The following is a 44,085-nucleotide window of genomic DNA, read 5'->3' on the forward strand; positions in this document are numbered from 1 at the left end:
AGGAGGATACCACATGATAGGCAAGCTAAAGAAGGGCAGCTCATTTGGTGGTTGCATCCGCTATGTTACAGGCAAGGACGAGGCGAAAATCATCGCCTCGGATGGTGTGTTACTCGGCACGAATGCCGAGATAACGCAAAGTTTCGAGCTACAGAGGCAGCTAAATCCAAGGATTAAGAAGCCTGTGGGACACATTGCATTGAGCTTCAAACCCGAGGACAAGCCACGTTTGACGGATGAGTTCATGGCTAAGATAGCCCTTGAATACATGCAGATGATGGGCATCACCGATACCCAATTCATTATCGTAAGGCATCACAACACGGACAATCCACATTGTCATATCGTGTATAACCGCATCAACAATGAGGGCAAACTCATATCAGACGCCCACGATTACAGGCGTAATGAGCAAGTGACCAAGGCTCTAAAATCCAAGTATGGATTGACTTACGGAACTGACAAGAGCAAGACTAACACTCGCAAATTGCGCAATGCGGAGCATGCAAAATACGAGATTCACAATGCAGTCAATGATGCCTTAAAAGTTGCAGATAGCTGGCAGAAGTTCAAGAATGAACTTGCAAAACGAGGTGTTTGCTTGGAGCTTGTTTATAAGGACAAGGAGAGAACCAAGGTACAAGGCATCCGTTTCAGCAATGATGGATATAGCTTCAAGGGTACGCAGATTAGCCGAGACTATAGCTTTGGCAAACTGAATGCGAGATTTAAGGTAATGGAGAACCATTTATCAGCAAGAGCCAGTTCTACTCAACAATATGAGCAAGGTTGTTTCAAGGACGAGCTGTTGCCATTCATGTCGGAGAGCAGCCTGAACCCATGGAATGGTATTTCTTCCATAGGACTCTTTGCTCCTGCCAATGCACAGACCTTTGAGTCTTTCCCTGAGGATGAATCAGCCAAGAAGAAAAAGAAAAAACGCAGAAGAGGCTTTAGCCTTTGATGCAAGTTACAAACCATTCAAACAACAAAAGAAAGATGAAAGAAGAACTATTGGAAGCCATCTACGGCACAGTTGAGAGATTGGAGCAGAAGGTTGATGAACTTTCTGCTTCACCAAAGAACGCAGGAGCGGAAACAGTTCTCAGCCCTGCAAGTATTGACACAAGGAAACTTGAAAAAGCCATCCTTTCTGTATCTGCAAAAGAAGAGGAAACTATTGGAAAAATGGCAAAATTAAGAGAGGCTATCTGCATCTTTACCGACCTTACCAAGAAAGAAATAAGTAAAGATGAACAGCGAAGCAAACTCTTGTTTGATACCATTAGTCAGTTGAAGCAAGAGCAAAACGCCACATCAAAAGTTGTGCAGGACAAACTTCACGCAATGGGTAATACACCTCAAAAGAAGATTGTCACCCATTGCTTCGAGCCAACTTCAAAGTATGTTCTTCTTTTCATTGTTGGCATGGCTCTGTCACTTGTCATATCCATTTGGGGCAATCTTACCCAATGGCGAGAGCACCAAGATTGGGAGGAGGCAGACTTGAAGTATCGGGCATTGAAGATGGTTCTTCCATCTGACGACCCCAATGTTCGATACATCGAAAAGAACTTCTCTGTATGTCCTAATAAAGAAGTTATAGAGAAAGTGAGAGCTCATGTAAATACTTACGAGGACTCAATTCGCTACCATACCGAAATGATACAGATGGCAGCAATTAAAGATAGCATTGCTAATAGCCTATTTAAAGAGGCAAATGAAATTAAAAAGAAAATTAATAAGAAATAATAGACAACGGTCATCGGCTACAAGCACATCCTTCGCTTCGATAAAGTAAAGACGAACGGTCTCCGTATCGTGTTTGATAGTGCAAGAACTTGTCCATGCATCAGCAACATAGCAGAATACTGACTTTTCATTAACTCTCAACTGTTCATTCGCGTCCGTGATGCCACTTGCTTGACATTGCGGACACTTTTTCTTTTATGGTAGCTATGAAGAGGAAATTGATAATTATAGCAGTTTTGGTTATCTCATTTGTTGCATCTTATATCTTATACTACACGAAACAAAATGATGCCGATATTGATCCTGTTAAAGTCGAAGAATATACGGCAGTCTTAGAAAACAGTGTTGACTTGGATTCCATTGCAGGAACATATTGCGGTGTATTGCCTCCTAATGTTGAAACAATACTCACGCTAAATGCAGATGGCACCTATAGTTTGAAGCGGAAATCTGCGAACGAATCGGATAGTTGTGAAGTGTTGAATGGCATCTTCAAAGTAATTGACGGCAGTATTTTGATGCTTGAACATCCGTCAAGTGGTGACAACATATTTTATAAGGTGAAGAATGACAGCGGTATTATTCTGATAGATTCGTTTGGGAATGAGCCAAAAGCAAGAGACTCTAAATTATATATCTTGAAAAAATAAAATGGACTTCATTTTTGAATTAATATCAGAATATAGTTACATATACATAACTTATATCGTATTATTGTGTTAAAAATTAGCTTTTCCTTAGAAAAATCTTGCATAAAATATATTTTTATCAAGGATTTGCTATATTTTTGCGAGCAGATTTAGTAATTAACATAATATGGTGTATATGAAACTTAAAAGATTATTAAAAATCACAGTTTTTGCATGCTTACTATTTTCTGTTGTGAGTTGTCAAAATGATTCGCCAGAAGAAGTGATGTATAGCAAAACTTCAATGGAGCAACAGACAGAACAAAAGTTGCAATGTCTTTATGAAATGTATAAAGACAAGCCTATTCAGTCTCTTTTCAATACAACACGAGCAACTCGAGAAGTATTAAATGGAGAATGTGTTATCGGTGCGATACAATATTGTGGAAATCATTTTAACGAGAACATCTCAAAGAATGAAATTGTGAGATATTTCGGAGACAAGGTTCAAAGAGACAGAAATGGCAACATCACAGGAATAGCCTTAAATACGTCTGATTGGGATGCCGCATTAAACAATTGGTTTACGGCTACATATCCTTATAGCCAAGCTTACCTGATAAACGAAATAGCCAATGGTAAAATAGCTTGCTGTAGATTGGGGAGCGATAGAAGTCATGCCGTTGTTTTATTGGGAGTTGATGCAGATGCGGGGAAATTCATATATTATGATCCTGTTCTTGGTGGCGAAAATAACAAGGCGGCTTTTACTGAAATATATGACCCTAGAATTATTACAAAAAAGTAAAATGTATAGCTTAGAAAGATGCAGTTGAAACTCTATATATTTTAAACCAAAGAGTCATGGATGTTATAAAAATATCCAGGACTCTTTGATTATTTATAAAAATACTTAAACTATTTCATCAATATAGGTATGTCATAACTTCCATAACCAATAATTTCAACATCTGTAAGAGGATGGATCGGGGTCAGTGAACCTTGTATTTTATACTGAAAATAAATGGTGTCTGTTTGTTGAAGTTTATTAATTCGGATATTCTTTACTTTATCAAAAGCCTCCAATGTTGCACTCTTGAATTTTTTATTGTTGCAATCCACAACTTTTCTTTTGACAACATTTCCCTTGTTATCTGTTTTATATTCAATAGCAACAATTGCCTCTTGGTTACTGGCTTGAAGCTTTATAGGATATTTACAGATATGGCTTAATTTTGATACAAGCAACTGCTTATCTTCACAACTACGATACCCTTGAGCACTGGCTTGTAAAAATAATAATACCGCTATAATAATCAATATTTTTTTCATACCACAATTTTACAATAAGATACTAATTCAATTTTACAAAAATACATAAAATATTTATGAAATAAGAAAAGTTCTCTGTAAAATAGCTTTTTGTGTAGAAAAAAGATATAATATTTAGTATATTTATAAGATTTTATAAATATTTTACATATATTTCGTGTCAATTTTGTATCTTTGTGTCGTTTTTTGGGTGGTATTGTCTATTGACTTTCCACATTAGTTATGGGACTTCATGAAAAAACGACTATTGTCTTTCTTTTCTTGACAGACCTTTTCCTCTCGTCATTCTCTCCCTTGTGGCAGAGTCTATTCGCATTGTGTTTAGCTTAAAATCTACAAATTGACTACAAAATGAGAAAACTCACCTTGTTATTGTTGTTGGGTGTCTCTCTTGGCAACTCAGCCCAAACACCAGGCGGAGTTGATGGAAGCGAACTTTGGTTCAAGGTGGCTCCCTTGACCACTGACCTGCAAGGCTACTATCGTTGGCAGGATTTCTCGGGTGACTCCATACGGCTGATGCTGATGGACAAACCAGGGCACCAAGTCGGAGCTAACGATTCCGCAAAGCTCAGTTCATTACTTTAATTTCAATCCAAATCTTTGGCTCTCTGACGGCTTCCGCAGTCTAAGTGCCAGCTTTAAACGCTGTAACCTGTCGCAGGCTACCGTTGTCGGTGTCTTTGCTCCCGATTTGGCAGCCATTGGAAACGATATGGTGCTCTTGGGCATTGACGGACGCAGGAATGACGGAGCCATTCTCAGCAAGGACAAGGTGGCAAGAAGTGCGGGAACGGAGCCTTTGGATTATGGCTCTACTACAGGCGAGGATCTTCTTTACCAGTCAAGCGATTCCCTTTCTGAGAATGGTTTCAAGGAAAGTGCTCTTCGGGTGGTTTCCTATTTCAAGGTCAACAGTCCATCGACATCGTTGTGGGGTGACAACTCTAACTCGACCGTCTTGCTTGGCACTCCTTACTCTGCAAGCAACTACGGCACTGTTTTCACAGCCTCGCAGTTCGGCAACAATACCTTCAAGGGATATGCGCCTGAGCTCATCGTGTTCGGCAGGATGCTGACACCGCAGGAGCGCAAACAGGTGGAAAGTTATCTGGCAGTCAAGTATGGAATCACCTTGAAAGGCTCATACCTTGATAGTGAGGGTAACCTGCTATGGGACATTGCGGAGAATGAAGCCTACCACCACCGTGTTACCGCTTTCGGCACAGATGCAGCTGGCAGTCTCATTCAACCTCTCTCAACAACCTCGTATGAGGAAAGTCACATGTATTCGGCATTGAAGGACAATGGACCTATTATGACTCCAATCCTTACAACCTGTCTTCGGCATCACGCCTGCTTGTGATGGGACGTGAGGCAGGAAACGCAATGCCGGACGAGGGATATACATTCTGGGGGGACGATAACGCATCGCTTGCGACATAAACATCTCCTACCGATTCTCTGTGGCATGTTTTGAAGCGCACGTGGATGATTAAGACTAATGTGCCTTCCTCACCAGACAGCACAATGACACGATGGATAGGACAAGGACTTGAAGTGTTCAAGAACGGCTTTATCGACAACCTAACACAAGAAGCGGCTGCATCTGGTGCATACGCCGTAACTCCAGCCTTTGCAGAAGGTGGCGGAGCGTTTGAGTTTACTTGTCCGACAAGCCATCCGACCTTTGACATGGGCTTTGCTGGCAATGGCGGAAACACCTGTAAATACGGATTTAGGTTTGGCAACGATGGCAATGTGTATGCCATCACTGACGGAGTTGTTTCAAAAGCAACCACAGCAACAGATGTTGACGGAACAGACATCTCCATACGCAAAGAAGGTAAAGTAATATATCTGCGCATTGACGGCATCGGAAGTGCCACAAGAAGCATCACCATTCCCGAATCAAATTCAACGGATGCAAGCATGGGCATCGTCAGAACCGAAACATCGGATGTGCCGTTGGATTTATATGGATTGCGTACAGGAGGCATCGGCGATATTGGTAGCTTTGCAGAACTCAGTTACGACCTCATGCCAAGCAAGGAGTTTGCCGATTACAGCCGCAAGCGTACCGTCATGCTTATTGACCCAAGCGGAGAAGGTGAGTTTGACACAGGCAGTAATAGCAACGTCAGATGCTCCAAACCGGACATTGCCAGAGGAAAGACCGTTTTCAGAAACATATTCTGGGATGCAGACGGCAGCGGAAGCGATGTCTTCACGTTCGCCTATTATGACGGCATTGCCGTAGAAGCCCTTGCCGTCCACATAGTCGTTGTTGTCCTCGCCATTGTACGGCACTGCAAAGGTTGCATAATTATCCTTGATAACCTGCAACTGCTCAGCATATTTAACCTTATAGTCAACAGAAAGTCCATCAGTCTCGCTACCTGCATACTGGATGCGGCGTGGGTCTGAACCGTAAGAGTCAAAGTTTCCAATCTTGCTGACTACACGCTGGCTACCAATATAGATGTGCTTGGTATAGCGTCCGCCTTCGTTGGCAACCAAATATGGACTAACGTAAAGAGAGAACTTGGCTGTATTTGTGCGACCGCCAGCAAACTCTGAGTTCACATAAACTTGGTCACTCTCGCCTGATGTCTTCACCGTACGCTCTCCGTCAGCATCATACCAGTAGTTAGTCACGAAGCCATTGTCATCAGAAGCAAGGAGACGGTTCTCCTCATCCCATTTGAGTTTGCGTTCCGTGGTCTTCTCGTCAGCCATGCCATCCTTCTTTGTACGGCTTGTATTGACATAAATGAGGTTTCCGTTGGCATCATACTCGTAGGCATGACCAATAGAAGTGCTAAAATTGTTGACGCAAATAGATAGTTATCAGAATACAGATTAAAGAGTATCACGACATTGTTTCAATATAATGCCGTGATACTCTTTTTTTACACGCTTGCAATTGCTTTCTTTTATTATTCGGCTACAAGCTATTAGTTACAGAATGGAAAACAAATTACCATATTTAGAGTTATTTGATATTGTTTTAATATTATGGTACTCTATACTATGTTTGAGATGTAAATATGAATACGATAAATTAGAGCTATTATAAATTTCAATATCAAAATATTTATAATCAACGGTTCTAATGGTATTGCATTTTATCCTCTGTAACATATTTCGTATTGAATCAACTTTTGAATAGTTCCATCCTAAGTTTTTCAATAATAGATTAAAATTCTTGTTATCTAACCTTTGTGAGTTAGCTTTTTGAGTGACTCTTTCTCCATTAATTACTTTTTTGCTTATTATAATAATATCAACACTATTATTTTTATCATTAATATTAAAAGTAACATAATTTTCTTTTTTTAAATTTATTGGAATAGAGTTATTAAACAAATTAGTAACATCAAAAAAAAGCTCTGCATTATTTTCAAAATTTTTTTTCATCCACAACACATCGCGACTCTTACTGTAATCACATGATTGCAGCAGTTGTAAAAGTATTAAACCAAGTAATATTTGCATTAAATATTTCATACCTGTTATTTTAAATTTCTCTGAAGGAATGATATTCCTTCAGAGAAATTATTTAAAAATTATTTCATATGAGACTTATAATAATTAAAGCCTCTAATAATCCATCTGCTATCTTTCGGATTATCTCCATAAGGCCAACCAATTTCATAAATAGGGCCTCCTCCCATAACACTTGGATAATAACCGGTAACTATAATCGGTCGCCATGATTCTGGTACATAAGGAGTTGGTCTCTTGCCCAATTTGTAATCTTCAGCCCATTTTTGCATTTCGACAGCCCCTGCTGTCTTCAACATAAATTCTTCAGAGAACATCCAGAAACTTTTGCCTACTACTCCAAAATGGAAATTATTCAAATCTTCAGCCCTGGCTTTAGGATTGTTCCTAAACAAGAAATAAGTTTCAGGTAAATCTCCTAAACCTTTACTTTTATCTTTTCTATAAAATGCTATACCAAGAATATGATATTTCATAGAACTGGTTTCAGAGTTTTTGTTAGCTGGACTTCGGTATTTATAATCCCACTTTCCATATTGCTGAACATAGTTTTTAAAAGTAAGTGGCGAGAACAAATCGTCAGATTCTTTTGCATTATCAGAAAGCAAATTGTCAAACCATCCATTAGCATTAATAGTGGATCCAAGCGAACCAATACACCTATTGTTTAAGAATACTCTTGTATCTGGGTCGTTAGGATTATAGTAATTAACATATCCTCGATTATTAATTACAATGCTGTCCCCATTTACATCTATATATTTAATCGGGTTATTTCCAACATATGAATATGGATTAAAATTGGGATAATTTTCAGAATATCTATCCACACTAAGGAATTGACTAAGCTTCGGTTCATAGTACCTTGCCCCATAGTAATACAAACCTGTCTCCTCATCGAATTCCTTCGCATTGAAAAGATAAGGTGTATTCCAGATGTTGTTGCGCTCCTCAACGAACACTTCACCGAAAGGTACATACTCAATGTGTTGCACCACCTCGCCGTCAAGGTTGGTGATGTAACTACTGTTACCCAAATGGTCTGGGTGGTAGTAGAACTGCATCTTCTCGTATGTATCGCCTTCTTGGAAATTGTTCTTCATTGCTCTTGCCATTACACGTGCTTGCGCAGCCTCCAAGCTGCCGTCATTGCAGCAGAAGCCCTTGCCGTCCACATAGTCGTTGTTGTCCTCGCCATTGTACGGCACTGCAAAGGTTGCATAATTATCCTTGATAGCCTGCAACTGTTGAGTATATTTAACCTTATAATCAACAGACAAGCCATCAGTCTCACTACCTGCATACTGGATGCGGCGTGGGTCAGAACCGTAAGAGTCAAAGTCACCAATCTTGGAAACGACACGCTGGCTACCGATATAGATGTGCTTGGTGTAGCGTCCGCCTTGGTTAGCAACGAGATAAGGTGATACATAGAGTGAGAACTTGGCGGTGTTCGTGCGACCTCCAGCAAACTCGGAGTTTACATACACTTGGTCACTTTCGCCAGAAGTCTTCACTGTGCGCTCACCGTCAGCATCATACCAATAGTTGGTCACAAAGCCGTTATCATCAGAAGCAAGGAGACGGTTCTCCTCATCCCATTTGAGTTTGCGCTCTGCGGTCTTCTCGTCAGCCACGCCGTCCTTCTTTGTACGGCTTGTATTGACATAAACAAGATTACCATTGGCATCATACTCATAGGCATGATTGTTGTTCACATTCTCACTCTCCGAAGGCGTCTCCTCTGTGCGGTAGTTCACATCCTTCACATTGGCGAGTTGGAATCTCTTGCCTGTGTCAGTTCCATAAGTGTATGACAAATCATAACCTGCATTCAATGTGCCGTTAAACTGCACATTGTTCTGCGTGAGAATCTGACGCTTCGATGTGATACGGTGCATGTTGTCGTAGCCCATTGCAAGGGTGTAGCTTGCGGTCTTGTTGTCCGCACCTGTATAAGTACCTGTTGCGCTTACAAGACGGTAAAGAGCATCGTATGTATAGGTATGCGCCATCTGTCCGCCAGCCTTTCCACTCTGTGGAACTGATGCACCGTTTACCACGCTGAGCACATTGCTCACCGCATCGTAAGTGTAGGCGTTATCCATGATGGTGTTTCCACCACTGTTCACCGTGAGGTTCTGCAATCTGCGACGCTGTGGGTCGTAGGTGTAGAAGGTCTCTGCACCGTTGCAATACTTCAAGTATGTGCGCTGCTCAAACTTGTCATAGCCTATCTTGCTCACATAGTCGTAGCCGTAAGACTTGTAGCCATGAACCTTTTCAAGCTGACCACCGAGATTGTAAGAGTAAGTAATCTTCTCCTCATCAGGATAGATCATCTCCAACAGACGGTTGTGGCTGTCGTAAGTCCATTGCGTCACATAGGTTGCTATTGCCTGATTAGGCACAATCATCGTGCGGCGGGTCTTTGTCACCTCGCCCATCTTGCCATAGAAGTATTCGATGGCACCTGTTCCATCCTCACGGAGCATCAAGCGACCGATACGGTTCTGAGAAGCGTTGCGACCACCATAGTAATACTTCACATTATTCTCCGGGTGGTCAGGATAGTTGATACCCGTCAGACGCTGATAGTCGTAATCGTAGGTGATGAACTTGCCTTCCTTTGCAAGGTTGGCAGTCTGCTTGGTCAGCACATTGCCGAGCGCATCATAAGTGAAACTTGTGATGCCGCTTGCAGGATGGTTCACCTCAGTACGGCGGTCACCCATGTCGTAAGTAGAGGTCGTCACATTGCCCTCCGTGTCGGTAACACGAACAAGACGCTGTATGCCGTCATACTCAAACGAAGTGGTAATCTCACTGTCAGGACCGCTCTTCTGGATGGTCTTTAAGGTCTTGCCACTGCCATTGGTATGGGTAGCCTGGACATTATGGAGTGCGTCTGTTACGGTTGTAACAAGTGCATGACTGCCGTTGTCAACAGTATAGGCCGTAGTTGTCGTAGAGTTGTCCGGCAATGTCACTGAGGTAGCACGGTCGAGCACGTCATAAACAGTAACCGTTGGAGATACATTGTCAAATGACTTGTTGAATGTGGACTTCGATCCAGTTCCTTCCGTTGTAGGATAGAAGGCCTTTGCCACACGTCCGAAAGCATCATACATGTTTCTTCCGCTGACTATCATCACGTTCTCATCCTTGGCAGAGTTTCCCTTGGATGCACTTGTCACAACACCGTCCTTCTTCACCTGCACGGCTCTTCCGAAACCGTCAACGAAAGTAACGGTCTCCAAGTCGTCGTTAGGGTGCTGGATGTCGTAGTGCTTGGTCACTGCGTATGCAGGAGCGGTAATGCCACTCTCACCAAAGGTAGCCAAAGGCTGATATTCAAAGGCGATGGCATAAGGCACGCCTGTAGCCAACTCGTTAGGACCACGCACGCCAGTGATGCGACCGAGGTCGTCAACATCAGTCTCATAGTAGAAGTTGTTGAGGTCGCGATGCTCCTTGGCAATACCATAGCGATAGTCAAAATTGCCTTGCTCGCTGCGGTAACCCCACGCATCGTCAATACGCTCAACATACATGTTCATCTCAGGCTCATAGCGGTACTTGTACCACATGCGCTGTCCCTTGCCGTTGGCAGGGAGGGTCTTCTGGATGATGTTGCCGTAAGAGTCGTACTTGTAATCAGTAACTGCCGCACCGTCATTCAACTGCTGTGTAATCTGCGTGATGTGGTTGGCGTAGTTGGTATTATACTTCGCCGTCACATGGTGATAGAGTGAGCCGTCACCGCCAGTCACCGTAACATCTATTGGAAGTCCGAAGATATGCTTGCTTGCATTGTCGGTATATTTGATAGCAGTTGCATAATCGAACTTGCCGCTTCCGTCCTCGCCAAGACTGCCCTTGTCGCTGTACTTGTAGGACTTCAACTCACCATGATAGCCATTGAGGTAGTACTCATTCCATGCCTCGGATGTAACCACACCGTTTGCCGCTCCCTCATACTGCAAGTTTGCCGTATAGCGGAGAGGTACGAATGCAGATGCACGGTCACTCCAAAGGTTCACGTCACGCTTTGCGAATGTGTACTTGTCACCGTCGGCAGTCAGATAGTAGCTGTCGTAACGGTTCTTTGTCTCGGTGTACTTGTTGCCGTTGGCATCCTCTACGGATGTGGCGGTAACATTGCCCTGCGTGTAGTAGTTGGCAACATCGTAGTTCTCAACAGCCTGTCTGTAAACAGAATTGCCTTTCTCCGTGTCAAGGTTCTTGGTGATGACCTCACCGAAACCGAGAAACTCACGTTCATGGCGGTCACGCTTGCCGTCCTTGTACTCAAAGGCGGTTGTCATGACAGGACCATCGTCATGGATACCATCATCAACGGTTAGGGCAGACATTACCCACTTGCCACCAGGAAGTCCGTAGGTAGGAGTGGTATGCGCATAGTCGAGTGTGAAAGTGCCGCCCAAGGAGTTGGTGACAGACTTCAACATGTTTGTCCTGCCAATGGCAGAGCGTGTAACATTCAACTCGCTTTCCTTCTCAGACTCAACGATGTCAAGATAGCCGTCACCGTCCACATCCTGCAAAGAATATGTAGGGCGGTTGATGCTATGAGAGGTGGAAGCACCAGGGTTGGTTGAAATCTTGATGCTTATGACAGGAATGTTGATGGTCAAAGTGAACGCTGCATTTGCAGACTCTGATGTAGAGGCTGATTCACTAAGCGCACTTGCACCCTTCCAACTGATAGGCTCGTCAAAGCCATTGCCTGTATTGAGGGCAACAGTGATACCGTCACCATTCTTCCATACCTTGTCAGAAAGACCGTCAGAATTGATGTCGATAAGATTATACTCCTCTTCGCTTTCAGAGGTTACGAGACCAAAGCCTGCTGAGAAGCTACCGGAAGCCTTGTTTATACCTTGGTATTTCTCATCTTCAAATTTTCCCCAGTCATGACTTACATCGCCACCTGCGCCAATATTATAAGAAAGGCTCTTACCACTCTGTATGCGGTCAAGTCCCCAATCAATAGGTTCAGTAAAGGCATAGCCCAGATTTAATCTTACTTTCTTGTCGGAAAGAATCTTGTCTGGTAGTCCATCGCCATTGATATCTATGAACGATTCTACAGCTTCATCCGTATTCTTTGGCGCACTGCCGGAAATGGAGAATTGAGCCAACCATGAACTCTGTTGGTTCTGTGCGGAAGACTTGCTTCCGGAGATAAGTTTTGTAATGTCAGACACAGAAGCTACTGGATTGCCACCATATCCCCATGCCTCAGAAGCATTGTCTGAGTTATTAGCTCCGATACCCTTGTATATTTCTCCACTCAATCCACCTTGTGAGTTGGTGTATTGGATAGTACCACCAGCAATGATGTCAGGGAATCCGTCGCCATTCATATCCATCATGGCAATTTCCGTCTTGGAACTGCCATTTGCATTGTTATGGGTAATGCCAAGTGCACCACCTTGCACAACGGTACTCTTGCTTGATACCACTTGGCTTACAGCTGCCGCACCAGTACCCTGCAAATATTCACCTGCAAGTCCTGCCACCTCCGCATTGTTATCCAAAGGATTTGTAAGGAGTACGTCCTGTTCTGTCAATCGGGCAGTGCTTGCCTCGGTTGCAGTAAGATAGATGTCCTGTCGCTGACCGACCCACTTGTCCATAGAAGTCTGGTCTGTACCCAATGGAGTGAATGCCATTGTGAGAGGGTCAACCTTGTCGTTCTCGTTTTCAGGCAATTTCAGCAATGACTCGTCAATAGGCTTTGCAAATCTGCCCTCTGCCGAGTTATAAACAAAACCTCCCCAGCCACGGTAAAGCATACCGAAGCCAAGATTGTCATTCTCTGCATAGAATCCAGCAAGCACATTCTCTGTTACGAGACCTGCCGCATCTTTCAGAATGGAAACAGAGGCTGAAGTAACAGTTTCATTAGAGATTGCTGCCGGATAGCTGTATTCAAACCAGATGTTCTTTCCTGCAATAGTTGCAAATCGCAGAGTATCGGCTTTCAAAATGCCATTCTCGATGTTGAAAGACTTCTTGCCGATGAGTGCATCCTCTGTCTTGGCGGTCAAAGTAACCTGTCCATTGATGGAATTGTCAGAAAGGGTAAGCACTGGCGACACAACCAAAACGGTATCGGTCGCAGTGGTCAAGTATGGCTTGCCCTCTGCCAAGGCATTTGCAAATGTATTGTAGTGTGCAGGAACGGCTACCGTCTGTTCGATATTGGCAGAGTCCTTATAAGTCACAGACGCTTGCCAACCGATATTCTTCCAATCAACATTTGAGGTAGATGAAATCTCAAAGCTGAAGTTGGTCAGCTTTTCTGTATTCTCCAGACTGATGTTGAGTGAATCGCCATTGAAAGCCTCACCAGCCTTCAATGTACGAGCAAAGACAGTCTTCTTGGTATAGTTCGGGTTGTCGTTTCCGTCACTGTCTTTCTTGTCGTTGCTGCCGATGATGCTGAGAACAACATCGTCGGTTGTTACAGGCTTGTGGAAGACACTGTGAACTTCAACACTTGAACCATTCTCCACATTGGCAGAGGTGTTCACATCATAGATGGCACCATCCTCAGGCTTGTACTCTGTTGAAGAAAGCCCGTTAGGCAAAACATTAGATTCGCCAGCGTATGTAATGGTAGGCGACCAGTTCACCTTGTCAAATGAGCCGTTGCTTGTTTCCTCGGAACCCGACTGTACACGGAAATATATTCTGTCACCTCGCTTGACGGCAACAGAAGAGACTGCAGCGGCATAAGAACTGCCGTCGCCCTTTGCAATAGTCTTGTTCCAAAGCTCATTGCCACCCTTTTGAATGGCAACCCTCACACCGTCCGCTTTTTGGTATTCGTCAGCGTCATAGTCTCCTGTAGGAGCGACAAGGTTTACTTGACCTGCCACGCTTACTGTTCCATCCTTTGGCGCTTGCCATACACGCACAATATCCTCCATAGGGGAGTTCTTGATGGCTTCCGCCTGCTCATCCTCGCTAACCTTCATGACGGAAGTGTCAACCTTGCCACCATAGATGATAGGGCTTGGCGTGTCGGCACTGCTCAATGTAAATGTAGGAACGGCATTGCCAGACTGATCAAACTCCAAATGGTTGAAATATACCTTGCCATTGGAAACGAGGTCAACAAGTCCGTCACCGTTGATGTCGCTGAAATACTGAGTGGTCTTTGTCTTAGTGGTTGACTTGTCCGTTCCGACAACGGCAGTCAGAACATTCCAACCGACAACGGCTTTCGCACCGAAAGAGTTCGTAGAACTTTTGGTTGTCGAGAAGTTACTGATGCCCTTTACCTTGACAGGCTCACCATATACTACTTCTCCGTTGTCAGTCTTGACCTGTGGACGATAATATACGGAACCACCAGACTTATATACCTTGTCAGGAAGTCCGTCACCGTTCAAGTCAACGAATGCGGAAAGTCCCTTGCTGGTATCGCTGGAGTAGCTGTAAGAACCTCCTATTGTATTGCCTTTCCATTTGCTTCCGTCCCAAGGTCCCACACCTGCATAGAACGAACCGCTTACAGAAGAACTTGTCGTTCCGCCAAGTGCAGTAGGCTTGTCGCTGAAACGCTTGCTGACAGTCTTTAAAGGATTGACGAAACCTGCGTCAAGTCCGTCATCGTGCGTGTTCCATTTCTCGGAATCGTCCTTGAACGGAACATAACCCTTTTCTGCCTGCACATCATCATAATAGTCGAAGTTCTGGAAAGCCACTTCCTTTCCTGTGTTGTCATACTGTCTGACACCTGTGAGCATTTCCTTGTGGAATGCACCTTCCTTGTAGTCAAAGGCATAGCTGCGCAATGTCTCGCCCTGGAAATTCACGGTCACTTTCTCCAACAGCTTGTTGGAGGAGGCGAGGAATCCATAGCGGGCATTGTTGGTCTTTACCTGCTTAACCTTGTTGCCATCAAAGAGTACAACGGTGTGCGGTTCCTGTCCTGCATTACCTGCGTGAACCTCCTTCAGATATGCAGCCTTGGCCTTCAAGCCGCCACGCACATCCTCATCCACGATGTCATACACATATTCTATATAGTCACCGTGGAGTTCCTCGACACGTTTCAGCTTCCATTCGGCAATCACCTCACGGGTATTGCCCGAAGCATCGGTGACATTGCCCTTTACAACAGCTCCGTCACCGCCATAGATGTACTTGACACCCTGCTTGTCTGTAACCTCCCAATAATAGTTGGCAGGACTGTCACCCTTGCGGATGATACGGCTGAAATCACCGCCTTGGCGGGTGTAGAACTGGCGGTCAGCCTTTCTGTTCATCTTCTCGCCACGGTGTGCGACTCCCATCTGTCCGTTGTCATCCATGGTGGAGAGCATTGAACCGGACAAGAGATAAGTCTCCGTCTCTTTTGACATGTCATAACGAGGCACGCCCCACCGGGTGTCAAGCGTAATGCTTGGCACGCTGACGTTCCAACCCTCGCCAAGCCAACCGCTACCGCCCTCGCTGCTGTACTGCAAGCCAAGGCTTGGCTGCATGCCGTTTCGGGCAGGCGGCATCTCGAACGGATACTGCAGGTTGGCAGAGCCACGGTTGTTTGCGCTTGGAGGCGCAATGACATTGAGCTTCGCCGTCGGGTCTGCCGCCTTGATGTCGTTCATCATCGTCGGGGCAAAGCCTTCGGTCTGCGGTGACTCCGGGGCCTGTATCACGCCGTTGATCATGTCGGTGAAGTGGGTCGTCTTTGAAACGACACACTCTTCCTTCTTGTCCACACGCACACGCTCCAACGCAACCCAATGCTTCTCGGCCGGGTCGTAGTAATAGGTACGGATGTCGTCCTCGGTATAGCCGCTTGGTATTCTCGTGCGGTCATACTTTATCTTGACAGTCGCGCCCTCGCCTGTGAAGTGTGTTCCGTGAGGGAGAAAACGGTAGCCCTGTCCTCCTGCCGTGACATTGGTCATGGCAAAGTCAAGCTCAGGAACATTCTCCTCTCCGATAGAGTTCACGGAAAGGCTTCTGTTCCGAATGAGGTCTTTCTGAAGAACGACCAGTTTGCTACCTCCTACGGAGATACTGTCAGAGACACCCTTCTTGAAGAGTTTTCTCACGGCTGTCCCGTCCTTTGCCGAAAGGGACAGTGTGGCGGCAAGCAGTAAAACCAATGCCCACGCCACCTTCTGTATATAATTCTTCATGCGTATCTTCCTTTAAGTTACTTTACTGAGATTTTCCTTGTATGCTCCCCATTCTCGGAGATTGCCTTCACGACATACACACCCGATGCGGGAACCTTGAAGTCGGCTTGCTTGACGCTTTCGCCTGTCATTTGGCGTGACACTACCAGTTTGCCTGATACGTCAAACACCATCAATGTGGCTGCAGAAGGCTTGTCCTGTGTGAGTTTAGCCTCGTAGATGCCTGTCGTAGAACCGTTGCCATTGACAGTGAAATCCTCGTCTTCTCCAGAAATGAAGGAGTTGTCTGCCTGTCTGTCCGAGCTGCCCACATGGTTCTCCCTTGCCTGTGTTCCGTTAGGCATACTTGCATCACACTCGCTGCCGACATAGACGGTCATCGTTGTCGTACACTTCTTGGGCGTTTCTATCTGCACGTTGCCCCTTGTGGTGAATGAGGTTACAGGCGTACCGTTTACGGTAAGATCTGTGATATGTGTCTCGCCCTTTCCGTACTTGATGCAGAACCGCCATGCACGAAGTGACCAGACATATTCATGATGCACGGTCTGTCCGTTCAACTTGTATGTGACCTGCATATTGCGGACTGTAACACTGAGCACATCGCCCGGCTTGATGGTGACATATTTGGTTAGGCTTGTATATCCACCGGTTATGATATGCGCCTTGTCGCCCCGCACGTCGAAGCCATATTGGGTGATCTCGTCCGTGAGGCTTGGCTCCAATCCCACACGGTAGTTTGATTTTGTATCGTTCACCGTCCATGAGATGTCGCCAGACAGATAGGTCCTGGTGTCATGCGAGTATGATGTGTAGAGCGCATTGCCTGTGGCATAAATCTCGTTGCCTCCACCTTGTGATACGGACAACGTATAGGCACCGGGGGCAAGATTCGTGATTCTATGCGTGTCACCGAAGAATGTTCCTCTGGCAATGGTTTCTCCTTTTACTTTTCCTGCAACGGTGTCAACGCTGAGCACATAGGAATAGACTGGTGTACCGATGTTGATGCCGATGTCGATATACCCGTCATTGCGTGGAACTCCATTCTCGCAACTTGACGGCGTAGGAGTGGCATCATAGGAAATGCCGTCATAATAGGCGAATGTGAACACATCGCTTCCGCTTCCGTCTGCATCCCATAGGATATTGCGGAATATGGTCTTGCCCCTTGTCATATCAGGCTTGGAGCATCTTATGTTGCTATTGCTGTTGATGTCGAAATCACCTTCACCGCTTGGGTCTATGAGCATGACGGTACGCTTGCGGCAATAGTCCGAGAACTCCCTGTCCGGTGTGAGGTCATAGCTCAGCTCTGCCATATAACCGACATCATCTATTCCTCCTGTCCTCAAGCCTGCCATGTTCAAGGCGGACTCTGCTCCTTCCGTTCGGATAATGCCCACATTTGTGTCTGTGTCAGTTGCATCCGAAAGGGATATGGTTCTTGTAGCACTTCCTGTTCCGTCAACACGCAGATAGATGTTTTTGCCTTCCTTGCGGATGGAAATGTCCGTTCCGTCAACATCCGTGGCGATGTATGAATTTGAGACCGCCCCGTTGATGATCGGATAAACAACTCCAGCATTGGTGAACCGGAATCCATACTTGCATGTGCTGCCACCGATGCTTCCGAAGCCAACGTCAAAAGTCGGGTGACTTGTCGGACAGGTGAACTCAAAAGCACCGCCACCTCCAACAAGGGCTGGGGTCGTGGCATAAGCTCCGGAAGCGGCTTTCTCTTGGATGATATTGTCAGTAAAGCCATTCCTTGACACTTCAAGTCCTTGCGCAGTCCATCTTGCCACTGTACTGTCGGGCTTTGACGGCACGTTGGTCTTGACCATCCATGTACGTTTCATGACATGCCACAGGGAATCTGTAGGTGAGGTATATGTTGCAAGTGCCACATCATCGTCGCCCCAGAAAGTGAAGCCTCTGTCCGGCATCGGATTGCCGTTTTCACGTCCCATGACAAGCAGACGGGAAGCGGATGAAGGGTTGTATGGATTTGCGTCATGATAAGTTCCGTTCTCCTTCAAGGCCGCATACACCGGACTTTCCTCATATGATGTTGCGGAAAGCGGTTGGGAGAGACTTCCTGCCGTGTCGGTTCCAACTGCTGTGACCCTATGGTGGTAGGCTTGGTTCTCCGCCATGTCCCAAGTCAGGTTTCCGTCGCTGTCAAGATACGAGCCTTTGAGGGTGATGCCGTACTTTACCGCCAGATAGCTCTCCACTTTTCTGCGCTCATCGGGTGTAAGCATCCTGCTGAAAACAATAAGCTCAGGGGCATATCCCCGGATGGAAGCATTACCGAAGAGCGAGGTCGGGAAATCCGTACCGAAACTGCCAGAGGTGGAAGGGGTTCCGATGAATAATGTGGTGTTGGAGTTGTCTCCCCACAATGTTGTTGAAGGATTGCTTACCTTGAAGTAGGACACAACTCGCAGGGCGCTTTCCTTAAAACCGTTCTCGGACAAAGAATCACTTGATTGATAAAGCAGGTCTTCACCCGATGCTGAACCATAGTCCAGTGGTTCAACACCTCTACCCCTTACGGCTTTGTCCTTGCTCAGAATGGCTCCGTCGCCCTTGCGGCCGTCAAGAGCATAGACAACCATATCCTTGCCGATGGTTGCCAGTTCCGGTGAAAAGACACCGATGACGGTAGCCTGCGAGAGGTCGCCGTGCTTGAGTTTGGCACTCAGACAACGAAATCCGTCTGCGAGCCAGAGACTCGGATTGAAGTTGAAGTAATGGACTGAACTGTTCGGAAGAGTAAGTTCAGACTTGACGCCACGGCTGTCCAATAGCATCAGCCGTATGGAATCCCCTGAGAAATCCTGCCAACGGTAATAACCTTGCAGGTCTGAGTTCAATGGCGCAGTCTTGAACCACAGTTCGCTTCCGCTGACTCCTCCGGGCGTTTGCGCGAAACTGCCGAGAGCGAAGCCTAACAGTAACAAAGAAGTAAACTTTCTCATGCGCTGTCAATTTGGAGTGTTTGAAAAATATAAAAACGTATGCCTCTGCCGCGCAGGGAGAGACCAGTGAGAGAGAGAACGGACTGTTACTACGGAGAAGAATTGTGATATAGGCTGCTCCGTAAAGTCCTATTGTCACGTGGCAGGCCAACAGGCTTTACCACCAAAATAATGCTGCAAATATACAAAAATAATCTTAATAAACGGATATAATCTTTAAGAAATTTGCAGATTTAGCGTTTCTTTCTTATGATTTCGGTCGATCTTGCAGAAATCTTTTACATCTGTTGTATGTACTGGAGTTAGTTTGGCAAAAATTCACAAATGGTCACGGCTTCAGTTTCTTATGTTAGAATGTAAATCATGGTTTGAAACTGTACACACTCGGAGTACAAATGAAAACACTATATGCTTGTGTCGGAAAGGTATATATGAGCTGATGGTAGGGTCGTCATCAACAACAATGGCCCTGATTTGATAAACTCAGCAGGAATACTTGCTAATCATTTTTTTATGATGGGGTTATGTTCACAAGTTTGAGATTTCATGTAAAAAAGTCCTAATTTCTATATTTCTCTTCTTGCAAATTATGGGATATTAAGAAAAATATCGTATCTTTGTCGCACATTTAGGCGTTCTTTGTATATTGCAAGGTTGTGAAAGAAAAAGAATATAGCTCGTTTCTAAATCGTTAGCAGTTACATTCTTCAAAATACTTAACTCGCTGATATTCAATCAATAAAAGATTTTGTTGTGACTCGCACAATGCAATATACGCCTAGCGCAAGTGGAACACAGGGAGTCTTCGCCTATCAGGCGCTGCAGAAGCATTTTGATTATTCGGCAGCCTATGTTACGAAAGCTGTAGAAGGACCGGGAAGGTTTGCCGAAATCCTGAGACAGGAACTGCTCAACGGATGTCCGGTTTATCTGGAAGGCAGACCAGCCGGTTCGGCTTCCGGTCATGCCTGGGTAACTGATGGCTTCGATGAAAACGGACTCTTCCACATGAACTTCGGTTGGCAAGGTCAGGGCGATGCCTACTATTCGCTCACCAATCTCAATGTTTCGCAGACCGGAAGTGAGTTTCAGGGCAAACCGCTTGCCTTTAACCGTGCCATTACCGCCATCTTAGCTCATCCCAACAACGGGAAATATCCAGAAATAGAGCGCGGACTGCTGGAAACTTCGCCACAGCTGATGTTCAACGAGGGTGGTTCTCTCAGATTTGAAAAGGTTTCTGGAAAGTTATTCGACCCTTCACAGCTGGTAACTGTCGAGATGAATTCCTTTGTCAACAGAGGTAAGCCTTTCAGAGGCGACAGCGGTGTTGCCGTTTATGATGAAGCGGGGAATCTCAAGCAGGTGGTTTATTCTGATGATCATCAGCAGGGAGGCTTTACAGAAAGACTTTATGGCGGTGAGCAGGAGGGATGGATGGGAACAGATTATCTCATCAATCAGGCTCAGAAAATCAGTCTCAGTCTTGCCGGTCTGGAAAATGGCTATTACCATATCATCGCTATATGTGCAGCCCGGAGGGAGGATGGTTCATGGGATGATTTCCTGCCGATGAAGAAGGCACCTGTTATCGGGGTGGAACTGAAAGATGGTGCCGGTCGTATCTCTGAAATCTGTACGGAAGATGCTCATTTCCAGCTGATGGGGCAGCCAAGACTTGACGGAATAGCTGAACAGGGCAGCAAGGTACGTGCTTTCTTCACAATCAAGAACCTCAATGGTGTGCCGCGCGACTGTTACCTGAGAGTGAAACTATTGGATGAGAACCAAGAGGTAGTGCTGAGTACACGTGTGGACCAGCTGACCGAAATAGATGGTTTCAGCGAGACAGAAATCCCGATTCTCCTTCCGGTTCCTGCCCAGCTTGCTCCGGGATATTATCAGGTGAAACTGGAGATTACTTCGGATGAAGCCGAAACCCAGGATTGTCCGGTCAACGATATCCACGATCAGGATGCAGCCTATATAGAGGTGGTAAAAGGAGAGGAGAAACCGCTGATGGCAAAAGCTGAAGTTTTTCTGGCTGATGATGCGCATGAGAAGATAGAAGCCGGAAGCATCGATGTATCGAAGGTATCTCTCTTCAAGATGGGTGTGTCGCTGCGTACATCAGAAAACCTCAGTTACGTGGGGCATGTTTCCCTTATTTCTGAAGATGTAGATACTAAGGAAAAAATAGAGGTAAAGGGTATCAGCGATGAGGTAAGCGTCTCATCATCTTTCGAAGTGCCGCTTTACAGCTACTGGCTGCGCAAGAGTAATCTGCCTTGGGCCGATGATCATACCTACCTGTTCAGAGTGATGGGCGAGATTGGAGGAAAGGAAGTGGAACTGAAGAATCCGCAGGAACCTTCTTATTATCTCAAGCGAAAGGGCGATATCCTTATCCTCTATCAGGATACAGCTACAGGAATAGAAAATGCCACCACCTCTGATGTCGAAGCAGATATCAGACGCGAGGGACAACAACTCCTGGTTTCGGGTAAGGGCGTGAGAAAAATTAAACTGTACAATGCGGGAGGAAACTTGGTCAGACAAGCATCTGGTACGGATGTAAAAACAGTCAGCCTCTCTTTACTGGGCATCAGACAAGGCGTATATCTGTTGCGGGTAGAAACCGGTATGCAAAGCAAGACATATAAGCTGCTGCTTTAAACGGATGTTCTCTGTTTCGGAAATAGTACAGTGTTATCCGAAGTAAGTATAGTAAGTATAAAAAGAAAGCTCAGGGCAGATAGCCCTGAGCTTTTTTCATATCATGATTTCCGTATCATTTACTTCTGGCATTCCTTGCAAGGAGTCCAAGGCTTCAACTGCTTGAAGAAGTCGTTGCCCTTGTCATCTACGAGGATGAATGCAGGGAAGTCCTCTACGGTAATCTTCCAGATTGCCTCCATACCAAGCTCTGGGTACTCTACGCACTCGATGCTCTTGATAGAACTCTTAGAGAGAACGGCAGCTACACCACCGATAGTACCGAGGTAGAAACCACCGTGCTTCTTGCAGGCCTCTGTAACAACATCGCCACGGTTACCCTTGGCAATCATTACAAGGCTAGCACCGTGATCCTGGAACTCATCTACGTATGGGTCCATACGGTTGGCTGTGGTAGGTCCCATAGAGCCACATGGATAACCCTCTGGAGTCTTGGCTGGACCAGCATAGAGGATAGGGTGGTTCTTGAAGTACTCTGGCATCTCCTCGCCTGCATCCAGACGAGCCTTGAGCTTAGCGTGAGCGATGTCACGAGCTACGATGATGGTACCCTTCAAATTAACACGGGTGCTTACTGGATACTTGCTCAACTCAGCACGTACTGCGTCGATACCCTTGTCGAGGTCGATCTCGATACCCTTGGTACCCTCACCTGGGTTGCGGAGCTCCTCAGGAATCAACTCTGTTGGATTCTCATCCATCTTCTCCAACCAGATACCGTCCTTGTTGATCTTAGCCTTGATGTTGCGGTCGGCAGAGCAGCTTACACCCATACCGATAGGGCAGCTTGCGCCGTGACGAGGCAAACGGATGACACGGATATCGTGAGCCAGATACTTACCGCCAAACTGTGCACCCAAACCAATTTTGTGAGCCTCTTCGAGAAGCTTGTTCTCCAAGTCGATGTCACGGAAGGCACGACCAGTCTCATCACCTGTAGTAGGCAACTCGTCGTAGTACTTGATAGAAGCCAACTTCACGGTAAGGAGGTTCTTCTCAGCTGAAGTACCACCGATAACGAAGGCGATGTGGTAAGGAGGACATGCTGCTGTACCCAGACTCTTCATCTTCTCTACGAGGAATGGGAGCAGTGTGCCCTCGTTCTGGATAGTAGCCTTGGTCATAGGGTAGAAGTAGGTCTTGTTGGCAGAGCCACCACCCTTAGCTACCATTACGAAGCGGTACTCGTCGCCCTCTGTAGCCTCGATGTCAATCTGGGCAGGCAGGTTGCAACGGGTGTTCACCTCATCATACATATTGAGAGGAGCATTCTGAGAATAGCGGAGGTTGTCCTGTGTAAAGGTGTTGTAAACACCCAGGCTCAAAGCCTCTTCGTCCTCGAAGTCTGTCCATACACGCTGACCCTTCTCACCGTGGATGATAGCAGTACCTGTATCCTGGCAGAATGGGAGAATGCCCTTAACGGCAGTCTCTGCATTGCGGAGGAACTGGAGTGCTACATACTTGTCGTTCTCAGAAGCCTCTGGGTCGCTGAGAATCTTAGCTACCTGGAGGTTGTGCTCACGACGGAGTTTGAACTCTACGTCGTGGAAACCCTGCTGTGCCAGCAAAGTAAGAGCTTCCTTAGAAACCTTGAGGATAGTCTTACCCTCGAACTCTGCTGTACTTACGCCTTCCTTAGAGATAAGGCGATACTCTGTCTTGTCCTCTCCAATCTGAAACATTGGAGCATACTTAAATTCTGGAGTTTTTGCCATAATGTTTTTTGTTATTTTAAACTGTTGAAATATTCAAGTCTAATTAATTCTCGTATTCTATTTCCTGGTCGAGGCTGTCGACGAAGTTGCGGAAGACCTCTTCCTCCACATCGCCCATGGCAAACTCTTTCTCAGCATCCTTCCGGATTTCTGCTATCCATGAGCGGCGTGCCTTGATATAATCTTCGTGTATGCGGTTGGCATCTTCAAGTGTGATTTCTCCGATGCCGTAGTAATCGCAGATTATCTGGTAGGTCCATGCCCACTGGTAGTCGCGATAGTTGGCATTGATTTCTTCAAACCGGTCGAGCAACTGTTCTATATTCTCGATAGTTCCTTCCTTCACATCCCTAACGATGCGCTCCTCTTCAGAAACCGGGAGCAAGAGTCCCGAAAGATCATCCCAATCGCCCACGCCGACATGGCTGGCAGGAGGGGTGATGGCTGGGTCGCGCTTCAGTACACGCTTCAATACGGCACCCATGTAGATGCGGAGGGCGATATCATAATATTTGATGCCCTTGTGAAGCGATGAAGCCGGTATGATATATTCGTGATAGAGATACTGCGAAACGTTATCGCCCGTAACCTCGCGCAGGTTTTCAAGAATCTTCTTACCCTTCAGAATTTCGCCAACAGAATAAGGTGAAAGCCAGTCGAAGTTAACGATGCTCTTGCGGTTCTCCATAGCACGGAGATCACGCTTAGGCCATTTCTTGATATCGCGGTACAGACCTACGGTAGTGATGTTTCTGCCTGGGATGAGGAACATCTTGTCGCCATCTGCAATGAGGTAGGCGAAAGGCAGGTTGCGGGTGTTAGGGTGGTGCATCAGCTTGCCGAAGCATACTGAGAAGGAACCCAGAGTGGCTGGCATCAGGAGATAAGCACCGCTGGCAGTCTTGGAACCGCGCTCCAGAATGCCCCAGTGCATAGGTCCCATCTTGTAGGCATGGTTGGAGAAGTTGGTAGCAGAACCGGCGTTATAGAAGGAAAACATGCCTCCGATAAGCAGACTGCTCTTATGATGAGAAGCGGTGAAAGGACCGCAGAAGGCAGCACAAGCCTCGCCATTGCTCATATAGGAGTTGGCGAAGAATACGGAGGCTGATGCGGTAAAGCCGTTAGACAGCTGGCAGGCTTCGCCTACGAAGCAATCCTGTATCTTCACGCTGTTGATAACGCTGGCGCCTTCAGCGATGATGCTGTTTTCCGTAATAACGCCTGTGCCGATATACACGTTGCCATGAGCAGAGCCCAATAGCGTACAGTCGCTCAGACGGGAAGCACCATTCACTTCGCAATAATCATTGATTACGCAGTTGGTAATCTCCTTGGTATTGATAATCTTCACATTGTTGCCAATCTGTCCTCTTTCCGGCATCTTGTTGTCGATGTCGGTCTTGATGAGCTGGCGAATCTTCTCCTTCATTTCCTTGTCAGGGAAATGCTTCACCATGAAGGCTGCGAGCTGGCTGTTCAGATCGCTGAAGAGGATTACGTTGCCTTCTCCCACCTCGTTGAGTACGCTCACAAGATTTCCTTCGCCGTAAGTAGCTCCCTCGGTAGTTTCCAGGGTCGATATGTTTGAGATGTAGCAATCATCGCCAATGGTATAGTTGTTGATGAAATTGCCTACGTTTTCTATCAGACAGTCGTCGCCTATGGTTACATTGCGTAAGGTGGCGTTGTTGATGCCCGAATGCTTTACGAAGCCCTGGCTCACCTCCACGTTCTTGTTGAAGGATCCGATGTTTACTTCGCCATAGAGCATCACGCGGTGCATGAAGTTGGCCTTGAAATCTTCTGATACATTGACTGAGGTCCAGTCTTCGGCCCAGCAGTCGTTATGTTTAAGCACCTCGATTTCCTCGGTGGTTAAAGGTCTGTAATCATTCATAACTTACTTGTTGTTGATGTTGATGTTCTTACTCATAATCCTGGTACAGGAAATCGTTGTATGGATACTTCTGTACGTGCAACTCTCTAACTTTCTTGTAGAGTACCTCGCGGAATTCATCGATGTTCTCCTTGTTCTTTGCCGAGATGAAGAGGCAGTCCTCATTGAGTTTTGCCATCCAGGTCTTCTTCAGGTCTTCCAACGGAATGTTCTCTTTCTCCATCGGTGTGAGGTCGTCTTCCTCTTTTTCTACCCAAGAGTAGTTGTCTATCTTGTTGAAGATAATCATCGATGGCTTGTCAGCGCAATCCAGTTCCTTGAGTGTATTCTCTACTACCTGAATCTGCTCTTCGAAGTCGGGATGTGAGATGTCTACTACGTGCAGAAGAAGGTCGGCCTCGCGTGTCTCGTCAAGGGTACTCTTGAAGGAGTCAACCAGGTCGGTTGGCAATTTGCGGATGAATCCTACGGTATCGGCAAGGAGAAACGGCAGGTTGTCTACCACTACCTTGCGTACGGTGGTGTCGAGGGTAGCAAAGAGTTTGTTCTCGGCAAACACCTCGCTCTTGCTGAGCAGATTCATGATGGTAGATTTACCAACGTTGGTATAGCCCACCAGTGCCACGCGCACCATTCTGCCTCTGTTCTTTCGCTGTGTAGTCTTCTGCTTGTCGATTTCTGCCAGTCGTTCTTTAAGGAGACTCATTCTGCCGAGGATAATACGTCGGTCCATCTCGAGCTGGGTCTCACCCGGTCCACGCAGACCGACAGAACCCTTGCCGCCACCAGATCCAGAACCACCACCCTGGCGTTCCAGGTGAGTCCAGAGTCTTTGCAGACGAGGGAGCATATAACGGTATTGCGCCAACTCCACCTGGGTTTTAGCCGCAGCGGTTTGCGCACGCATGGCGAAGATATCTAGGATGAGAGAGGTGCGGTCCAGGATTTTCACCTGCAGTTCCTGTTCGATGTTACGGATTTGTTTGGCAGAAAGTTCATCATCGAAGATAACCATACCTACTTCTCTATCTTCCTCTTCTTCGTTTTTGATATATTCTTTGATTTCTTCGAGTTTACCCTTACCCACATAGGTGGTCTGGTTAGGAGAAACCACCTTCTGCGTGAATCGCTTCACGGTGACAGCCCCCGCAGTATCGGCAAGAAATTCCAACTCGTCGAGATATTCTTTTGTCTTGGCTTCATCCTGCGTCTTGGTAATCAGGCCCACGAGTACAGCGGTTTCCGCCTTGACTTCTGATATTACAAATTCTTTCATCTATTTTCTTTATATATATAATAATGTGAAAAGATAGTGCAAAGATAGTGTAAAATACAGAGAAAACAAAATATAGCATCAATATTTTAACTTTTTTATTAATGTGGCAGAAAATATTCAAAAGACACAAAATGCACAGCTGTATTTTAGCCACAACAGCGCACAAATGGTCTTTTTGGTGCGCAAAAATTGTAAACGTTTACGTTGTTTTTTGCATAAAAAATCGAGAAAGATTTGATTTATATCAATATTTGTCTTAATTTTGCACCCAGAAAAAGAAATTGATTTTCAAAAACGAATAAATCATAACTACATAAAAAAACAAACTGCTGAAACATTCAAAAACTTCAAAGGCCTCGACGTGATGTCGGGGCTTTTTGTTTTATGATATGTTTTGCGTGTGCTTTTTGCCAAAATTCTACCCATTTTTGTTTCTTTTTCGTAAGTTTTCACGAATATGGATGCTTTTTGAATAAAAAATATACCCTATTCTCTGCAAAATAGCTTAACTTTGCAAATGGTTTTGTTGCATGTAGCAGTAACTGAAGCCGTAATGCCAGGCTGTACTGCGTTGCATCACAGAGAAGATTATAATATCAACCTAACAATAAAATGAAAATGAAGCAAAAAATTTGTATTGCTAGTATTTTGTTGCTCGGTACGGTTTGTGTACAAGCCAACAATTATGAAGTGACATCACCTGATGGCAGATTGGCGGTCAAGGTGGAATGTGTAGATGGAAAGGCAAAGGTTGTGATTCAGCCAAATGGCGGTATTATCATCAATTAGAAAGCTGTTCATCTGCCAGTAATGAATCCGCAGAAACAACACATAATAAATAAAAAGGGGTGATTACAAGATCATCCCTTTTTTCGTCTTAAAACTAAATTAAAAACTAAACGAATAACAATAATGATGACAGCAAACTACAGCAGAAAGTGGATGATGGCAGGTCTTCTTGCTTTTTCGGCCTTTACCTCCCCAGTCATGGCACAGCACAATGGACTGGTAGATATGAGCCACAGCAAGGAAGCCAGAATGGTAAATATGCCTTTGGGAAGTACCCGTTGGACAGGTGGTTTTTGGGGTGACCGATTCAAGGTCTTTTCAGAAACCTCGCTTTGGGATATGTGGAAAACCTGGGATACCCCCGAGGTGTCGCACGGTTTCCGTAATTTCGAGATTGCGGCGGGCGATGCTGAAGGCGAACATTGGGGACCACCTTTTCATGATGGTGATATGTATAAATGGCTTGAGGCATGTGCTTCTGTTTATGCAGTAACTCATGATCAGAAACTGGATGCTCTGATGGATCGCTTTATTGCCGAAGTGGCTAAGGCGCAGCGTGCCGATGGTTATATCCATACCCCTGTGGTGATAGATGAGCGCCATAAGGGCATCGATACGCATGCTCTCAAAGACCGGAAGGATGAAGCCGAAATCGGTATCACCGTAGGCGGAAAAGATGAGAAAGGAGCCTTTGCCAGCCGTCTCAACTTCGAAACCTATAATCTGGGACATCTGATGACTGCCGGTATCGTACATTGGCGTGCCACAGGCAAGAAGACACTCTTCAACTGTGCACTCAAGGCTGCCGATTTTCTCTATAATTTTCTGAAGAACCAGCGCGATGAGTTGGCGCGCAATGCAATCTGTCCTTCTCATTATATGGCAGCTTCAGAGATGTACCGTGCTACCGGCGACAAGCGTTATCTGGAACTGGCAGAGGGGTTGATAGCCATTCGTGATGAAGTGAAGAATGGTGAAGATCACAATCAGGATCGCCATCCTTTCCGTGAGCAATATGAGGCGATGGGGCATGCGGTGAGAGCCAACTATCTCTATGCGGGTGTAGCTGATCTCTATGCCGAAACTGGCGAGAAACAACTCATGAAGAATCTGTCCAGTATCTGGGATGATATCACCTATCGCAAGATTTATATCACAGGTGGATGCGGTGCCCTCTATGATGGTGTGTCACCTGATGGAACCACTTACGATCAGCCAAGCATTCAGCAGATTCACCAGGCATACGGCAGAGCATATCAGTTGCCAAACGAGACTTCTCATAATGAAACCTGTGCGCAGATTGGTAATATCTTCTTATCCTGGCGTATGCTCGAAACCACAGCTGATGCCCGCTATATGGATATGGTGGAAAACGAACTTCTGAATGGAGTCTTGCCGGGCATTTCGCTCGATGGTACCCGATATTTCTATACTCAGGCTCTGCGCCGTACGGGCGATTTCCCTTATGTGATGCGCTGGCCGAAAACCCGCCAGAAGTATATCAGTTGCTTCTGCTGTCCACCTAACACCCTTCGTGCACTTTGCGAAGCGCAGGAGTATGCTTATGCCGTGAAAGGTGATACTTTGTGGGTGAACATGTATGGTGATAATCATCTGAAAACAAAGGATGTTGATATAGAGATGACTTCTGGCTATCCTTATGATGGTAAGGTTTCCATTCGCATCAACAAGGCTAAGAATATCAGAACCTTGATGCTCCGCATGCCGGGAGAGGGTAGATATGAGGCGATTTCTGCTACTGATTCAAAAGGCAGACAGACTGGTTGGAAGAAGGGAACCCTCGTAGAACGAACATTTGATATGAAACCTCGTCTGGTGGAGGCTAACCCTTTGGTTGAAGAGAATAAGAACCAGATAGCCGTGATGCGCGGACCTATTGTCTATTGTTTGGAAAATGTGGATATCGATGCTTCTTCTGTTCCTGCTTCCTGCAAAGATAAGTATGGTAGGGTAAGCGTGAATGATATCGTGATTCCTGCAGATATCCAATGGACTGAAGTAAAGAAGACAATCGACGGTCACGAGTTTGTTGCGCTCCAGGGTGAGGCGCTGCTTGCTGAAAAGGGAACAGCAGCATCCTGGCAGAAGAACCAGCTTTATCGTACACTTGCTCCTGCCCGTAAAAAGGTAAATGTTACGCTCATTCCTTATTATGCCTGGGATAATCGGGGTAGTGATGTGGAAATGTCGGTTTGGCTTTCAGTTAGAAAATAATTATTTTTTAGTTATGAAATTAAGAAGAATCCTATTGCTGGGAATGCTGGGCTTCAGCCTCGCTCTCTCTGCTGGAAATAAGAAGATAGGCTATGTTCAGGTATCACCCGATTCTTCTCTCGCTGATGCGGTTCGCAAGGCTCGCGAGATGAGAAGATTGGGACAGGCTGATTCGGTAGTAGTTAAAATGCAGGCAGGTCAATACCGGCTCTATGAACCTCTGGCGCTCCGTTCGGAAGACAGTCATCTCTGTTTTGAGGGAACGCCTTCGGTAAAGCATTCGGCAGGTACGGTGCTTACAGGAGCCGTACCGGTTAGCGGATGGAAGAAACAGGGCAGATATTGGGTGGCTGATGTGCCTGATTTCAATGGACGTCCTATGGATTTCCGTCATCTCTGGGTGAATCATTCGCGGGCTGATAGGGCGCGTAGCGTGAGTGATTTTAATCAGATGCCGCGCATCAGATGGGTAGACAAGAAGAAACGCGTCATCTGGGTTCCGGCTTCTGCTGTTCGTCAGCTTCTGACGGGGACTAAGGATAAGGCGGGTAACAGTATCATCCGACCGGATGCAAGATATGCAGAGATGACGCTGCACCAGATGTGGGAGATAAGCTATCTGCGCATCAGAAACATCCGTATTCAGGGCGATTCTGCTGCCGTATCTTTCCACGATCCCGAGGCTAAGATTCAGTTTGAACGTCCTTGGCCTTCACCTATGTATAATTGTGAGCACAATTCACCTTTCTTTATCTCGAATGCGCTGCCTCTTCTGGATAAACCGGGCGAATGGTATCATGATATCCGTACGCATAAACTGTATTATATGCCTAGGAAAGGGGAGCGTATGGATGTTGCGGCGCCGGCTTTGGAAACGCTGGTGAAATTTGAGGGTACCAGAGAAAAAATGGTGGATGCTGTTACTTTCAGAAATGTGAACTTTGAAGTTACAACATGGAACCGCCCTTCTTACAAGGGACATGTGCCTTTGCAGGCGGGAATGTTCATTACCGAAGGTTACAAACTGCGCCCTAGTATCGACCGTGTGAACAACCATAAATTGGATAACCAGGATTGGCTTGGCAGACCCGCTGCTGCTGTTGAATTGCGCTATGCAAGCAGAGCGGTTTTCGATTCATGCTCTTTTGGACATCTGGGTGGCGATGGCCTCGATTTTGTTGAGGGGTGCCAGGATGGAGCGGTACTTAACAGTACCTTCGAAGATATAGCGATGAATGGATTGGTATGTGGCAGCTTTTCGCCTGCCGGTCTGGAGACGCATCTGCCTTATCGTCCGCAGGATTTGCGTGAGGTGTGCAGCGGACTGCATGTCGGAAACTGCGAGTTCTCTGATGTTACAAACGAGGAGTGGGGTACCTGTGCCATTGCTTTGGGTTACGTTAGCCGCATGAACATCGAACATAATTATATTCATGATGTCAGTTATTCGGCTATCAGTATGGGATGGGGTTGGAACCGCGATTGGGTTGTGATGCATGATAATCGCATTCATGCCAATCTTATCGAGCGCTATGCTGCCCATATGTACGATTGCGCTGGTATCTACACGCTTGGCAACCAGCCAAACACGGTAATTTCAGAGAATGTGGTGCGGGATATCTTCCATCCTTCCTACGTACACGATCCTCATCATTATTTCTATCTCTATACTGATGAGGGCTCTTCTAATATTCTCCTGAAAGATAACTGGACGCCAGAAGAGAAATTCCTGAAAAACGCCTGCGGTCCTAATAATGTCTGGCAGAATAATGGTCCGCAGGTGGCTGATGAAATTGTGAAGAAGGCAGGAAAGGTAAAGGGCATGTGGGATAATCTAGCGAAAGTTCAGTAAAGTTTAAGTTCAAGGTTCAAAGTAAAAAGCTTATGAAATTTATCGGAATATGGATGGCTAGTATGATACTGCCATCTGGATTACATGCAGCCACATGGCTGAAGAATCTGAAAGTGGAATACCGGAATACTCCACTGGCAGTAGGTGTCATGCATCCTCGGTTTGCCTGGCAGATGGAGGTTGATGACAAAAGTAGAGGAAATCAGCAGAGTGCTTACCGGATATCTGTTATTGATGAAACGGGTAAGGAAGTCTGGAATACAGGTAAGGTGAAGAGTACCGAATCGTTAGGCATACAGTATGCTGGCGAATCGCTTCGCCCTTCTGCACGCTACCAATGGTATCTTACAGTCTGGAATCAGAAAAACGAAGAACTGCAGGCTTCTTCTGCTTTTGAAACAGCCTTGGTGCTGGGTACAGACTATAATCATCATGTCACGACAGCCGAAAATGGAACATATCTGGCTTGGGAAGGTGCTAAATGGATAGGAAGAGGCAATGCTCCCGTGATGTTCTATGCCCCTTATTTTCCAACCTTCCGACTTCATTACGAACTGCAACTCGATAAGAAGTCGAAATCGACGGCAGCTTCCTTCATCTTCGGTGCCAACGACCCCCGACTGATGGATCGCAATAAAAATCTCTTAGGGGTATTCAATGCGAAGGATTCTTCTTATATCCGCGTAGAACTTGATATTGCGCCTCTCAGAAAGTCGAAGCCTGCCCGTATCAATTTCTATCGTCGGGGCTACAAGGTTGGCGAGACGGATGCCGCACCTTTGGTTTCCTACGATATTCCTGCTGCGGTTATCAACAGGCAGAACCAGTATGCTGCCCATCAGATAGATATCTCGATGGATACCGGTGCTGCTACTCTCTTCCTGGATGGAAAGGAAATTGTTGGTGAAAAGGTAGAAATCGATACAGATGGCAAACGGCATTCTGTAGGAAGTCTGATTCTGAATCCTACCGGAGAACAGGGTAATAACTATATTGCCTATCCGATGCTTGCCGATTGGGGATATTACGTGGCTAAAGGTCAGAAGGCTACTTTCAGCCATGTTGAGGTTAGAAACTTTAAGTCGCCTCAGAATGTGGTAGCTGCTCCTTTACAGCAACTCTCTGCCAGCCAGCTCTCTGTAGACGGAAAGAAAGAGGGCGCGCTTGGCATCTTTGCCTTTAAGGAGAATACTGCACCTATGCTTCGTACAGAGTTTGCTACCTCTGGCAAAAAAGTCAGAAAAGCCCGTCTTTATGCTACAGCACGCGGAATCTACGACATCTATATAGATGGTAAGGCAGTAAGTAAAGCTTATTTCAATCCTGGTACTACAGAGTATAACCATACTCATACTTATCAGACCTTTGATGTAACTTCTTTGCTTCAGCAGTCGGGTGAGCATGCTATCGGAGCCGTCCTTTCCGAAGGATGGTGGAGTGGTGGTGCCACCTATGTAACCGGAAATTGGAATTTCTATGGCGACAGGCAGTCGTTAATGGCAAAGTTGCAGATAACCTACGAGGATGGTTCACAGCAAACCGTAGTTACTAATCCTGCTACCTGGAAAAGCTATGATGATGGCGCTGTAAGATATGGCAGTTTCTTTATGGGTGAGGTGTATGATGCACGCAAGGAGCAAGACTGCAAAGGATGGGCGATGCCTCATTTTGATGACAGAAATTGGCAACCTGCGGTAGAAGTGAAGGAATCTGATTTCAAAACTTCTGAGGATTTCCAACTTCTTCCGGATATGGCAGAGGCAATCATGCCTGTTGATACCCTGACGGCTCTCAATTGTGTTGAACCGCGCAAGGGTGTTTATGTCTATGATCTCGGACAGAATATGGCGGGTGTTCCGCTGGTACATTTCTCGGGTTTGAAACCTGGCACGGAAGTAAAGATCCGTACAGCCGAAATCAAATATCCTGATTTGCCAGCCTATCGGGATCATGTAGGCATGATTATGACCGAGAATCTGCGTGTGGCAACTTCGCAAGATGTTTATATAGCCAGGGGAGGTGAAGAGACATTCTCGCCAAGATATACCCTTCATGGTTTCAGATATCTCGAGATTACGGGTGTTGATGCTCCGGTAGCGCCCGACCAGGTAAAGGCGATAGTAGTGAGTTCGATGAATGAGCAGGCTTCGCAATATTCTACCTCCCGTTCTGATATCAACCGCTTGTGGCTCAATTCGGTATGGTCTACGCGTTCTAATTTCATGTCTGTTCCTACCGATTGTCCTCAGCGTAATGAACGTTTGGGCTGGATGGGTGATATTTCTGTATTCGGGCGTTCTGCTACATATATTACCGATGCTTCCCAGTTCTTGCGCCGCTATCTTATCTCGGTCCGTGATTTGCAGAGCGCTAAGGGGCAATATCCTGATGTGGCTCCAACCAATTGTGGTTTTGGTGGCTTGTTATGGGGAAGTGCCGGTGTAACCTTGCCTTGGGAACTCTACCAGCAATATGGCGATAAGGCTATGCTGGCTGAACATTACGCATCGATGAAGCGCTATATCCAGTTTGTGCTGGATGAGTATGTGGATAAGAAAACAGGACTTATCGTACAGCATCATCAGTGGGGCGATTTGGGCGATTGGCTCAGCCCGTCTTATGAAAAAGATGATAAGTCGCTCGTATGGGAATGTTATTTCATATACGATCTGGATATTCTTTCTCAGATGGCAAAGGCATTGGGCAAGACTGAGGATGCGGCATGGCTGACCAGGTTGGCAAACGAGCGCAGGGCATTCTTCAGGAAAACATTCGTGGATGAGGCTACAGGTAAGACCATCTGTTCGTGGTATGATGCTGAGCGCAAGGGACAGTTGATTGATACCCAGACATCTTATGCTCTTCCTTTGGCATTCCATGTGGTAGATGGTGACTTGCGTAAGAAGATGGCTGCTCATCTCGCTGCAGCCATCAAGACTCCGATGGCCGGTTATCCTGCTTATTCGCTCCTGACGGGCTTTATCGGTACCGCTTGGATCAGTAAGGCACTTTCGGATAATGGCATGTCCGAGGAGGCTTACCGTTTGCTGCAGTACGAGGGTTATCCTTCCTGGCTTTATCCTGTAAAGAATGGAGCCACGACGATTTGGGAGCGTTTGAACTCTTATACGGTAAAGGATGGATTTGGCGAGAACAACAGTATGAATTCGTTCAATCACTATTCTTTTGGAGCTGTGGCATCGTGGATGTACAATTACTCTCTCGGTATCTGCCGTGATGAGAAGTCGCCTGGTTTCAAGCATTTCATCTTGAAGCCGGAGGTTGACCCTACGCGTGGCATTACTCATGCTGAGGGTTATTACGATTCAATGTATGGCAGAATCAGCAGCCGTTGGCAATATACTGATTCTGGTATCCGTTATGAGTTTACGGTTCCGGCTAATACGACAGCCTCTCTCTACTTGCCTGCCTCTGCCGTCTCTTTCATTTCAGAGAATGGTAAGCCGTTGAAAAAGGCATCGGGAGTCAGATACGTAAGTGCTGATAAGGAACTCCATCATTTGGAGCTCGCCTCTGGATCTTATCAGTTTGATATAAAACACTGAACTTTTGCATATCAGGAAGTTAAAGGAGTTAAGGAAGTTAAGGAGTTAAGACGTATGTCTTTCAGCTTAAAAACTACGCCAAAAAGACTATTGTCTTAACTCCTCAGCGACCGTAGGGAGCGATAACTCCTTTAACTTCTTTAACTCCTGAACTTGCGAAACTTGAGTAAAATAAAAAATGGGTGGCAGATTTGATATCTGTCACCCATTATCTTTATGATTTAAAACCTGTTTCCTGCGGATAGATTATCTGCTGGGATTATTGGTTTTTGAAGACCAATCCATCTGCATCTGTATGATCGATGGTGATTGGCTTCTCTCTACTAACCTCTTCTGCAAGAATCTTCTTACTCAAGTCGTTTAATACATAATCCTGGATAGCGCGCTTTACAGGACGGGCACCAAACTCAGGATCGTATCCAACCTTTGCCAGATACTGGATAGCTGCAGGAGTCCAGCAAAGTTCAAAGCCCTGAGGCTCCAACATCTTCTTTACTCGCTTCATCTGAAGTTCTACAACCTCAGCAATCTGCTCCTGGGTCAATGGCTTGAAGGTGATGATATCGTCAATACGGTTCAGGAACTCAGGACGGAAAGTCTTGCGCAATATCTCACGGCTTGCGTTGGAAGTCATGATGATGATGGTGTTCTTGAAGTTGACTACACGACCCTTGTTGTCGGTCAACCGGCCATCGTCCAATACCTGCAACAGGGTATTGAATACATCAGAATGCGCCTTCTCAATCTCATCGAAGAGAACCACACTATATGGTTTGCGGCGTACAGCCTCGGTCAACTGGCCACCTTCATCGTAGCCTACATACCCTGGAGGCGCACCGATCAGACGGGTTACGCTAAACTTCTCCTGATATTCACTCATATCAATTCGGGTCATCATCGACTCGTCATTGAACAGATACTCAGCCAGAGCCTTGGCAAGTTCAGTCTTACCTACACCGGTAGTACCGAGGAAGATGAAGCTGGCAATAGGACGCTTAGGATCCTGCAAACCGGCACGGCTACGGCGAACGGCATCACTTACAGCGGTGATAGCCTCGTCCTGTCCGATGACTCTCTTGTGGAGTTCTTCCTCCAGGTGGAGCAGTTTCTCACGCTCACTCTGCATCATACGGCTTACTGGTATTCCGGTCCAGCGGCTTACAACCTCAGCGATATCATCAGCTGTAACCTCCTCTCTGACCATCGCTGCGCCACCCTGTGTACTCTTCAGCTGCTCCTGGATCTTCTTGATGTCATCCTCGAGCGCCTTCAGTTTAGAATAGCGGATTTCAGCCACACGCTCGTAATTGCCTTCGCGCTCCATGCGTTCAGCCTCAAACTTCAGGTTTTCTATCTCCTGCTTATCCTGCTGAATCTTGTTGACGAGTGCTTTTTCGCCTTCCCATTTAGCACGGAAGTCATGCTCCTGATCCTTCAATTCAGCAATTTCCTTATCCAACTGCTGAATCTTAGGTTGGTCATTCTCGCGCTTGATAGCCTCACGCTCAATCTCCAACTGCTTCAAGTGGCGGGTAATCTCATCCAGTTCTTCTGGTACAGAGTCACGTTCCATTCTCAGTTTTGCTGCTGCCTCATCCATCAGGTCGATAGCCTTATCTGGGAGGAAACGGTCGGAAATGTAACGCTCAGAGAGTTTTACGGCTGCAATGCAGGCATCATCCTGAATACGTACCTTATGATGGTTCTCGTAGCGCTCCTTGATACCACGGAGTATGCTGATGGCGTCTACCTCGTCAGGTTCATTAACCATGACGGTCTGGAAACGGCGCTCCAGAGCCTTATCCTTCTCGAAGTACTTCTGATACTCGTTGAGGGTAGTAGCACCGATGGCTCTCAGTTCACCACGAGCCAACGCAGGTTTCAGAATGTTGGCTGCATCCATGGCGCCTTCGCCTCCACCAGCACCAACCAGGGTATGAATCTCATCAATAAAGAGGATAATCTGGCCGTTGGCGTTGGTTACCTCTTTGATGACGCTCTTCAGACGCTCCTCAAATTCTCCCTTGTATTTAGCACCGGCTACCAGCGCACCCATATCGAGAGAATAGAGCTGCTTGTTCTTCAGGTTCTCTGGTACATCGCCACGTACGATACGCTCGGCAAGACCTTCTACGATGGCAGTCTTACCTGTACCAGGCTCACCTATCAGAATAGGGTTGTTCTTGGTTCTTCGTGACAGAATCTGGAGTACTCTTCTTATTTCCTCATCACGTCCGATAACTGGGTCCAGCTTGCCACTTCTTGCCTGTTCTACAAGGTTTTTCGCATATTTCTCCAAGCTCTGATAGTTGTCATCAGCGCTTTGTGATTTTACGTTCTGTCCCTGTCTCAGTGCCTGAATGGCAGCGAGCATATCTTTAGCATTTGCACCAGCATCCTTCAGAATACGTGCAGCAGTAGAGTTGCCCTGAACGATAGCCAACAGGATAGGCTCTACGCTAACGAACTCGTCACCCATTTTCTTGGCGGTATCTTCGGCATTCATCAGTATCTGGTTAGTCTCGTTGCTGAGGTACGGCTGACCGCCACCCTGCACACGAGGCAGATGTTGCATCTCCTGACGCAAGAGCATGGCGATTTGCTGTCCGTTCATGCCCAACTTCTGGAAGATGTAGTTGGTCACATCGGTAGCCTTTTCAAGGATACCGCTAAGCAGATGCACCGGTTCGATGGTTTGCTGACCATTTCGCTGCGCAATGTTTACGGCTTCCTGTACCGCCTCCTGCGCCTTGATTGTAAATTTGTCGAATGTCATATTTATATCTCCTTTCTAATTTATATATTCATATTTGTGTTATTTGGATGAGCCCCGGAATCTCCTCTTCGGAAACCTCCCGGTGCGTTCCTCCCATCCTTTAGCGAAACTTATGCCTATTCGTTGAAAATCAGTGATTTACTGACATTTTGTCTTGTTTTGGGCGGATAAAAGATAGAATTAAGAGATATTTCCGGACAGAATGACAGAAGAAGGCGGTTTGAGTACGGGCTGAAGGCCCAGGCTCCTTTCAGGGCGTGTGGGGCTTACATGCGAAACTTGAGTTGCTTATTTCTTGATTTCTCTCAATTATCTTTTAAATATCCTTTAAATAATGCTATTTTATGAGGGGAAATGTTGTGTAATCAAAATAATCTTCGTACCTTTGCACCATCATAAATTATAATTTATAAGTTCAATGGCTGAAACAAAGAAAATCAAGACAGCATTGGTGTCTGTCTTCCACAAGGATGGCTTGGACGAATTGCTCGCCAAGTTGAATGAAGAGGGTGTAAAGTTCCTGAGTACTGGTGGTACCCAGAAGTTTATCGAATCTTTGGGTTATGAATGCGAGAAAGTTGAGGAGGTCACTACCTATCCATCTATCTTGGGTGGTCGCGTAAAGACTCTTCATCCTAAAATATTTGGAGGTATCTTGGCTCGCCGTGACAACGAGGGTGACCAGGAGCAGATGAAGGAATACGAAATCCCTTCAATCGATCTCGTCATCGTAGACTTGTATCCTTTTGAGCAGACTGTAGCTAGCGGTGCTAGCGATGCTGATATCATCGAGAAAATCGATATTGGCGGTATCTCTTTGATTCGTGCAGGTGCCAAAAACTTCAAGGACGTGGTTATCGTTCCTAGCAAGGCTGAATACAGCGTATTGCTCGATATCTTGAAGAAGAAGGGTGCTGAGACTGATATCGAAGATCGCAAGATGTTTGCAGAGCGTGCATTCGGTGTAAGTTCTCACTACGATACTGCAATCCATGCATGGTTTGCTAAGTAAACTCTCTGAAAAATAAAGTAGTTAAGGAGTTAAGAAGTGGAAGAAGTAAGGACAAGTGTCTGTGTGTGGATTCAATTCCCGGTATATGGACAGACTGTTGCCGTGGCTTCTATGCTCCTTTAACTCCTTAACTCCTTAAATAAAAAGTAAATTTTAAGCTTAAAATAATTTAGAAATAAAATGGGATTTTTTTCATTTATTCAGGAAATCGCAATGGACTTGGGTACAGCCAATACCATCATTATCAGTGATGATAAGATTGTAGTGGATGAACCTTCTGTTGTAGCCCTTGACCGCCGTACCGACAAGATGATTGCTGTGGGCGAGAAGGCTAAGATGATGTACGAGAAGACTCATGATAATATCCGTACTATCCGACCATTGCGTGATGGCGTGATTGCCGACTTTACTGCCTGTGAGCAGATGATGCGTGGATTGATTAAGATGGTTCATACAGGTAGCCGTCTCTTCTCTCCTTCACTCCGTATGGTTATCGGTGTACCTTCTGGTTCTACCGAAGTTGAGCTTCGTGCAGTGCGCGACTCAGCCGAGCATGCAGACGGACGTGATGTATATTTGATTTTTGAGCCAATGGCTGCCGCTATCGGTATCGGTATCGATGTTGAGGCTCCAGAGGGTAATATGATTGTTGATATAGGTGGTGGTTCTACCGAAATCGCTGTCATCTCATTGGGTGGTATCGTATCGAACAACTCAATCCGTACAGCAGGTGACGACCTTACTGCCGATATTCAGGAATATATGAGCCGTCAGCACAACGTGAAGGTTTCTGAGCGTATGGCTGAGCGTATCAAGATTCATGTGGGTTCAGCTCTGACCGATCTTGGTGATGAGGCTCCAGAGGACTTCATCGTACATGGTCCTAACCGTATTACAGCGTTGCCTATGGAGGTGCCTGTATGCTACCAGGAGATTGCTCACTGCCTGGATAAGACAGTGGCAAAGATTGAGAACGCTGTGCTCTCAGCATTAGAGAATACACCTCCTGAGCTCTATGCCGATATCGTGAAGAATGGTATCTGGCTCTCTGGTGGTGGTGCTTTGCTCCGTGGTCTCGACAAGCGTTTGCAGGATAAGATCAATATCCCATTCCACATCGCAGAAGATCCATTGCACAGTGTTGCCAAGGGTGCTGGTATTGCGTTGAAGAATGTAGACCGATTCTCATTCTTGATGAGATAATCAGAACTTATTCTAATATAAGAATAAAGTATGCGCAACCTTTTAGAGTTTTTAGCGAAATACAACCATTGGTTTGTCTTCCTGATTCTTGAGGTGGTGAGTATGGTGCTGTTGTTTCAGTATAACAGCTATCAGGGCAGTGCCTGGTTCTCCTCGGCTAATGCCGTAACAGGTAAGTTGTATGAATGGGATGCGAATGTAGAAACATTCTTCTCACTTACCAAGGTGAACCAGGAACTCACACAGCGCAATGCGTATCTCGAACAGGAGGTGCAGAAACTTTCCGACAGTCTCGTGAGCGCGACCAAGGATAGCAGCATCTACCATCGTGATCAGTTTGCATTGCTGAGAAACTATCGTCTGATTCCGGCTAAGGTGGTGGCGAATAGTATCGATAAACCCGGCAACCTGATGACAATTGACAAAGGTAGCGCGGATGGCATCCATAAGGATATGGGTGTAATCAGCGGTACGGGTGTTGTGGGTATCGTGTATCTGGTGGCAGAACATTACGCTATCGTGATTCCGGTATTGAACACGAAGTCGAACATCAGTTGTATGATTCAGAATAGAGGCTATTTTGGCTATCTGCGCTGGAAGGGTGGTGTGTCTGACCTTGCTTATCTGGAAGAGGTGCCACGTCATGCTCACTTTAAATTGGGTGACTATGTGGTAACGAGTGGCTATTCTGCTGTATTCCCTCCTGGTGTGAGAGTGGGCAGAATATTGCACGTGTTCAACTCTGCCGATGGGCTGTCGTATCGCGTACAACTTCGCCTCTCTACCGATTTTGCCCGCCTGCGTGATGTGTGTGTCATTGATGATACTGCCATGAAAGAGCGTTTGGAGATTATGCGTGCAGCACAGGATAGCATCGAATCAAATGGAGACAATAATCAATAATGACGTATAGTAAGAGGATATAAAAGCAATGAGTATAGATTTAGTGAAAAGACTAGCTACCTTTGTGGTGCTCGTGCTGGTACAGGGATTGGTGTTTAATCATATTCATCTTTTCAATTGTGCCACCCCCTTGCTGTATATCATTATGGTACTGCATTTCCGCCGCAACCATCCTAAATGGGCGGTGCTATTGTGGTGCTTTATGATGGGGCTTTGTGTGGACGTATTTGCCAATACGCCAGGTGTTGCAGCAGCTTCGATGACAGCTGTGGGACTGCTACAACCTTATTTGTTTGAACTTTTCGTACCGCGTGACAGTGCCGACGATCTGGAACCGTCCATGCATACTATCGGCGTAGGTGCATATTGCTGGTACGTATTTATTATCATTCTCGTTTATAATCTATTGTTCTTTACACTCGAAACTTTCAATTTCTTTAATTGGGTTCACTGGTTGGAATGTATAGGCGGAAGTATGGTTATCACTTATGTATTGGTGATGGCGACAGAAAGTTTCAGGAAGTAAGATTCCGGATAAGTGATGAGAGAGAAAAGAACACGATTTTTAGTTTGCTATATATAATAAGGTATGTTGGATTACAATCTTGAAAAACGAAGATTCGTTATCGGTGGAGTGGCCACAGCTATTGTGGTCATTTACATGATTCGTCTGTTTACGCTTCAGATTATGAGCGACGACTACAAGAAGAATGCCGACAGTAATGCCTTCTTGAAGCGTATTGAGTTTCCGGCTCGTGGTGCCATTTACGACCGTAATGGTAAGCTGCTGGTGTATAATCAGCCGTCTTACGACCTGATGGTGGTCATGAACGAGGAGAGCGGCCGACTTGATACGATGGATTTCTGTAATTCGCTGGGTATTACGAAAGAGTTTTTTATCAAGCGAATGAACGATATCAAGGACCGCTCTAAGAACCCGGGCTATTCGCGCTATACCCAACAGCTTTTTATGGGACAGCTGAGCGATAGGGATTTCAGTGTGTTCCAGGAGAAGATGTTCCGATTCCCCGGTTTCTATGTCCAGAAACGTACCGTCAGAGAATATACCTATCCTTATGCAGCCCATGTGCTGGGTGATGTGGGTGAGGTTTCGCAAAGCGATATTGAAGACGATGACTACTATCAGGCTGGCGACTATATCGGAAAACTGGGTATAGAGAAGTTTTATGAGAAGCAGCTGCGTGGTGAGAAGGGTGTGAAGATTATGCTGAGAGATGCTCACGGCAGAATTCAGGGTAGCTATCAGAATGGTAAATTCGACCAGAAACCTGTGGCTGGAAAGGACTTGACGCTGGGATTGGATGTCAAGTTGCAAGCCTTGGGCGAACGTCTGCTGCAGGGTAAAATCGGCAGTATCGTTGCCATCGACCCTAGAACGGGCGATGTGCTGGCTATGGTTTCTTCTCCTTCTTACGATCCAAGACGTCTGGTGGGTAGAAACCGCGGCAAGATGCACAAGTGGCTCTCGCATAATCCTTGGAAACCGCTCCTGAACCGTAGTATTCAGGGTCAGTATCCTCCGGGCTCTACCTTTAAGACCACCCAGGCGCTGACTTATCTTACAGAAGGTATCATCACACCGGGAACAGCTTTCCCATGTAATCATGGTTTCTCTTATAAGGGTCTGCATGTAGGCTGTCATGGTCACCCGTCGCCTATTGCGCTGATTGATGCCATCAGTACCTCTTGTAACGGTTACTTCTGTTGGGGTCTTTACTATATGATAGGTAACCGCAAGAAGTATGGCAGCGTACAGAATGCGATGACCATATGGAAAGATTATATGGTGAGCATGGGATTCGGCTATAAGTTGGGCATCGACTTGCCTGGCGAGAAACGCGGTCTGATTCCGAATGCACAGTTCTATGATAAGGCTTACAATGGTTCATGGAACGGACTGACGGTAATCAGTATTTCTATCGGTCAGGGTGAGGTTAACCTTACACCGTTGCAGATAGCCAACCTGGGTGCTACCATTGCCAATAGGGGATACTATTATGTGCCTCATGTAGTGAGAAAGGTGAAGGGCGAACCGCTTGATACGCTCTATACCCGACGTCATTATACCAAGGCTTCCCGACGGGCTTACGACTATGTGGTAGCCGGTATGAGAAGTTCGGCACTGAAGGGAACCTGTAAGCTGCTAGGCCGCTACGATTTCGAAGCTTGCGGCAAGACGGGTACGGCACAGAACCGTGGCCACGACCACTCTGTATTCATGGGCTTTGCTCCGATGAACAATCCGAAGATTGCCATTGCCGTGTATGTAGAGAATGGTGGTTGGGGTGCTGACTATGGTGTGCCTATCGGCGGTCTGATGATGGAGCAGTATCTCAAGGGTAAGTTATCTCCTGATTCTGAGCGCAGGGCTGCAGAGATGCAGGCCCGGAGAATCGCCTACGGATTAAGCAGTAGATAATGTACAATTGATAATGTATTGAACTTTCGCATGTAGTTTAAGTACGGGCTGAAGGCTCAAAAACTCCAGAAGCAGCACGCCCTGAAAGGGCAGAAGCTCCTAGCCCAGGGCATCGCCCTGGGTATAATAGCAATCAGCAAGACGCCCTGTAAGGGCAAAAGCTTTATGTATTGCCTGGAGTTTTTTAAAGCTTTTGCCCTTACAGGGCGACAGACTAGCGCCCGAAATAACCCAGGGCGATGCCCTGGGCTAGGAGCTTCTGCCCTTTCAGGGCGTGTGGGGCA

24 protein-coding genes and 1 pseudogene are annotated in these 44,085 nt (G+C 46.1%); 16 read left to right on the plus strand and 9 right to left on the minus strand.

Annotation, left to right across the window (positions count from 1 at the left end; genetic code table 11):
- Positions 1 to 13 precede the first annotated feature (13 nt).
- The 4 genes from KSW37_RS09645 (at position 14) to KSW37_RS09660 (ending at position 3,189) form a co-directional block, all read left to right on the plus strand.
- Positions 14 to 964, plus strand: a complete 951-nt coding sequence (locus tag KSW37_RS09645; protein ID WP_217743448.1) for a relaxase/mobilization nuclease domain-containing protein — start codon at positions 14 to 16, stop codon at positions 962 to 964.
- A gap of 35 nt (positions 965 to 999) precedes the next feature.
- Positions 1,000 to 1,752, plus strand: coding sequence for a hypothetical protein (locus KSW37_RS09650; protein WP_217314101.1), 753 nt, complete (start codon positions 1,000 to 1,002; stop codon positions 1,750 to 1,752).
- A 206-nt stretch (positions 1,753 to 1,958) separates the two neighbouring features.
- Positions 1,959 to 2,402, plus strand: coding sequence for a copper resistance protein NlpE N-terminal domain-containing protein (locus tag KSW37_RS09655; RefSeq protein ID WP_254368597.1), 444 nt, complete (start codon positions 1,959 to 1,961; stop codon positions 2,400 to 2,402).
- A gap of 175 nt (positions 2,403 to 2,577) precedes the next feature.
- Entirely contained in the window at positions 2,578 to 3,189 is a 612-nt protein-coding gene (locus KSW37_RS09660) for a hypothetical protein (RefSeq protein ID WP_228115526.1), read from the plus strand.
- Positions 3,190 to 3,299: 110 nt separating this feature from the next.
- On the opposite strand, the gene KSW37_RS09665 is transcribed toward KSW37_RS09660, so the two are convergent.
- Positions 3,300 to 3,713 carry a hypothetical protein gene (locus KSW37_RS09665; RefSeq protein ID WP_007900069.1) on the minus strand — a complete coding sequence of 138 codons (414 nt, stop codon included), beginning with the start codon at positions 3,711 to 3,713 and terminating at the stop codon, positions 3,300 to 3,302.
- A 694-nt stretch (positions 3,714 to 4,407) separates the two neighbouring features.
- Between KSW37_RS09665 and KSW37_RS16010 the strand changes: the two genes are divergently transcribed.
- Together KSW37_RS16010 and KSW37_RS16015 are read left to right on the plus strand one after the other, a co-directional pair.
- A complete protein-coding gene (locus KSW37_RS16010; protein ID WP_254368598.1) occupies positions 4,408 to 5,079 on the plus strand; it encodes a hypothetical protein in 672 nt (223 codons plus the stop codon).
- Positions 5,080 to 5,370: 291 nt separating this feature from the next.
- A complete protein-coding gene (locus KSW37_RS16015) occupies positions 5,371 to 5,568 on the plus strand; it encodes a hypothetical protein (RefSeq protein ID WP_254368599.1) in 198 nt (65 codons plus the stop codon).
- A gap of 395 nt (positions 5,569 to 5,963) precedes the next feature.
- Here KSW37_RS16015 and KSW37_RS16240 read toward each other — a convergent pair.
- The 4 genes and pseudogenes from KSW37_RS16240 to KSW37_RS09690 form a co-directional block, all read right to left on the minus strand.
- Positions 5,964 to 6,536, minus strand: a pseudogene (locus tag KSW37_RS16240) (RHS repeat-associated core domain-containing protein); the annotation flags it as partial.
- A 138-nt stretch (positions 6,537 to 6,674) separates the two neighbouring features.
- Complete coding sequence (locus tag KSW37_RS09680; protein ID WP_158462379.1) at positions 6,675 to 7,223, minus strand: hypothetical protein; 549 nt, start codon at positions 7,221 to 7,223, stop codon at positions 6,675 to 6,677.
- Between the two features lie 59 nt (positions 7,224 to 7,282).
- Entirely contained in the window at positions 7,283 to 16,408 is a 9,126-nt protein-coding gene (locus KSW37_RS09685) for a SpvB/TcaC N-terminal domain-containing protein (protein WP_217314102.1), read from the minus strand.
- Between the two features lie 17 nt (positions 16,409 to 16,425).
- A complete protein-coding gene (locus KSW37_RS09690) occupies positions 16,426 to 19,395 on the minus strand; it encodes a T9SS type A sorting domain-containing protein (protein ID WP_217314103.1) in 2,970 nt (989 codons plus the stop codon).
- Between the two features lie 753 nt (positions 19,396 to 20,148).
- Here KSW37_RS09690 and KSW37_RS09695 point away from each other — a divergent pair.
- On the plus strand, positions 20,149 to 22,071 hold the full coding sequence (locus tag KSW37_RS09695; RefSeq protein WP_367397496.1) for a C10 family peptidase: 1,923 nt from the start codon (positions 20,149 to 20,151) through the stop codon (positions 22,069 to 22,071).
- Positions 22,072 to 22,190: 119 nt separating this feature from the next.
- Here KSW37_RS09695 and KSW37_RS09700 read toward each other — a convergent pair whose 3' ends face one another.
- From KSW37_RS09700 to hflX, 3 genes are read right to left on the minus strand one after another with little or no spacing between them, the layout of a single operon-like run.
- On the minus strand, positions 22,191 to 23,849 hold the full coding sequence (locus KSW37_RS09700) for a fumarate hydratase (protein ID WP_217314104.1): 1,659 nt from the start codon (positions 23,847 to 23,849) through the stop codon (positions 22,191 to 22,193).
- Positions 23,850 to 23,892: 43 nt separating this feature from the next.
- Complete coding sequence (locus KSW37_RS09705; protein ID WP_217314105.1) at positions 23,893 to 25,749, minus strand: DUF4954 family protein; 1,857 nt, start codon at positions 25,747 to 25,749, stop codon at positions 23,893 to 23,895.
- A 28-nt stretch (positions 25,750 to 25,777) separates the two neighbouring features.
- The gene (hflX, locus tag KSW37_RS09710) at positions 25,778 to 27,025 is read right to left on the minus strand and encodes a GTPase HflX (protein WP_217314106.1); all 1,248 of its coding nucleotides are present in this window, start codon (positions 27,023 to 27,025) and stop codon (positions 25,778 to 25,780) included.
- A gap of 618 nt (positions 27,026 to 27,643) precedes the next feature.
- On the opposite strand from hflX, the gene KSW37_RS09715 reads away from it, so the two are divergent.
- From KSW37_RS09715 to KSW37_RS09730, 4 genes are all read left to right on the plus strand, one after another.
- Positions 27,644 to 27,814 carry a hypothetical protein gene (locus tag KSW37_RS09715; protein WP_217314107.1) on the plus strand — a complete coding sequence of 57 codons (171 nt, stop codon included), beginning with the start codon at positions 27,644 to 27,646 and terminating at the stop codon, positions 27,812 to 27,814.
- Positions 27,815 to 27,937: 123 nt separating this feature from the next.
- Positions 27,938 to 30,049: a glycoside hydrolase family 127 protein gene (locus KSW37_RS09720; protein ID WP_437183119.1), complete on the plus strand. Its 2,112-nt coding sequence runs from the start codon at positions 27,938 to 27,940 to the stop codon at positions 30,047 to 30,049.
- A 13-nt stretch (positions 30,050 to 30,062) separates the two neighbouring features.
- Positions 30,063 to 31,901: a right-handed parallel beta-helix repeat-containing protein gene (locus KSW37_RS09725; protein ID WP_217314108.1), complete on the plus strand. Its 1,839-nt coding sequence runs from the start codon at positions 30,063 to 30,065 to the stop codon at positions 31,899 to 31,901.
- Between the two features lie 32 nt (positions 31,902 to 31,933).
- Positions 31,934 to 35,467, plus strand: a complete 3,534-nt coding sequence (locus tag KSW37_RS09730) for an alpha-L-rhamnosidase (protein WP_254368600.1) — start codon at positions 31,934 to 31,936, stop codon at positions 35,465 to 35,467.
- Positions 35,468 to 35,726: 259 nt separating this feature from the next.
- Here the strand turns inward: KSW37_RS09730 and clpB are convergent, their stop codons facing one another.
- Positions 35,727 to 38,243: an ATP-dependent chaperone ClpB gene (clpB, locus tag KSW37_RS09735; protein ID WP_217314109.1), complete on the minus strand. Its 2,517-nt coding sequence runs from the start codon at positions 38,241 to 38,243 to the stop codon at positions 35,727 to 35,729.
- Positions 38,244 to 38,661: 418 nt separating this feature from the next.
- On the opposite strand from clpB, the gene KSW37_RS09740 reads away from it, so the two are divergent.
- The 5 genes from KSW37_RS09740 to mrdA all read left to right on the plus strand — a co-directional run bounded on the left by KSW37_RS09740 (position 38,662) and on the right by mrdA (position 43,801).
- Positions 38,662 to 39,255 carry an IMP cyclohydrolase gene (locus KSW37_RS09740; RefSeq protein ID WP_119236676.1) on the plus strand — a complete coding sequence of 198 codons (594 nt, stop codon included), beginning with the start codon at positions 38,662 to 38,664 and terminating at the stop codon, positions 39,253 to 39,255.
- Between the two features lie 180 nt (positions 39,256 to 39,435).
- On the plus strand, positions 39,436 to 40,458 hold the full coding sequence (locus KSW37_RS09745; protein ID WP_006847875.1) for a rod shape-determining protein: 1,023 nt from the start codon (positions 39,436 to 39,438) through the stop codon (positions 40,456 to 40,458).
- A 30-nt stretch (positions 40,459 to 40,488) separates the two neighbouring features.
- Positions 40,489 to 41,361, plus strand: a complete 873-nt coding sequence (gene mreC, locus KSW37_RS09750) for a rod shape-determining protein MreC (protein WP_217314110.1) — start codon at positions 40,489 to 40,491, stop codon at positions 41,359 to 41,361.
- Positions 41,362 to 41,389: 28 nt separating this feature from the next.
- Positions 41,390 to 41,887, plus strand: coding sequence for a rod shape-determining protein MreD (mreD, locus tag KSW37_RS09755; RefSeq protein WP_217314111.1), 498 nt, complete (start codon positions 41,390 to 41,392; stop codon positions 41,885 to 41,887).
- A gap of 63 nt (positions 41,888 to 41,950) precedes the next feature.
- Positions 41,951 to 43,801, plus strand: coding sequence for a penicillin-binding protein 2 (mrdA, locus tag KSW37_RS09760; protein ID WP_217314112.1), 1,851 nt, complete (start codon positions 41,951 to 41,953; stop codon positions 43,799 to 43,801).
- Positions 43,802 to 44,085: the final 284 nt, after the last annotated feature.

The organism is Segatella copri (genome assembly GCF_019127135.1).
Taxonomy (GTDB): domain Bacteria; phylum Bacteroidota; class Bacteroidia; order Bacteroidales; family Bacteroidaceae; genus Prevotella.

Bases quoted from the DNA above. Each gene is read 5' to 3' on its own strand.
- KSW37_RS09645 (WP_217743448.1), top strand. From the start codon at position 14: ATGATAGGCAAGCTAAAGAAGGGCAGCTCATTTGGTGGTTGCATCCGC.
- KSW37_RS09650 (WP_217314101.1), top strand. From the start codon at position 1,000: ATGAAAGAAGAACTATTGGAAGCCATCTACGGCACAGTTGAGAGATTG.
- KSW37_RS09655 (WP_254368597.1), top strand. From the start codon at position 1,959: ATGAAGAGGAAATTGATAATTATAGCAGTTTTGGTTATCTCATTTGTT.
- KSW37_RS09660 (WP_228115526.1), top strand. From the start codon at position 2,578: ATGAAACTTAAAAGATTATTAAAAATCACAGTTTTTGCATGCTTACTA.
- KSW37_RS09665 (WP_007900069.1), bottom strand. From the start codon at position 3,713: ATGAAAAAAATATTGATTATTATAGCGGTATTATTATTTTTACAAGCC.
- KSW37_RS09680 (WP_158462379.1), bottom strand. From the start codon at position 7,223: ATGAAATATTTAATGCAAATATTACTTGGTTTAATACTTTTACAACTG.
- KSW37_RS09685 (WP_217314102.1), bottom strand. From the start codon at position 16,408: ATGAAGAATTATATACAGAAGGTGGCGTGGGCATTGGTTTTACTGCTT.
- KSW37_RS09690 (WP_217314103.1), bottom strand. From the start codon at position 19,395: ATGAGAAAGTTTACTTCTTTGTTACTGTTAGGCTTCGCTCTCGGCAGT.
- KSW37_RS09700 (WP_217314104.1), bottom strand. From the start codon at position 23,849: ATGGCAAAAACTCCAGAATTTAAGTATGCTCCAATGTTTCAGATTGGA.
- KSW37_RS09705 (WP_217314105.1), bottom strand. From the start codon at position 25,749: ATGAATGATTACAGACCTTTAACCACCGAGGAAATCGAGGTGCTTAAA.
- hflX (WP_217314106.1), bottom strand. From the start codon at position 27,025: ATGAAAGAATTTGTAATATCAGAAGTCAAGGCGGAAACCGCTGTACTC.
- KSW37_RS09715 (WP_217314107.1), top strand. From the start codon at position 27,644: ATGAAGCAAAAAATTTGTATTGCTAGTATTTTGTTGCTCGGTACGGTT.
- KSW37_RS09720 (WP_437183119.1), top strand. From the start codon at position 27,938: ATGATGACAGCAAACTACAGCAGAAAGTGGATGATGGCAGGTCTTCTT.
- KSW37_RS09725 (WP_217314108.1), top strand. From the start codon at position 30,063: ATGAAATTAAGAAGAATCCTATTGCTGGGAATGCTGGGCTTCAGCCTC.
- KSW37_RS09730 (WP_254368600.1), top strand. From the start codon at position 31,934: ATGAAATTTATCGGAATATGGATGGCTAGTATGATACTGCCATCTGGA.
- clpB (WP_217314109.1), bottom strand. From the start codon at position 38,243: ATGACATTCGACAAATTTACAATCAAGGCGCAGGAGGCGGTACAGGAA.
- KSW37_RS09740 (WP_119236676.1), top strand. From the start codon at position 38,662: ATGGCTGAAACAAAGAAAATCAAGACAGCATTGGTGTCTGTCTTCCAC.
- KSW37_RS09745 (WP_006847875.1), top strand. From the start codon at position 39,436: ATGGGATTTTTTTCATTTATTCAGGAAATCGCAATGGACTTGGGTACA.
- mreC (WP_217314110.1), top strand. From the start codon at position 40,489: ATGCGCAACCTTTTAGAGTTTTTAGCGAAATACAACCATTGGTTTGTC.
- mreD (WP_217314111.1), top strand. From the start codon at position 41,390: ATGAGTATAGATTTAGTGAAAAGACTAGCTACCTTTGTGGTGCTCGTG.
- mrdA (WP_217314112.1), top strand. From the start codon at position 41,951: ATGTTGGATTACAATCTTGAAAAACGAAGATTCGTTATCGGTGGAGTG.